The organism is Kribbella sp. NPDC051587 (genome assembly GCF_044453945.1).
Taxonomy (GTDB): Bacteria; Actinomycetota; Actinomycetes; order Propionibacteriales; family Kribbellaceae; genus Kribbella.
In genome coordinates this window covers 441,286-491,410 of sequence record NZ_JBITDE010000006.1, presented here as the reverse complement: position 1 = coordinate 491,410, position 50,125 = coordinate 441,286, and the positions used below count along the sequence as shown (strand labels likewise).

The 50,125-nt window shown below is 68.2% G+C and carries 49 protein-coding genes; 33 read left to right on the top strand and 16 right to left on the bottom strand.

Going from position 1 to position 50,125, the window contains the following annotated elements; translation table 11 throughout:
- Window positions 1–125: 125 nt before the first annotated feature.
- Together serB and ACIA49_RS24225 are read right to left on the bottom strand one after the other, a co-directional pair.
- On the bottom strand, window positions 126–1,343 hold the full coding sequence (serB, locus tag ACIA49_RS24230) for a phosphoserine phosphatase SerB (RefSeq protein ID WP_396379583.1): 1,218 nt from the start codon (window positions 1,341–1,343) through the stop codon (window positions 126–128).
- A 70-nt stretch (window positions 1,344–1,413) separates the two neighbouring features.
- Entirely contained in the window at window positions 1,414–2,148 is a 735-nt protein-coding gene (locus ACIA49_RS24225; protein ID WP_396379582.1) for a hypothetical protein, read from the bottom strand.
- A gap of 59 nt (window positions 2,149–2,207) precedes the next feature.
- Between ACIA49_RS24225 and ACIA49_RS24220 the strand changes: the two genes are divergently transcribed.
- The 4 genes from ACIA49_RS24220 to ACIA49_RS24205 all read left to right on the top strand — a co-directional run bounded on the left by ACIA49_RS24220 (window position 2,208) and on the right by ACIA49_RS24205 (window position 5,692).
- A complete protein-coding gene (locus ACIA49_RS24220; protein ID WP_396379581.1) occupies window positions 2,208–2,990 on the top strand; it encodes an ABC transporter ATP-binding protein in 783 nt (260 codons plus the stop codon).
- Window positions 2,991–3,071: 81 nt separating this feature from the next.
- A complete protein-coding gene (locus ACIA49_RS24215) occupies window positions 3,072–3,608 on the top strand; it encodes an NfeD family protein (RefSeq protein WP_396379580.1) in 537 nt (178 codons plus the stop codon).
- Window positions 3,609–3,734: 126 nt separating this feature from the next.
- Window positions 3,735–4,877 carry an SPFH domain-containing protein gene (locus ACIA49_RS24210; protein ID WP_396379579.1) on the top strand — a complete coding sequence of 381 codons (1,143 nt, stop codon included), beginning with the start codon at window positions 3,735–3,737 and terminating at the stop codon, window positions 4,875–4,877.
- 68 nt (window positions 4,878–4,945) lie between these two features.
- Entirely contained in the window at window positions 4,946–5,692 is a 747-nt protein-coding gene (locus tag ACIA49_RS24205) for a sulfite exporter TauE/SafE family protein (protein ID WP_396379578.1), read from the top strand.
- On the opposite strand, the gene ACIA49_RS24200 is transcribed toward ACIA49_RS24205, so the two are convergent.
- Window positions 5,676–6,326 (bottom strand): TetR/AcrR family transcriptional regulator, encoded by a 651-nt coding sequence (locus tag ACIA49_RS24200; RefSeq protein ID WP_396379577.1) that lies wholly within the window; start codon window positions 6,324–6,326, stop codon window positions 5,676–5,678. The genes ACIA49_RS24205 and ACIA49_RS24200 overlap by 17 nt on opposite strands.
- A gap of 51 nt (window positions 6,327–6,377) precedes the next feature.
- Between ACIA49_RS24200 and ACIA49_RS24195 the strand changes: the two genes are divergently transcribed.
- Together ACIA49_RS24195 and ACIA49_RS24190 are read left to right on the top strand one after the other, a co-directional pair.
- Window positions 6,378–7,331, top strand: coding sequence for a zinc-binding alcohol dehydrogenase family protein (locus tag ACIA49_RS24195; protein WP_396379576.1), 954 nt, complete (start codon window positions 6,378–6,380; stop codon window positions 7,329–7,331).
- Between the two features lie 15 nt (window positions 7,332–7,346).
- The gene (locus tag ACIA49_RS24190) at window positions 7,347–7,775 is read left to right on the top strand and encodes an organic hydroperoxide resistance protein (RefSeq protein WP_396379575.1); all 429 of its coding nucleotides are present in this window, start codon (window positions 7,347–7,349) and stop codon (window positions 7,773–7,775) included.
- A gap of 10 nt (window positions 7,776–7,785) precedes the next feature.
- On the opposite strand, the gene ACIA49_RS24185 is transcribed toward ACIA49_RS24190, so the two are convergent.
- The 3 genes from ACIA49_RS24185 to ACIA49_RS24175 form a co-directional block, all read right to left on the bottom strand.
- The gene (locus ACIA49_RS24185; protein WP_396379594.1) at window positions 7,786–8,610 is read right to left on the bottom strand and encodes a helix-turn-helix domain-containing protein; all 825 of its coding nucleotides are present in this window, start codon (window positions 8,608–8,610) and stop codon (window positions 7,786–7,788) included.
- 159 nt (window positions 8,611–8,769) lie between these two features.
- Window positions 8,770–9,300, bottom strand: a complete 531-nt coding sequence (locus ACIA49_RS24180; protein WP_396379574.1) for a YbaK/EbsC family protein — start codon at window positions 9,298–9,300, stop codon at window positions 8,770–8,772.
- A complete protein-coding gene (locus tag ACIA49_RS24175; RefSeq protein WP_396379573.1) occupies window positions 9,297–9,587 on the bottom strand; it encodes a GNAT family N-acetyltransferase in 291 nt (96 codons plus the stop codon). Before ACIA49_RS24175 ends, ACIA49_RS24180 begins: the two co-directional genes overlap by 4 nt.
- A gap of 98 nt (window positions 9,588–9,685) precedes the next feature.
- Here ACIA49_RS24175 and ACIA49_RS24170 point away from each other — a divergent pair, with 98 nt between their 5' ends.
- Entirely contained in the window at window positions 9,686–11,269 is a 1,584-nt protein-coding gene (locus ACIA49_RS24170; RefSeq protein WP_396379572.1) for an MFS transporter, read from the top strand.
- Here the strand turns inward: ACIA49_RS24170 and ACIA49_RS24165 are convergent.
- Complete coding sequence (locus tag ACIA49_RS24165; RefSeq protein WP_396379571.1) at window positions 11,262–12,200, bottom strand: alpha/beta hydrolase; 939 nt, start codon at window positions 12,198–12,200, stop codon at window positions 11,262–11,264. The two genes, ACIA49_RS24170 and ACIA49_RS24165, sit on opposite strands and share 8 nt — an antisense overlap.
- Before the next feature lie 117 nt (window positions 12,201–12,317).
- Between ACIA49_RS24165 and ACIA49_RS24160 the strand changes: the two genes are divergently transcribed.
- The 3 genes from ACIA49_RS24160 to ACIA49_RS24150 are packed head-to-tail and all read left to right on the top strand — an operon-like array spanning window position 12,318 to window position 15,437.
- On the top strand, window positions 12,318–13,388 hold the full coding sequence (locus ACIA49_RS24160) for a helix-turn-helix domain-containing protein (protein ID WP_396379570.1): 1,071 nt from the start codon (window positions 12,318–12,320) through the stop codon (window positions 13,386–13,388).
- Entirely contained in the window at window positions 13,373–14,836 is a 1,464-nt protein-coding gene (locus ACIA49_RS24155; RefSeq protein ID WP_396379569.1) for a cobyric acid synthase, read from the top strand. The genes ACIA49_RS24160 and ACIA49_RS24155 overlap by 16 nt, the downstream gene beginning before the upstream one ends.
- A 22-nt stretch (window positions 14,837–14,858) precedes the next feature.
- The gene (locus ACIA49_RS24150; RefSeq protein ID WP_396379568.1) at window positions 14,859–15,437 is read left to right on the top strand and encodes a DinB family protein; all 579 of its coding nucleotides are present in this window, start codon (window positions 14,859–14,861) and stop codon (window positions 15,435–15,437) included.
- On the opposite strand, the gene ACIA49_RS24145 is transcribed toward ACIA49_RS24150, so the two are convergent.
- Window positions 15,418–17,949: a phosphocholine-specific phospholipase C gene (locus tag ACIA49_RS24145; protein ID WP_396379567.1), complete on the bottom strand. Its 2,532-nt coding sequence runs from the start codon at window positions 17,947–17,949 to the stop codon at window positions 15,418–15,420. The two genes, ACIA49_RS24150 and ACIA49_RS24145, sit on opposite strands and share 20 nt — an antisense overlap.
- A gap of 195 nt (window positions 17,950–18,144) precedes the next feature.
- Here ACIA49_RS24145 and ACIA49_RS24140 point away from each other — a divergent pair, with 195 nt between their 5' ends.
- From ACIA49_RS24140 to ACIA49_RS24120, 5 genes are read left to right on the top strand one after another with little or no spacing between them, the layout of a single operon-like run.
- The gene (locus ACIA49_RS24140) at window positions 18,145–19,266 is read left to right on the top strand and encodes a CaiB/BaiF CoA transferase family protein (RefSeq protein ID WP_396379566.1); all 1,122 of its coding nucleotides are present in this window, start codon (window positions 18,145–18,147) and stop codon (window positions 19,264–19,266) included.
- 34 nt (window positions 19,267–19,300) lie between these two features.
- Complete coding sequence (locus ACIA49_RS24135) at window positions 19,301–20,443, top strand: acyl-CoA dehydrogenase family protein (RefSeq protein WP_396379565.1); 1,143 nt, start codon at window positions 19,301–19,303, stop codon at window positions 20,441–20,443.
- Between the two features lie 49 nt (window positions 20,444–20,492).
- Window positions 20,493–21,089 carry a sulfite oxidase-like oxidoreductase gene (locus ACIA49_RS24130; RefSeq protein WP_396379564.1) on the top strand — a complete coding sequence of 199 codons (597 nt, stop codon included), beginning with the start codon at window positions 20,493–20,495 and terminating at the stop codon, window positions 21,087–21,089.
- On the top strand, window positions 21,059–21,799 hold the full coding sequence (locus ACIA49_RS24125) for a ferredoxin reductase (protein ID WP_396379563.1): 741 nt from the start codon (window positions 21,059–21,061) through the stop codon (window positions 21,797–21,799). Before ACIA49_RS24130 ends, ACIA49_RS24125 begins: the two co-directional genes overlap by 31 nt.
- A 2-nt stretch (window positions 21,800–21,801) precedes the next feature.
- Window positions 21,802–22,062 (top strand): DUF6510 family protein, encoded by a 261-nt coding sequence (locus tag ACIA49_RS24120; RefSeq protein WP_391541609.1) that lies wholly within the window; start codon window positions 21,802–21,804, stop codon window positions 22,060–22,062.
- Here ACIA49_RS24120 and ACIA49_RS24115 read toward each other — a convergent pair.
- Together ACIA49_RS24115 and ACIA49_RS24110 are read right to left on the bottom strand one after the other, a co-directional pair.
- The gene (locus ACIA49_RS24115) at window positions 22,038–23,150 is read right to left on the bottom strand and encodes an alpha/beta hydrolase family protein (RefSeq protein WP_396379562.1); all 1,113 of its coding nucleotides are present in this window, start codon (window positions 23,148–23,150) and stop codon (window positions 22,038–22,040) included. The genes ACIA49_RS24120 and ACIA49_RS24115 overlap by 25 nt on opposite strands.
- A gap of 25 nt (window positions 23,151–23,175) precedes the next feature.
- Entirely contained in the window at window positions 23,176–23,946 is a 771-nt protein-coding gene (locus ACIA49_RS24110) for a MerR family transcriptional regulator (protein WP_396379561.1), read from the bottom strand.
- Window positions 23,947–24,030: 84 nt separating this feature from the next.
- Here ACIA49_RS24110 and ACIA49_RS24105 point away from each other — a divergent pair, with 84 nt between their 5' ends.
- From ACIA49_RS24105 to aac(3), 6 genes are all read left to right on the top strand, one after another.
- Entirely contained in the window at window positions 24,031–25,248 is a 1,218-nt protein-coding gene (locus ACIA49_RS24105; RefSeq protein ID WP_396379560.1) for an acetyl-CoA C-acetyltransferase, read from the top strand.
- Window positions 25,245–27,413, top strand: a complete 2,169-nt coding sequence (locus ACIA49_RS24100) for a 3-hydroxyacyl-CoA dehydrogenase NAD-binding domain-containing protein (RefSeq protein WP_396379559.1) — start codon at window positions 25,245–25,247, stop codon at window positions 27,411–27,413. The genes ACIA49_RS24105 and ACIA49_RS24100 overlap by 4 nt, the downstream gene beginning before the upstream one ends.
- Before the next feature lie 262 nt (window positions 27,414–27,675).
- Window positions 27,676–28,959: an ABC transporter substrate-binding protein gene (locus ACIA49_RS24095; protein ID WP_396379558.1), complete on the top strand. Its 1,284-nt coding sequence runs from the start codon at window positions 27,676–27,678 to the stop codon at window positions 28,957–28,959.
- Window positions 28,956–29,924, top strand: coding sequence for a carbohydrate ABC transporter permease (locus tag ACIA49_RS24090; RefSeq protein ID WP_396379557.1), 969 nt, complete (start codon window positions 28,956–28,958; stop codon window positions 29,922–29,924). The genes ACIA49_RS24095 and ACIA49_RS24090 overlap by 4 nt, the downstream gene beginning before the upstream one ends.
- Complete coding sequence (locus ACIA49_RS24085) at window positions 29,924–30,799, top strand: carbohydrate ABC transporter permease (protein ID WP_396379556.1); 876 nt, start codon at window positions 29,924–29,926, stop codon at window positions 30,797–30,799. Before ACIA49_RS24090 ends, ACIA49_RS24085 begins: the two co-directional genes overlap by 1 nt.
- A gap of 143 nt (window positions 30,800–30,942) precedes the next feature.
- Window positions 30,943–31,767 carry an aminoglycoside 3-N-acetyltransferase gene (aac(3), locus tag ACIA49_RS24080; RefSeq protein ID WP_396379593.1) on the top strand — a complete coding sequence of 275 codons (825 nt, stop codon included), beginning with the start codon at window positions 30,943–30,945 and terminating at the stop codon, window positions 31,765–31,767.
- On the opposite strand, the gene ACIA49_RS24075 is transcribed toward aac(3), so the two are convergent.
- On the bottom strand, window positions 31,739–32,269 hold the full coding sequence (locus ACIA49_RS24075) for a YbhB/YbcL family Raf kinase inhibitor-like protein (RefSeq protein ID WP_396379555.1): 531 nt from the start codon (window positions 32,267–32,269) through the stop codon (window positions 31,739–31,741). The genes aac(3) and ACIA49_RS24075 overlap by 29 nt on opposite strands.
- Window positions 32,270–32,406: 137 nt before the next feature.
- Between ACIA49_RS24075 and cobT the strand changes: the two genes are divergently transcribed.
- Genes cobT through ACIA49_RS24060 form a run of 3 tightly spaced genes read left to right on the top strand, consistent with a single transcriptional unit; the run spans window position 32,407 to window position 35,458 of the window.
- A complete protein-coding gene (cobT, locus tag ACIA49_RS24070; protein WP_396379554.1) occupies window positions 32,407–33,447 on the top strand; it encodes a nicotinate-nucleotide--dimethylbenzimidazole phosphoribosyltransferase in 1,041 nt (346 codons plus the stop codon).
- Window positions 33,444–34,655 (top strand): uroporphyrinogen-III C-methyltransferase, encoded by a 1,212-nt coding sequence (gene cobA, locus ACIA49_RS24065; protein WP_396379553.1) that lies wholly within the window; start codon window positions 33,444–33,446, stop codon window positions 34,653–34,655. The genes cobT and cobA overlap by 4 nt, the downstream gene beginning before the upstream one ends.
- Window positions 34,652–35,458, top strand: coding sequence for a TrmH family RNA methyltransferase (locus tag ACIA49_RS24060; RefSeq protein ID WP_391541597.1), 807 nt, complete (start codon window positions 34,652–34,654; stop codon window positions 35,456–35,458). Before cobA ends, ACIA49_RS24060 begins: the two co-directional genes overlap by 4 nt.
- On the opposite strand, the gene ACIA49_RS24055 is transcribed toward ACIA49_RS24060, so the two are convergent.
- A complete protein-coding gene (locus tag ACIA49_RS24055; RefSeq protein ID WP_396379552.1) occupies window positions 35,443–36,303 on the bottom strand; it encodes a MarR family transcriptional regulator in 861 nt (286 codons plus the stop codon). The two genes, ACIA49_RS24060 and ACIA49_RS24055, sit on opposite strands and share 16 nt — an antisense overlap.
- A 181-nt stretch (window positions 36,304–36,484) precedes the next feature.
- Here ACIA49_RS24055 and ACIA49_RS24050 point away from each other — a divergent pair, with 181 nt between their 5' ends.
- From ACIA49_RS24050 to ACIA49_RS24035, 4 genes are read left to right on the top strand one after another with little or no spacing between them, the layout of a single operon-like run.
- Window positions 36,485–37,894: an aldehyde dehydrogenase family protein gene (locus ACIA49_RS24050; RefSeq protein WP_396379551.1), complete on the top strand. Its 1,410-nt coding sequence runs from the start codon at window positions 36,485–36,487 to the stop codon at window positions 37,892–37,894.
- Window positions 37,895–37,902: 8 nt separating this feature from the next.
- Window positions 37,903–39,210, top strand: a complete 1,308-nt coding sequence (locus ACIA49_RS24045; RefSeq protein ID WP_396379550.1) for an extracellular solute-binding protein — start codon at window positions 37,903–37,905, stop codon at window positions 39,208–39,210.
- Window positions 39,210–40,112, top strand: a complete 903-nt coding sequence (locus ACIA49_RS24040) for a carbohydrate ABC transporter permease (RefSeq protein WP_396379549.1) — start codon at window positions 39,210–39,212, stop codon at window positions 40,110–40,112. The genes ACIA49_RS24045 and ACIA49_RS24040 overlap by 1 nt, the downstream gene beginning before the upstream one ends.
- Window positions 40,109–40,951: a carbohydrate ABC transporter permease gene (locus tag ACIA49_RS24035; protein WP_396379548.1), complete on the top strand. Its 843-nt coding sequence runs from the start codon at window positions 40,109–40,111 to the stop codon at window positions 40,949–40,951. Before ACIA49_RS24040 ends, ACIA49_RS24035 begins: the two co-directional genes overlap by 4 nt.
- On the opposite strand, the gene ACIA49_RS24030 is transcribed toward ACIA49_RS24035, so the two are convergent.
- Complete coding sequence (locus tag ACIA49_RS24030; RefSeq protein ID WP_396379547.1) at window positions 40,929–41,993, bottom strand: LacI family DNA-binding transcriptional regulator; 1,065 nt, start codon at window positions 41,991–41,993, stop codon at window positions 40,929–40,931. The genes ACIA49_RS24035 and ACIA49_RS24030 overlap by 23 nt on opposite strands.
- 28 nt (window positions 41,994–42,021) lie before the next feature.
- Between ACIA49_RS24030 and ACIA49_RS24025 the strand changes: the two genes are divergently transcribed.
- Complete coding sequence (locus ACIA49_RS24025; protein ID WP_396379546.1) at window positions 42,022–42,543, top strand: GNAT family N-acetyltransferase; 522 nt, start codon at window positions 42,022–42,024, stop codon at window positions 42,541–42,543.
- Window positions 42,544–42,550: 7 nt separating this feature from the next.
- Complete coding sequence (locus ACIA49_RS24020; protein ID WP_396379545.1) at window positions 42,551–43,105, top strand: adenylyl-sulfate kinase; 555 nt, start codon at window positions 42,551–42,553, stop codon at window positions 43,103–43,105.
- A 3-nt stretch (window positions 43,106–43,108) separates the two neighbouring features.
- Here the strand turns inward: ACIA49_RS24020 and def are convergent, their stop codons facing one another.
- Window positions 43,109–43,708 carry a peptide deformylase gene (def, locus tag ACIA49_RS24015; protein ID WP_396379544.1) on the bottom strand — a complete coding sequence of 200 codons (600 nt, stop codon included), beginning with the start codon at window positions 43,706–43,708 and terminating at the stop codon, window positions 43,109–43,111.
- Between the two features lie 76 nt (window positions 43,709–43,784).
- A complete protein-coding gene (locus tag ACIA49_RS24010) occupies window positions 43,785–44,600 on the bottom strand; it encodes an LLM class F420-dependent oxidoreductase (protein WP_396379543.1) in 816 nt (271 codons plus the stop codon).
- A 73-nt stretch (window positions 44,601–44,673) separates the two neighbouring features.
- Here ACIA49_RS24010 and ACIA49_RS24005 point away from each other — a divergent pair, with 73 nt between their 5' ends.
- From ACIA49_RS24005 to ACIA49_RS23995, 3 genes are all read left to right on the top strand, one after another.
- Window positions 44,674–46,134 carry an AAA family ATPase gene (locus tag ACIA49_RS24005; RefSeq protein ID WP_396379542.1) on the top strand — a complete coding sequence of 487 codons (1,461 nt, stop codon included), beginning with the start codon at window positions 44,674–44,676 and terminating at the stop codon, window positions 46,132–46,134.
- A 189-nt stretch (window positions 46,135–46,323) separates the two neighbouring features.
- A complete protein-coding gene (locus ACIA49_RS24000) occupies window positions 46,324–47,274 on the top strand; it encodes an XRE family transcriptional regulator (RefSeq protein ID WP_396379541.1) in 951 nt (316 codons plus the stop codon).
- A gap of 92 nt (window positions 47,275–47,366) precedes the next feature.
- On the top strand, window positions 47,367–49,613 hold the full coding sequence (locus tag ACIA49_RS23995; RefSeq protein ID WP_396379540.1) for a S8 family serine peptidase: 2,247 nt from the start codon (window positions 47,367–47,369) through the stop codon (window positions 49,611–49,613).
- Window positions 49,614–49,669: 56 nt separating this feature from the next.
- Here the strand turns inward: ACIA49_RS23995 and ACIA49_RS23990 are convergent.
- The coding region (locus tag ACIA49_RS23990) for a hypothetical protein (protein WP_396379539.1) at window positions 49,670–50,125 on the bottom strand (456 nt) is incomplete at its 5' end.

Here is a 50,125-nt window from a genome sequence, read left to right as displayed (position 1 = left end):
CCCCACCCCCCCACCCCCCCCCCCCCCCCCCCCCCCCGCCCCCCCCCCCCCCCCCCCCCCCCCCCCCCCCCCCCCCCCCCCCCCCCCCCCCCCCCCCCCCGGGGGGGGGGGGGGGGGGGGGGGGATCAGGTGGGTTGGTCGGCGTCGGCGGTTTCTACCTCTTCGCGGCTGATGCCTAGGAGGTAGAGGATGGTGTCCAGGTAGGGGACGCTGAGGTGGGTGTCCGCGGCTGCCTGGACGACCGGTTTGGCGTTGAAGGCGACGCCTAGGCCGGCGGCGGCGAGCATGTCGAGGTCGTTGGCGCCGTCGCCGATCGCGACGGTTTGCGAGAGCGGCGTCTTCGAGCGCTCGGCGAACTGACGCAGCGCCGTCGCCTTGCCGGCCCGGTCGACGATCTCGCCGACCACGCGGCCGGTGAGGACACCGTCGACGATCTCGAGCTCGTTCGCCTTCGCGTAGTCGATGCCGAGCTCGGCGGCCAGCTTGTCGGTGATCTGGCTGAACCCGCCGCTGACGATCGCGAACTGGTACCCGAGCCGCTTCAACGTCCGCACCAGTGTCCGCGCACCCGGCGCGAACTGGATCGCGTCATACACCTCGTCGAGCACCGATGCCGGCAACCCCGCCAGCGCCTTCACCCGATGCACGAGGGACTCCCCGAAGTCGAGCTCCCCACGCATCGCCTGCTCGGTGACCGCGGCGACCTCCGCCTCCCGGCCCGCGTGCCCGGCGAGCATCTCGATCACCTCGCCCTGGATCAGCGTGGAGTCGACGTCCATCACGATCAGCCGCTTGGCCCGCCGGTACAACCCACCATCCTGTACGGCGACGTCCAGCCCCTGGCGGACACCTTCCTGCGCCAGGACCGTGCGCAGTGTCTCCGGCTCCGCACCCGACACCGCGATCTCCATCGCCGTCACCGGGTACCGCGCCATCCGGCTGATCCGGTCGATGTTCGCACCGGTGTCCGCGATCCGCCCGGCGATCGCCGCGAGCCCGACCGCCGACAACGGGTGCCCGATCACGGTCACCTGGCTGCGGCCCTTGCGCCGGGGTTCGTTGTCGCCGACACCCTTCTTCACCGAGATATCGATGTCGAGCGCGCTCGCCAGCGCCTTGAGCTCTTCCTTGAGGTTCTTGTGGTCCCGCGGCGCGGACAACAGCACACCCAGGATCAGCCGGCCCCGGAGCACGACCTGCTCGGCGTCGATGACCTCCAGCCCACGCGTGGCCAGCGTCGACAGCACGGCGGACGTCAGCCCCGGCCGGTCCGTCCCGGTCAACGTGACCAGCAACGTCGGCCGCTCGGCCGAACTCTTCTCAACCTCAGCCTCAGCAGTCATCTCAAAGCCAAACGCTACAGACAACACCTGTCGTCCGGTGGTCCGGTCCACATCCCAAACATGAACAGGGTCAGTCGGCGACCGGGGGTGCGCAGGCGGCGACGAGGGCTCGGCGGGCGGCGGTGGCGAGGGACTGGAGGGTACGGCGGCGGGCGTCGGCGTCGGTGGTGGTGATGGCGGAGCCGTCGTCCTCGAGGGCGGCGTCGGCGATCGCGAGCAGGCGGCGGGCGGTGGCCGCGGACTTGACCGCGCGGGACGGGTATCCCGGGGCCAGGTCGTCATTGCGACCGGTACCGATCCGGCGGATGTCGATCAGCGCGTCGGCCACCTCGGGCTTCCACCGCGCGACGTCCAGGGCGGCCAATGAGTCGGCAGCGTCGATCAGCGCGAGTCGCAGCGCACGGTCGGCCTCACCGAAGTCGGCCGGCAGGGGACTCGTTGCAGGCAGGGCAGTCCATTGCACGGCAGGGCCGACGTACGACGGAACAAGGCCGAGCTCCGGTCCGGTGAAGACGACCGCTTCACCCGACTCGAGCGCCACCTCGTTGAAGGCAGGCGGTCCAGCCAATCCGATCGGGTCGCCCGGGATCGGAAGCGCGAGGTGGGCCTGCTTGGCGCCGGCCGCGCGCAGGAGGTTCAGCGCAACCGGCAGCGTCGCGGGCTCGGGATGCCCGGGCAGTCCGGCGACGTGGTGCCCGACATCCTCACCGAGGATCTTGTGCGCGGCGGTGTCGGGATCGCAGGCACCAGTCAGCATCGCATTGGTCCACACAGTGAACCGGACCGAGGCGGAGGTGGTCAGCACGCATGTCAGTCTCTCACCCGGCGTACGACGCCCGCCAGGCACCACGTAGGTTTGCCCGCATGACTGCTGTGGTGGAGCTGGCAGATGTCTCGATCGTGCGCGGTGGGGCTCGGCTGCTGGACGGGATCGACTGGTCGGTCGACGAGGCCGACCGCTGGGTTGTGATCGGCCCGAACGGAGCCGGCAAGACCACCCTGCTGCAGATCCTGGCTGCGCAGATCCACCCGACCTCAGGGGTTGTCGGCCTGCTCGGCGAGGTGCTCGGCGCGATCGACGTCTTCGAACTCCGTCCGCGGATCGGCATCACGAGCGCTGCCCTCGCCGACCGGCTGCCGAAGAGCGAGCGCGTCTCCGACGTCGTCATCTCCGCCTCGTACGCCGTCCTCGGGCGCTGGCGTGAGGAGTACGACGAACTCGACCACCAGCGGGCCAAGGAGTTGCTTGCCGAGCTCGGGATCGAGCACCTGAGCGACCGCACGTTCGGCACGCTGTCCGAGGGTGAGCGCAAGCGCGTCCAGATCGCCCGCGCCCTGATGACCGATCCCGAACTGATGCTGATGGACGAGCCGGCCGCCGGTCTCGACCTGACCGGCCGCGAACAGCTCGTCCGCTCGCTCAGCGCGATCGCGACCGCCGTCGGTGCCCCTTCGATGATCCTGGTCACCCACCACGTCGAGGAGATCCCGCCCGGCTTCACCCACGCCCTGCTCCTCAAGCAGGGCAAGGTCGTCGCGGCCGGCCCGATCGACCAGGCGCTCACCGCCGAAACCCTCAGCGACACCTTCGACCTCGCGCTCTCCCTCACCCGCGAAGACGGCCGCTACTCCGCCCGCGCCCTCTGACCGCCGTACCGCGGGAGCCGGATCGGTAACGGCTGCGTCCAAGGGCCTACCGAATATCCCGAACGTGGATAGGGTTAGTAGATGGACTGGTTGCGCGACAATCTGTGGGCCGCCTGGCTGTCGATCGCCGGCGTCCTGGCCCTGGCCGAGCTGGCCTCGCTCGACTTCACGTTGCTGATGCTGGCGGCCGGTGCGCTCACGGCCGCAGGTGTGTCGGCCTTCTTCCCCGGCTTGCTCTGGCTGCAGATCGTCGTCGGCCTGGTGACCGCGGCAGCGATGCTCGCCGCGATCCGGCCCTTGCTGGTCCGGAAACTGCATCACGGCGGTGAGCTGAAGACCGGTTCGGCCCATGTCATCGGCCGCACCGGCACGGTGGTGAAGGAGATCCACCCGGACGGCGGTGGCTCGATCCGGCTCGGTGGTGAGCTGTGGACGGCCCGCCCGTACGACGAGGTGTCGACCATCGAGCCGGGGACCCGGGTCGAGGTGATGTCGATCGACGGCGCCACCGCGGTCGTCTACCCGATGCCGGAGCCGGTGCGCCACGAGCTCGATACCCACCCCGGGCTGAACGACCCCGAACCGGGTCCGCCGAGCGCCTCCGGCGAGCAGCAGTAGGCTCGAACTGCAGGACGTCGAGCAATCTGCTCGAACAGGCGACGACGCGCCGGGAACCAGGGCGCTCGTTGCCCCGTCGATAGGAAAGACTGTCCGTCCTGAGGGTTCTGTCGAGTGGAGGGTCCAGTGATCGGCTTCCTTGTGGTGCTGGCGATCGTCGCCATTCTGGTGATCGTCACCCTGGCCAAGTCCGTAAGGGTGGTGCAACAGCAGACCGTCGGGATCGTCGAGCGGTTCGGCAAGTACAAGACCGGCCTGCAGCCGGGCCTGAACCTGCTCACCCCGTTCGTCGACAAGGTCCGCTACACCATCGACATGCGCGAGCAGGTCGTCTCGTTCCCGCCGCAGGGCGTGATCACCGAGGACAACCTGATGGTGTCGATCGACTCCGTCATCTACTTCCAGGTCAACGACCCGGTCCGGGCGACGTACGAGATCTCGAACTACATCCAGGCCATCGAGCAGCTGACCATGACCACGCTGCGCAACATCATCGGTGGCATGGACCTGGAGCAGACGCTGACGTCTCGTGAGGAGATCAACGAGAAGCTCCGCTACGTGCTGGACGAGGCCACCGGCAAGTGGGGCATCCGGGTGAACCGGGTCGAGCTGCGCTCGATCGACCCGCCGCCCTCGATCCAGGACTCGATGGAGAAGCAGATGCGCGCGGACCGCGACAAGCGCGCCGCGATCCTGACCGCCGAGGGTATGCGGCAGTCCGCCGTCCTGTCGGCCGAAGGCCAGAAGCAGTCCGCGATCCTGACCGCCCAGGGTGACAAGGAGTCCCGCATCCTGCGCGCGCAGGCCGAGCGGGAGGCCCGGATCCTGAAGGCCCAGGGTGAGGCGCAGGCCATCACCACGGTCTTCAACGCGATCCACGCCGGCAAGCCGGACCAGGGTCTGCTGGCCTACCAGTACCTGCAGATGCTGCCGTCGATCGCCCAGGGCGACTCGAACAAGCTCTGGATCATCCCGAGCGAGATCGGCAAGGCGATGGAGGGTCTGGGCAGTGCCGTCGGCCAGATCGCCGGCATCCCGCAGAAGGCCGAGGGCAACTGGCAGGCGCCGGAGATCTCCGACGCCGCGGCCACGCCCGAGGTCGAGGGCGGTGTCCAGGACAAGGCGGTCGCCGAGGCGGACAACGCCGTACAGGAGGCCATCGCGGCCGCGCAGAACGCTGCCGTCAGCGGTCGGCAGGCGGCGGCCCCCGCGCCGTCGACCAGCCCGGAGCACAGCCTTCCCGAGGCCGAACCGCCGCTCGAGCGCTGATCGAGCTGTCTCAGCAGGGCCTCCCACACAGTGGGGGGCCCTGCTGTTGTCTGTAGAGTCTGGCAACGATGACATGGTTCGAGGCGCTGTTCGTCCTGGTGGCGGGAATGGGCGCGGGCACGATCAACGCCGTGGTGGGGTCAGGCACACTGCTGACCTTCCCGGCCCTGCTCGCGGTCGGCATCCCGCCCGTCCTGGCGAACGTCAGCAACAGCGTCGGCCTCTCACCCGGTACGGCGGCCGGCGCGATCGGCTACCGGCGTGAACTCGAGGGCCAGCGCGGCCGGATGATCCGGCTGATCCCGGCCTCACTGATCGGCGGTGTCGTCGGGGGAGTGCTGCTCCTCACCACCCCGGACTCCGCGTTCCACGCCGTCGTCCCGGTCCTGATCCTGCTCGGGTGTCTGCTGGTCGCCTTCCAGCCGCTGCTGTCGAAGTGGATCAGCGTCCCGACGCATACTCATCGCGGCGCCTGGTGGGTGATCCCCGCGGTCTTCGCCACCGGCGTGTACGGCGGATACTTCGGCGCCGCTCAGGGGGTGCTGCTGATGGCGATTCTCGGCCTCGGCCTGGACCCGAACCTGCAGCGGATGAACGGCCTGAAGAATGTGCTGGCCACGGTCGTGAACACGGTCGCCGCGATCCTGTTCATCATCGTCGCCGACGTCGACTGGCTGGCCGCCGGTCTGATCGCGGTGGGCTCCACCATCGGTGGCTTCCTCGGCGCCCGCTACGGGCGCAAGCTGCCGCCGATCGCACTCCGTGGACTGATCGTCTGCATCGGCATCCTGGCCATCGTCACGATGGTGTTCTAGCCGTCAGACCTGCCAGCAGCAGATCCAGTCCGTAGTCGAACTGGGTGTCGCCGCCGGTGGTGCGGGCCAGCTCCGGCGCCAGCTCGATCACCGTCGGGAAGTCCCGCGACGACAGCGACTCCATCGACGCCCGTAGTCGCCGCAACGCGTCCGGGTCACTCTGCTCCTGGGCCATCTGGATCTCCCAGGTCGTTGCCCCGAGCACGTAAGTGAACAGCGTCGTGTGCGTGCGCGCGGCGGTCTCCGGCTCGAAGCCGGCCGACCGCAGCACACTGAGCAGCCCCTCGGCGACCCGCGCGGTCTCGTGCCCGCTCAGCGGCCGGCTCGCAAGTAGTTGCGCAAGGCAAGGATGTTGGCGCATCAGGATCCGCAGGTCCCGGCAGACCGACCGGACCTGGTCCGGCCAGGTCAGGCCGTCCGGCGGGGGCGGCATCAACCCCATCAGGTGGTCGCGGATGGCGTCGTACAGATCGTCCTTGTTGCGGAAGTAGGTGTAGAGCGCCATCGGCCCGACGCCGAGCTCGGCCGCGACCCTGCGCAGGCTGAACCCGTCGGCACCCTCGGCCTCCATCACCAGCAGTGCGGTCCGCACGACCAGGTCGGGGCTCAAGGTGTTGCGCGGTGTCCGTGGCATGTGATCCAACTCCCTTTCGATCTCGCTAACGTACAGTGTATAGTACAACGTATGCGAGCAATCGAGATCACTGAGTTCGGTGGACCTGAGGTCCTCAAGGTCAGCGACGTCGCGGATCCGGTCGCGGGTGACGGTCAGGTGCTGATCACCGTCGAGCGCGCCGGGATCAACTACGCCGACACCCACCAGGTGGAGAACAGCTACCTGCAGAAGGCGAAGCTGCCGATGATTCCGGGTGGCGAGGTGGTCGGCCGGACCGAGGACGGCCGTCGCGTCGTGGCCCTGGCCGGTGGCGGCGGTTACGCCGAGAAGGCCGTGGCGCCCGCCGCGCTGGCCTTCGATGTACCGGAGGGTGTCAGCGCCGCCGATGCGCTCGCGCTGATCGTCCAGGGCACGACCGCCTGGCACTTGCTGAAGACGATGACGCATCTCGTGCCGGGGGAGTCCGTCCTGGTGCACGCGGGAGCCGGCGGCGTCGGTTCACTCGCCATCCAGCTCGCGAAGCTCTGGGGCGCCGGCCGCGTGATCGCGACCGCGTCCTCCGAGGAGAAGCGCAAGCAGACCCTCGAGCTCGGCGCCGACGTCGCCATCGACAGCGCCCCCGAGGGCCTCAAGGACCGCATCCTCGAGGCGAACGGCGGCAAGGGCGTCGACATCGTGCTGGAGATGGTCGGCGGATCGACGTTCGACGACTCGTTCGACGCGCTCGCGCCGTTCGGCCGGCTGGTCACCTTCGGTGCGGCCTCCCGCGAGGCTGCCCAGCCGATCGCGTCGCAGCGGCTGATGAAGGGCTCGAAGTCGGTCTCCGGCTTCTGGCTGATGGACCTGCTGCGCAACCCGGTCACACTGTCCGACCCGCTGAACGAGCTGTTCGGCCTGATCGTCGACGGCACACTGCACGCGATCGTCGGCGGCGACTACCCGCTGGCCGAGGCTGCCCAGGCCCACGAAGACATGCGAGCCCGCCGGACCGTCGGCAAGCTCGTGCTCGACCCCACACGCTGAATCAGGAGCACAATCATGGTCACTGCAGTCGAGAAGGTTCTTTACACCGCCAAGGCCACCGCTGAGGGCGGCCGCGACGGCAAGGTCGCGAGCAGCGACGGCAAGCTGGACGTCGTCGTCGCCCCGCCGGCCGAGCTGGGTGGTACCGGTGACGGCACCAACCCCGAGCAGCTGTTCGCCGCCGGGTACGCGGCCTGCTTCCAGAGCGCGATGATGACGGTCGCCCGTCGCCTCCGCGTCGACACCGCCGGCTCGACGGTCACCGCCGAGGTCGGCCTCGGCGCGATCCCCGGTGGCGCCTACGGCATCCAGGTCGCCCTGGTCGTCAGCCTGCCGGGCCTCGAGCAGGACGTCGCCCAGGACCTGGTCGAGAAGGCCCACCAGGTCTGCCCGTACTCCAACGCCACCCGCGGCAACATCGTCGTGGACCTGAAGCTGGCCTGATCCCGTCCGATCAGTCCAGTCGCGCCAGGGCCTCCTTCAACAGGCCCTCGGTCGCGGAGACGGGTGCGGCCGCAATCGTGAGCCCCTCCATGATTGCGGCGTACTCGTCGACCTCCTCGAGCTTGTCGAGGTAGAGCGCGCTCGCCGCGTGCTCGATGTAGACGATGTCCGGCAGGTCCCCGTCGGGGAACCGCAGGATGCTGAACGCACCACCCGCGCCGGGGTAGCCGACGCTGCTGAACGGCATGATCTGCAAGGTGATGTTCGGCTGGTGCGCGCACGTCATGAGGTGCTCGATCTGCGCCCGCAACACGTCGACGCCGCCGATCGGCCGGTGCAGCGCCGCCTCGTCAACGACCACCCACAGCCGCGCCGGGGTCGTCCGGGTGAGGATCTGCTGCCGGGTCACCCGCAGCGCCACCCGCTGAGCCACTTCTTCGTCCGGTAGATACGACTTCCCGAGCTGTACGACGGCCCGCGCGTAGGCCTCGGTCTGCAACAAGCCGGGGACGAACATCACCTCGTAGGTCCGGATCAGCGTCGCCGCGACCTCGAGACCCACGTAGTTGGTGAACCAGGTCGGCATCACATCGCCGTACCGGGACCACCAGCCCGGGTTGTTCGCGGCCCGGGCCAGCTCCATCAGCCGGAAGCGTTCGGCGTCGTCCTGCATCCCGTAGAGGTCGAGCAGGTCGCTGACGTCGCGTTCCTTGAAGCCGACCCGGCCGAGCTCCATCCTGCTGACCTTCGACTCCGAGGCGCGGATCTGCCAGCCCGCGTCGGCGCGGCTGATCCCGGCCAGCTCCCGCATCCGGCGCAGCTGTCCGCCCAGCATGATCCGCAGCGCCGTCGGCCCACCATCTCCGCCGCCGGCCACTGGCACACCGTCATCTGTCACAGCCGCACCCGCCGCACCCGTCCACTCACCCATTTCAGCCCGCGATGCTACTCCGTGTCCACGGGCCACGGCCGGTCGCCGCTCCGATGGGTGAGATCAGCTTTGGGCGAGAGCGAGCACGGTCGCGCTCGGCAACGTCGCCAGGGCGGTCCCGTCGATCAGGATCTTCGAGGCGCGGATGCCGCTGCCGATGACCACCGGTCCGGCCTGGACCACGGCCTCGTCCACCAGCACCGGCCACTCCGCCGGAAGGCCGATCGGGGTGATCCCGCCGTACTCCATGCCCGTCGTACCGACGGCGTCGTCCTGCGCGGCGAACGAGATCTTCCGGACGCCGAGGTGCTTGCGGATCACGCCGTTCACATCGGCCCGGTCGTCGGCGAGCACGAGGACGGCGGCGTACGACGACTCACCGCCGCGCTTGCCGAGCACGATCACGCAGTTCGCCGACGCGGCCATCGGTACGTCGTACCGGGCGCAGAACGCGGCCGTGTCGGCCAGCTCGGGATCGATCGCCACCGCGTACGCCGGGAGATCGCCGAGCGCCTCGCGAACGGGCGCGGCCAGGAGTTCCGGAACCTCGGCGGCAGGCCGCCACTCGAGCTTGCCCATCACCGGCGCGGTCACTGGCCCACCAGATCGGCGTACTCGGGGTGCTTCTCGAGGTAGTCCTGGTAGAACGGGCACGCGGGCTTGACCTGCAGCCCGAGCGCGCGGGCGTCGTCCAGCGACTTCACCGCAATCCGTCCGGCCACCCCGCGGCCGCGGAAATCAGGCAGCGTCTCGGCGTGCAGGAACGTGATGCGTCCAGGGTGCAGCGAGTAATCCACGAAGCCCATCAGGTTGCCCTCGGCGTCGAGTGCCTCGTACCGGCTGCGCTCCTTGGCGTCCACCACGCTGATCTCGTTCTCCATACCCGCAACTCTAGGTCGGGTTTGGAATGCGCGGTCCGTGGGGTACGAGCTTCGATGGGCGTGTCCCATCCAGGGACGCGGGGCTCGGGAGGAGCAGGATGAGCAACGAGCACGCACTGGCAGAAGGCAAGGCCATACCCAGCCTCGTGCCGGCCCGGATGGATCGATTGCCGTGGACAAGGTTCCACTGGATGATCGTCGTCGGGCTCGGCGTCTCCTGGATTCTGGACGGTCTCGAGATCCAGCTGGTCTCGCTGGTCGGCAACACGCTGAAAGAGGGCGCCACCCTCGGTCTGAGTACGGCGGAGGTCGGGCTGCTCGCCTCGATCTACCTGGGCGGCGAGGTGGTCGGAGCCCTGGTCTTCGGCCGGCTCACCGACAAGTGGGGCCGGCGGAGTCTGTTCATCATCACCTTGATGGTCTACCTGATCGCTTCCGGCGCGGCGGGTCTGACCTGGGACTTCTGGTCGCTGGCGCTCTGCCGGTTCGTGGCCGGTATGGGGATCGGTGGTGAGTACGCCGCGATCAACTCCGCGATCGACGAGCTGATCCCGTCGAAGTACCGCGGCCGCGTCGACATCGGGGTGAACGGCACCTACTGGGCCGGTGCGCTGATCGGGTCCGCGGTCGGTCTGGTCTTCCTGAACACCGACATCATCCCGATCGAGTGGGGCTGGCGGCTGTGCTTCCTGGTCGGTCCGGTGATGGGTCTGATGATCATCTACCTGCGTCGCCACATCCCGGAGAGCCCGCGCTGGCTGATGACGCACGGCAAGGTCGAAGAGGCCGAGCGCACCGTCGACGGCATCGAGGAGACGGTACGGCGTCAAGGTGGTCAGCTGCGCGAGGTGACCGACGACGAGGCGATCAACCTCGTCGACTACCCGCCGGTGACGTATCGCGAGATCGCCCGGGTGATGCTGCGCGACTACCGCAGCCGCTCGTTCCTCGGCTTCTCGATGATGGTCACCCAGGCCTTCCTCTACAACGCGATCTTCTTCACCTACGCGCTGGTGCTGAAGTCGTACTTCGGGCTGAGCGACTCCGGGGTCGCGCTGTACTTCTTCCCGTTCGCGATCGGCAACCTGGCCGGGCCGCTGATCCTGGGGCACTGGTTCGACACCATCGGCCGGCGCAAGATGATCTTCGCGACGTACTCGATCGCTGCGGTCGTGCTGTTCATCACCGCACTGTTGTTCAACGCCGGTTCGCTGAACGCGACCACGCTGACCCTGATGTGGTGCGTGACGTTCTTCTTCGCCTCGGCCGGCGCATCATCGGCGTACCTGACGGTGAGCGAGATCTTCCCGATCGAACTCCGGGGCCAGGCCATCTCGTTCTTCTTCGCGATCTCGCAGCTCACTGGTGGAGTTGTGGCACCGTTCCTGTTCGCGTCGCTCATCGGTGAGGGCGACCACCCGGCCCGCGGTCCACTGGCCATCGGGTACGTCGTCGGCGCGGTGATCATGCTGGCCGGTGGCATCATCGCCTGGTTCTTCGGTGTCGATGCCGAGGGGCAGTCGCTGGAGAACGTCGCCAAACCGCTGTCGGCTCGCGACGGCGGTGGCGCTCGCTTCCAGGGACCGACCCCCAGGCTGCCGAGTACGGATGCTCAGGGTCGCCGGATCACGCCGGTGAAACCCGAGGCCGAGCAAGGCAAGAACGAACCTCCGGTCAGCTGAGCGCGCGGCGGATGGCATCCATCACGTCGGATGCCATCCGCTTGCTCACTTCGGCGGTCGCGACCATGCCGGAGCCGTGGAACGTGCCGCGGTAGTGGTGCAGTTCGGTGCTGATCCCGTTCTGCAGCAGGCGTTGGGCGTAGGCGATTCCTTCGTCGCGCAGCGGGTCGAACTCGCAGACCGAGACGAAGGCCGGCGGCAGGCCGGACAGGTCCTCAGCACGGGACGGAGCGGCGTACTGGAGTCCGAGGACCTCCGGCGTACCGGACAGGTAGTACTTCCAGCTGTACTCGGCGGCCGGGCGGTTCCAGAGCGGGGTGTCGACGAACTCCACCATGGACGGGGTGTCCAGGCGGTCGTCGAGCTCGGGGATCTCGAGCACCTGGAAGCAGATCGGCGGACCCTGCCGGTCGCGGGCGAGAAGCGCGACCGCCGCGGACAGGCCGCCGCCCGCGCTCGCCCCGCCGACCGCGATGCGGGCCGGGTCGATGCCGAGTTCCTCGGCGTTGGCGGCGAGCCATTCGAGCGTCGCGTAGCAGTCTTCGAGGCCGGCCGGGAACGGGTGCTCAGGCGCGAGCCGGTAGTCGGGGGAGACGACGATCGCGCCGGCACCGGCGGCGATGTCGACCGGGCCCTGCTCGAACGTGTCGATGTCGCCCATCACGAACCCGCCGCCGTGGATGCTCACGAACCCGGGCCGCAGCCCGTCGACCGGTCCGCCCGGCAGGTAGAGCTTCGCGCGGCTGGCGTAGCCGTCGTGGCTGGGGATCGTCACCTCACGGATCTCGATCCCGTCCGGTACGACGACCGGCGGGATCAGGCCGGCCGCCTCGGACTGGTTCGCGCGCAGCGCGTCCATGTCGCCGAGGTCGACGTCCGGAATCATGGCCAGCCAGGGCAGCAGTTCGGGGTCGATCGCGTACTGGGTCATCGTGGTGCCTCTCTGTTCGCCGACACCTTGAGCATCCGGTCCCAGCCTGCCACGGCGCAGCCGCCGGGTGGCGGGGATCCGGGGCCCGCGTTCCGACGATCGGCGTAACCTCTCGGTATGAAGGGGCTGTTGCTGCGACTCTCCTCGCTGGACTCCGACGCGGAGAGCGCCGTCCGCGTGATCGGATTCTTCGACGCCCTGATGACGGATCGCGCCGAGCTCGCCACCTTGCTCCGCAGTACGGCGGCCCTCGCGGAATGCCCGGTCGGTGTCGATGCCCCCGGTCGCGGCCTCGTGCTGTGCGCCGACCCGTCCGGCACCATCGATCTCGGCGGGCCACCTGCAGGAGCCGAGCTCCGCGAGTACGGCGACGCCCGCTTCTGGCTTGCCCGCTCCGGATCCGCCTTGCCCCTCGACGAGATAGTCCTGGAACGCTTCGCCCTGGCCGGGTCGTTGCTCCTGGACCGCACAGTCAGCAACCTCCCGGCGGTTGGCGACCCGGCCCTGGTCGAGCTGGTCGTCTCCGCCACCGCAGGCATCGCCGAACGCTCCCGAGCCCTCCACCTGTTGGGCATCACCCCCACCGCGACCCTCCGCGTTGCCGTCTCCACCCCGTGCCCGCCGGCCACGGGATCGGCCCCCGTCGCCTGCCCGCCCTCCGTCGCACCTGACGCTCGTGTGGTCTCCGGTCCGGTCGGCGCGCTCATGGTGTCGTTGTGGACGGGCTCGGAGCTCGCGCCGCCCTCCGATGGGGTTCGGACAGGGATCGGTCCGCTGGTGCCTGCCATTCGGGCTGCTGACTCTTGGCGGGATGCCTGTACGGCGCTCCGACTCACCTCGCCGCAGGACCCCGTCGTACGGGCTGATGACCTGGGCGGGCTGCTCGCGGTGGTCGAGCGACTGCGCCCCGAGGACATCGCGGCCTCACCCGACGTCGCCGCGCTCGACCGCATCGCGGCCGAACCAGGCGGCGACGACCTGCTCGCGATCCTGCGCGCGTTCTCCGTCACGGACTCGGTTCGCAGGGCGGCGGCGCTCGTCTACCGCCACCACAGCACGGTCGCCTACCACCTCGAGCATGCCGAGTCCGTCCTCGGCTTCCCGTTCAGCAACGCGAGCGGTCGCTTCCGCCTGTACCTGGCCTTGACGATGCGGGCCTTAGGATCGACCGCGTGGCAGGACTCCTGATCGCTGGTACGACGTCCGACGCCGGCAAGACGACCGTGGTGACCGGGCTGTGCCGCTGGCTCGCACGCCAGGGGGTGCGGGTGGCGCCGTACAAGGCCCAGAACATGTCGAACAACTCAATGGTCTGCGCCGACGGTACCGAGATCGGCCGCGCGCAGTGGATCCAGGCGATCGCCGCCGGCGCCGAGCCCGAGGCCGCGATGAACCCGGTACTGCTCAAGCCCGGGAGCGACCGCCGCAGCCACGTCGTACTGATGGGCCAGCCGTGGGGCGAGCTCTCCGCCCGCGGCTTCCTGACCGAGCGTGCCGAGCTCGCCAAGGCAGCCTTCGCCGCGTACGACGACCTCGCCGCGCGCTACGACGTGGTGATCGCCGAGGGCGCGGGCAGCCCCACCGAGATCAATCTGCGCCAGTCGGATTACGTGAACATGGGCCTCGCCCAGCACATCAAGTCGCCGGTGGTCGTGGTCGGCGACATCGATCGCGGGGGAGTGTTCGCCTCGATGTTCGGCACGGTCGCGCTGCTCGATGCGGCCGACCAGGCCCTGATCAGCGGCTTCCTGGTGAACAAGTTCCGCGGCGACGTCTCGCTCCTCCAGCCCGGCATCGACATGCTCAGCACGGTCACCGGCCGGCCGACGTACGGGATCCTCCCGTGGCTGCCCGAGCTCTGGCTGGACTCCGAGGACGCCCTGGACATCCCGGTACGGCGTACCGCGGCGAGCGCGGACGTGTTGTCGATCGCGGTCGTCCGCTTCCCGCGGATCAGCAACTTCACCGACCTCGACGCACTCGCCGCCGAACCCACCAACAGCGTCTTCTTCACCACCAGCCCGGCCGAGGTCCGCGACGCCGATCTCGTCGTCCTCCCCGGCTCTCGCGCGACTGTCTCCGACCTGGAGTGGATGCGCTCCCTCGGTCTGGACACAGCAGTCGCCACCCGCGCGGCGCACGGTCGACCCGTCCTCGGCATCTGCGGTGGCTACCAGCTCCTCGGTGGCCCCATCACCGACCCCGACGGCGTCGAAGGCGGCGGCACCCACACCGGCCTAGGTCTGTTGCCGGTAGCAACCGAATTCGCCCGCGCCAAGACCCTCGCCCGCCCGGCACCAACGGCGTACGAGATCCACCACGGCGTAGTGACCGTCACCGGCGACGCCGACCCCTTCCCCGGCGGCTGCCGCACCGCCACCACCTGGGGCACCATCTGGCACGGCCTCCTCGACGACGACGCCGCCCGGCACGCCTTCCTCACCGAGATCGCCACCCTCACCAACAAACCCGCCCCCGACGGCACCACCTCCTTCACCGCCCTCCGCGAATCCCGCCTGAACCGCCTGGCCGACGCCATCGATGCCCACGTCAACACCGACGCCCTCCTGGACCTGATCCACCAAGGCCCCACCCCCACCCCCTTCATCCCACCCGGCGCCCCCAAAACTGTCTGAGGGCTTGGTTAGCGTGCTGGGTATGAAGACGGTGCTGCATGAGTATCTGAAGGACACGCGAGCGTTGTTGCTGGCGAAGTTGGAGGGGATCAGCGAGTTCGATCGGCGGCGGCCGTTGGTGCCGTCGGGGTCGAATCTGCTGGGGCTGGTGAAGCATCTCGCGGGGGTTGAGTACGTGTACCTCGGGACGAGTGTGGGGCGTCCGCCGGCGGAGGTGTTGCCGTGGGAGGCGGACGGGTCGGTGTGGGAGGGGGCTGACATGTGGGTTCAGCCGAGTGAGAGCACGGAGTACATCACCGACCTGTATCGCAAGGCTTGTGCGCACGGGGACGAGTCGATTGCGCAGTTCGAGCTGGATACGCCGGCTGAGGTGCCGCATTGGGCTGAGGACAAGCGGCGTACGACGTTTGGTGCGTTGCTGGTCCGGATGGTCGACGAGACCGCGCATCACGCGGGTCACGCCGACATCATCCGGGAGCTGATCGACGGGCAGGGTGGCTCCGACGCCGGCATGCTGGACGAGGCCGGCTGGTCGGAGTACTACACCACCATTCAGCGGGCGGCCGAGACCTTCAAGCAGGTCACCAACCCAGCGCCGTGATCTCGGCGGCGCTGGTCCACGGGCCGCGGTTTCCGGCTTCGGTCAGGGCACGCAGCCGGATGCAGCGAGCGGTCGTCGGCCAGCAGCGGATGGTCTTGGCCTCGGCGGTGTCGGCGAACCGGCCGGTCGCGTGGGCCGAGCCCCAGTTGGTGCCGTCGGTGCTGAGATAGAGCTCGTACTGACCGATGCGTCCGTTGGCGCTGCCGTCCTGACGCGGTAAGACAGTGAGCCCTGTGACGGTTCGTGCGGACCCCAGATCGAGCTGGATCTCGTGCGGCAAGGCGGCGGCAGGCTCGCTCCACCGCGAGTGCCAGTACGTCGCTGAGTTCCGATCGACGACCGCGGACGCGGGCTCGGAGCTCTCTTGGCTGTCGAACGACCGCACGGATGCCGCAAGCCGACCGGATGCCATCACCGGGTCACTGATCCCGGCAACGCCCTTCTCGAGACGTCCGGCGAACCGGCGGCTGAACCCATCGGTCGTATCGGCGGTCGCTGTCAGGTCGTACCAGCCGTCGGCACCGTTCGCCGTACTCCACCAGTCCTCGACGCTGGCACCAGCGGCGACGCTGTAGGTCCACGGACCACCAGCGCGGTTGTTGGTCTGGATGGTGACCACGCAGGCCTTGGACCCGGAGTTCGTCATCTTCAGCCAGACCAGGTTGTCGGCCGGCGCATAGCGCAGGGTGACCTCGGGGTTGGCGTTCCCGCTGGTGGTCGCCGTGGTCCGGTTGCCGGTGAACCGCCGGAGAAATCCGTTCGGACCGGCGACGGTCAGGTCGTAGGCACCGCTCGGCGTACCGGCTTGCCAATAGTCGGAGAGGTTGCTTCCGGCACCGACTGTGTAGCGCCACGGCCCGTCGGTCCGGAAGGCGTTGGCATACACGTAAAAGTGCGCGCCTGCCGATCCCGTGTTGCTGAAGTCGATCCAGAACTTGTCGGCGGCAACTCGACCGGAGACCGTCAACGCATAGGGCAACGGTCGCGCCGTCCGCACACCGGCTTCCTGCACCGGCAGTGCCTGGTTGGCAGGCGGAGCCGGGTACGTCGTCTCCCAGCCGGGTGTTGGGGGAGTGCTCGGCAAGGTCGGGTACGTGGGGTTCGAGGTCGTCAGATCCAGCGCGGAGGTGAGGTCACCGCAGACCGAGCGCCGCCAGGGCGAGATGTTCGGTTCGGCGATCCCGGACCATTGTTCCAGGAACCGCAGTACCGACGTGTGGTCGAAGACCTGGGAGCAGACGTTGCCGCCGCGACTCCACGGCGAGACCACGAGCATCGGGACCCGGTTGCCCAGACCGATCGGCTCACCGTTCACCAGCTCGTCGGCGACCCCCGGCGTCGACTGGCCCTCGTCCGCGTTCACCGGCGGAACGGGCGGCGGGACGTGATCGAAGTAGCCGTCGTTCTCGTCGTACGTGATCAGGACGAGCGTTTTGTTCCAGACCGCCGGATTCGAGGCGAGCTTGTCGAGGATGTCCTTGGTGAAGTTGGCCCCCTCGGCCGGGCCCCAGGCCGGGTGCTCGCACTTCGGTTCCGGCGCCACGATCCACGAGACTGCAGGCAGCCGACCGGCGGCAACGTCGGCCCCGAAGGCAGGCACGAGCTGGTCCGCGGCGACCCGCGCCAGCCCGCGGTCGTACAGCCGGCGCTCGGCCGCCGTGAGCGTGGCGACTCCGTCCGCGAGTTGCTGCAGCAGGGTTGCGCGCTGCGACGCGTTTCCCGGCCGGACGCCTTGGTCATAGAAGAACTCGAGCTTGCTGTACGACGTCTTGGCGAGCGCCTTCCGCCCGACGTCGAGGAACTTCTTGAAGAAGTCGAGGGAGTTGTCGCCGTAGTTGTCCCACTCCTGATAGACCTTCCAGCTCTTGCCGGCGGCCTCGAGGCGTTCCGCGTACGTCGTCCAGGTGTAGCCGGTGTGGCTCGGGTTCTGCCACGCATCGTTGCCGATGGCCCGGTTCGACGTACCGGGTTCGTAGCCGAGCATGCCGCTGAACAGGTAGAACCGGTTCGGGTTCGTGGGGCCGAGTTCCGAGCAGTGGTAGGCGTCGCAGATCGTGAACGCGTCCGCGAGGGCGTAGTAGAACGGCAGCTCGGATCGCAGCAGCGTCGCCATCGTGTACTTCGACTTCTGCGGAATCCATTGATCCATCCGGCCGTGGTTCCAGGCGTTGTGGCCGGACGCCCAGTCGTGCGGGGTTCCGGTCATGTACTGACTCGCCACCGGATAGGGCAGCACATACCCCGAACCGTTCGGCTGGTAGAACACCGACCGGCCGCTCGACAGCGTTCGCGCCTGCGGATCGTTGAATCCGCGCACCCCGCGCAGCGTCCCGTAGTAGTGGTCGAAGGACCGGTTCTCCTGCATCAGGATCACCACGTGCTCGATCATCTCCAGGCCGCCGGTGGGGGCGGGCGCGGCGAGCGCTCGCTGGAGGCTGTCGGGGAGAGCGGAGAAGACGCCGGCGGCCGCAGCCGTGAGTCCGGTCGTCCGGAGGAAGTCACGCCTGTCCATCGTCATGTGTTTACCTGTTCGTTCGGGGCGGAAGTGTGCAGTACTGCGCATCTGGTTTAGCGGCCGCTGGTGAACGCGTCAAGATCACGCGGTGGACAATGCCCGGGGAACCCACGAATGCCGGTGGATACGACTCTGAGTCGTGCTGCGCCGATGACTTGACGACTGTGACAGTAGAACTGTCACAATGGCGGCATGGGACCCCTGGAAGGCGTGAAGGTCGTCGAGCTGGCCGGGATCGGTCCGGCGCCGTTCGCGTGCATGCTGCTGGCCGAGCTCGGTGCCGAGGTGCTGCGGATCGAGCGGCCGGGTGGCGGGCTCGCGATGGGACCGCCCGAGCTCGAGCTCGTCAATCGCGGCCGCCGCAACGTCGCGCTCGACCTGAAGAACCCGGCCGCGATCGACGTCGTACGGCGTTTGGTCGCGGAGGCCGACGTACTGGTCGAGGGGTTCCGGCCTGGCGTGGCCGAGCGGCTCGGTGTCGGTCCGGAGGACTGTGCGGCGATCAACCCGCGGCTCGTCTACGGCCGGATGACCGGCTGGGGTCAGGACGGACCGTTGGCCCAGGCGGCCGGGCATGACATCGACTACCTCGCGTTGTCGGGTGCGCTGCACCTGATCGGGCGAGCCGGGGGGCCACCGCAGGTCCCCGCGAACATCCTCGGTGACTTCGCCGGAGGCTCGCTCTACCTGGTGGTCGGCGTACTGGCTGCTCTGCACAACGCGCAGCGGACCGGCCAGGGCCAGGTGGTGGATGCCGCGATCGTGGACGGTTCCGCCCATCTGACAACCATGCTGCTGGGTGCCTTGGCCGGCGGAGCGTGGAAGCAGGAGCGCGGGACGAACCTCCTCGACACCGGCGCACCGTTCTACGACGTGTATGAGACGGCCGACGGCCTGCACATGGCGGTCGGCGCGATCGAGCCGCAGTTCTACGCCGAGCTGATCAGCAAGCTCGGCATTGAGGCGCCGGACCGCTACGACCAGGCGAACTGGCCCGAGCTGCACAAGTTGCTCGCGGAGACCTTCCGGCAGCGGCCCCAGGCCGAGTGGGCCGAGCTCTTCGACGGCTCCGACGCCTGCGTCGCCCCGGTTCTCCCGCTCGCCGGTGACCACCCGCATCTCGCTGCCCGCAGCACGTTCGTGGACAAGGACGGCGTCCGCCAGGCCGCGCCCGCACCACGTTTCTCCCGTACGCCGACCTCCCTCGACCGGCCTCCCGCGCCGGCCGGTCAACACACCCGCGAGGCCCTGGCTGACTGGGGAATCACCGACATCGACGGTCTCCTTGCGACCGGCGCCGCCCACCAGAATTAGGCACTGTCAGATCTGATCTGAAAGGAACCCGCCTGTGGAACGTCAGCTCTTCGACGCCGATCACGACGCCTTCCGGGAGACCGTCCGGGCCTTCTGTGACAAGGAGATCGTCCCGCACCACGACGCCTGGGAAGAGGCCGGCATCGTGCCGCGGGAGCTCTGGACCGCGGCCGGTCGGACCGGGCTGCTCGGGTTCATGGTCCCGGAGGGGTACGGCGGCGGCGGGGTGCGCGACTTCCGGTTCAACGCGGTGCTCCTCGAGGAGGCGGCCCGGGCCCACGCCAGTGGCGTCGGCTTCTCGCTGCACACCGACATCGTCTCGGCGTACCTGCTGGACTATGCGAACGACGAGCAGAAGGCTCGCTGGCTGCCCGGATTCTGCTCCGGCGAGACGATCACCGCCATCGCGATGAGCGAGCCCGGCGCGGGCAGCGACCTGCAGGGCATCCAGACCACCGCCCGCCGCGACGGCGACCACTATGTCCTGAACGGTCAGAAGACCTTCATCTCGAACGGGATCCTCGCCGACCTGGTGATCGTGGTCGCCAAGACCGACCCGGACGCCGGTGCCCAGGGCATCTCGCTGATCGTCGTCGAGCGTGGAACGGAGGGCTTCGAGCGCGGCCGCAACCTCGACAAGATCGGCCTCAAGGCCCAGGACACCGCCGAACTCTTCTTCGACAACGTCCGGGTCCCCGCCACCAACCTGCTCGGCGAAGAGGGCCAGGGCTTCGTCTACCTGATGCAGAAGCTCCCGCAGGAGCGCCTCGCCATCGCCGTAATCGCGGTCGCCGCCTGCGAGAACGTCCTCGACGAAACCCTGCGTTACGTCAAGGAACGCACCGCCTTCGGCCGCCCGATCGGCTCCTTCCAGAACAGCCGTTTCGTGCTCGCCGAACTCGCGACCGAGATCCAGATCGCCCGCGTCTTCGTCGACCGCTGCGTCACCGAACTCAACGCCGGCACCCTCACCGTCGCCGAGGCCGCGATGGCCAAGTGGTGGACCACCGAACTCCAGAAGAAGGTCGTCGACCGCTGCCTGCAGCTGTACGGCGGCTACGGGTTCATGACCGAGTACCCGATCGCCAAGGCCTACCTCGACACCCGGGTCCAGACCATCTACGGCGGCACCACCGAAATCATGAAAGAAATCATCGGCAGAACGATGGGCATCTGAGAGGTCCGGATGGTTGACTGCCCTCAGGGATGCCTGAGGGAGGTCGGCCATGGGGATTGTTTCGCCGGGGTTCACCGGTCGTCATCGCAGTGGGACGGAGCTTCCGCCGGGGCAGTACCTGACGCATGATTTTCCGGTGCTGTCGGCGGGGCCGACGCCGCAGGTGCGGACCGAGCACTGGGAATTCACCGTCACCACGGAGACCGGCGAGAAACACAAGTGGGACTGGGCCGCGCTGCTCGCGTTGCCGTCCGACGAGTTCACCAAGGACATCCACTGTGTGACACGGTGGTCGAAGCTGCAGACGGAGTGGCAGGGCGTCTCGCTCGACACCCTCCTGGCGGATGTCGAGACCGGGGCGGACTTCGCGCTCGTGAGCAGCTACGGCGGCTACACGACCAACCTGCCGCTGGACGACCTGCTGGACGGTCAGGCCTGGATCGCCTACGAGTACGAGGGCGAACCGATCGACCCCGAGCACGGCGGGCCGGCACGGTTGCTGGTGCCGCACCTGTACTTCTGGAAGAGCGCGAAGTGGGTCCGCGGCCTCACGCTGTCCGACAGCGAAGACCTCGGTTTCTGGGAGACGGCCGGCTACCACGAGTACGGAGACCCATGGAAAGAACAGCGGTACGCCGGCGACTGAGCTGGCAGGTCGCCACCGTCGTCGAGGTACGGCGGGAGACGGCGACGGCCAGCACGATCGTGCTCGACGTTCCGGACTGGCCCGGTCACCTCGCCGGGCAGCATCTCGATGTCCGGCTGACCGCGGAGGACGGCTACCGCGCCTCCCGCTCGTACTCGATCGCGTCGGCGTGGGCAGGTTCCACGATCGAGCTGACGGTCGAACAGGTGCCGGACGGAGAGGTCTCGCCGTACCTGGTCGAGGTCTTGAAGCCCGGTGACCCGCTCGAGCTGCGTGGCCCGGTCGGCGGCTGGTTCGTCTGGAAGCCCGAGCAGGAAGGGCCGGTCCAGCTGATCGGCGGCGGTTCCGGCGTCGTACCGCTGCGGGCGATGCTGCAGGCCCACACTGCCAGTACGACGCCAGTCCGGCTGCTGTACTCCGTCCGCCGACCCACGTCGGTGATCTACGTGGACGACCTGCGTGAGCTGGCGGCATCCGACAACGTGCACGTCAGTCTCGTCTACACCCGCGAAGCTCCGCCGGGGGAGACGCGAGTCGGCCGGATCGACGCGGACGTGATCGATCGGCTCGCCTTCACACCGGCCGACGAGCCGACGACGTACGTCTGCGGTCCGACGCCGTTCGTGGAGACCGTGGCCGACCTACTCGTTGCCGCTGGCCACGATCCCGCCCGGATCCGCACCGAGCGCTTCGGTCCAACAGGGGGTTAGCAATGACTGACTATCTGGACGGCAACGCCGCCGCCGGCGCGCTGAGTGAGGTGTTCGCGGTCGACGTCACCGCCGCGATCACCCGCTGCGATGGTTGTGGCCAGACGGGTGTCTTCGCCGACACCCGCCTCTACCTCAACGCGCCCGGCATGGTCGCCCGCTGTCCGGGCTGTGACCACGTGCTGTTGCGCGTGGTCACCACGCCGACCGAGACGTACGTCGACCTCCGTGGACTGACCTACCTGAGGCTTCCCACGCCCTGATCCACCTTCACGTCGACCGCGAACGGCCGCACGGCACCGGTGAGCAACGGCATGCCGCTGCGGTCGTTCAGCAGGTAGCGCCGGAAGAACGCCGACGTGTACGCCGTCGCGACCGACCGCTGCTGCGACTCGGTGATCCGCCGGTCCTTGCAGTCCGCGGGTGCGTCGTCGTACGCGCCGACCTGACTGCTCGACGGTGACCACTGGGTGTTGAAGAAGTCGTGGTTGGCGCCGCGCACAGTCCACTCGTAGAGCGGCTGCTTGTTGTTGGCCTGCAGGTAGTCGTAGACGTTGCCGCGGACCGCGCCATCGCAGGTGCCGATGAAGGCACCGACCGGAACGTTCGTGATCCGGTAGCCGTCGAGCTCGGGGTTGTTCGGGTCGTCGTCGGGGGAGTAGGGCTCCGCGGCGGCGAGCGGGATGACTGCCTTGATGCGGACGCCGGCCGGCCAGTCCTTCTGGTGAATGTCGGCGGCCTCGAACAGCGTGCCGCGACCGCCGCGGGAATGGCCCATCAGGCCGACGTTCGTCAGATCGGCGTGGCCCTTGAAGTTCACCGGCAGCTTGCCGGCGAGCGGTCCACCGCCGGTGCTCGACAGCTGCTGCCACATCTTCAGGTGCTGGTTGATCAAAGCGGCTCGGGCCTCGTCCTGCTCTTGGCCCATCCGGGCCTTCGTGCCGTTCGCGCTGATCGAGATCACGATCATGCCCCGCGCGGCGAGCGTCGTACCGAGGTAGTCGTAGCCGCGGTAGTTCGGGATCTCCGGTGTGCCCTTCGCGCACGGCCAGGCGTCCAGCTTCTCGTAGTCCTGGTCTTCCCACGCCTGCTTGTCCGCGCAACTGATCCACAGACCGTGCGAGATCAGTACGACGGGATAGCGGTGCCCGGCGAGGTCTTTCGGGTAGTGAACGACGGCCGTGAGCTCGCCCTTCGCGGGCGTCCCGTCGGCCGATGGTGGGAGCTCGAACACCGAGTCTCCCAGGGAATAGGTGGCGATGCCGACCCGGTGCGTCGTGGATGCGGTTGCTGTGGGCAACCAAACCACCGAGAGCAGGAGGGCGGCTGCAGCGGTCAGGATCTTCTTCACTCCAGCAGGACGCGGGAGGACCCGATCAGGTTGTCCTGCCCTTGGCCCGTTTGCTCTGGGTCCGGCGGATCGTCTCGCGCTGCGTCTCGCCGACCGCCCGCTCGTAGGCGATCACAAGGCCCTGGATGGTGACCGGCTTGAACCGCTCGACGAGCTGCTGGATGTGCTCGGGCGCGCCGCCCGAGTCCCGGTAGTGCGGCCAGACCATGGTCCGGAACACCTCGGTGAGCTCCTCGGCGAGCGCCTTGCCGTGCTCGGAGAAGATCCGGGTCACCGCCAGGACCGCATCGACCGGCAGATCGAGGTCGAGCAGCTCGGCACCGAGCCCGAGATGGGCGGTCGCGACGTGGAAAACGTCTTCGTCCGGAGTCGGCTCGACCACGCCGAGCGCGACCAGCGCGACGATGTCGTCATCACTCAGGTCACGGCCGGTACGTCGTACCAGGGCTGCTCGATCGAGGGTCTCGGGCAGGTCGCGCATCCACGGGGTGAGCAGGGTGCGGTGCAGTGCGATGTCTTCGGGTGTGGCGTCGGCCGGGATCCGCTCCAGGTAGCCCTCGATCGCGGACAACGTGAAGCCGTGTGCCTGCAGTTCCCGGACCAGGTCGAGCCGGGCGATGTGCTCGGCACCGTAGTACCCGACCCGGCCGCGGCGGATCGGCGGCGGGATCAGGCCGCGCCCGGCGTAGAACCGCAACGTCCGCACGGTCATGCCGACCCGCGCCGACAGTTCGTCGACGGTGAGCGTGGCGTCGTCCGCACCCTCCGGCTTGCCGGTCGTTGACACAGTGGGCATGGCGGAGATCATAACGAGCCCCCTTGACGACCGTGACACCAACACTGTCACAATGCGAGGGACGACTCGACCGACGGGAACATCATGAGCGAAGCCTTCCTGTACGACGCGATCCGCACGCCGCGGGGCAAGGGCAAGCCGACCGGCGCCCTGCACGAGGTGAAACCGATCCAGCTGATCACCGGTCTGCTGGACGAGTACCGGACCCGCAACCCGCAGCTCGATCTCGCCGAGATCGACGACGTCGTGCTCGGCGTGGTGACGCCGATCGGCGACCAGGGCATGGACATCGCCCGGACCGCCGTCCTGATGGCCGGCTACCCGGACACGACCGGTGGCGTCCAGCTCAACCGCTTCTGCGCCTCCGGTCTGGAGGCGGTCAACCAGGCCGCGCAGCGGGTCCGCTCCGGCTGGGAGGACTTCATCCTGGCCGGCGGTGTCGAGTCGATGTCCCGGGTCAAGATGGGCTCGGACGGCGGCGCGTGGGCGATGGACCCGGAGACCGCGCTGGCCACCGGCTTCATCCCGCAGGGCATCAGCGCCGATCTGATCGCGACCATGGACGGCTTCTCCCGGACCGACGTCGACGCCTACGCCGCCGAGTCCCACGCACGGGCCGCCAAGGCCTGGGCCAACGGGTACTTCGCGCGTTCCGTCGTACCGGTGCTGGACCGCAACGGTCTGCAGATCCTGGACCACGACGAGCTCGTGCGCCCCGGTACGACGGTTGAAACGCTGGCCGGGTTGCCGGCGTCGTTCGCCGCGATCGGGGAGCACGGCGGGTTCGACGCGGTCGCCCTGGAGGAGTACGTGAAGGTCGAGCGGATCGAACACGTGCACCACGCCGGGAACTCGTCGGGCATCGTCGACGGCGCGGCGCTCGTGGCCGTGGGCAGCGCGAAGGCAGGTGAGGCTCTCGGCCAGGCGCCGCGTGGTCGCGTGGTGTCCGTCGGCGTGAGTGGCGCGGATCCGACGATCATGCTCACCGGTCCCGCACCTGCCGCGCGTAAGGCGCTGGCGAAGGCCGGGCTCGAGGCGTCCGACATCGACCTGTTCGAGATGAACGAGGCGTTCGCCGCGGCGGTCCTGCACTTCATGCGCGATCTCGACGTACCGCACGAGAAGGTGAACGTGAACGGCGGCGCGATCGCGCTCGGGCACCCGCTCGGCGCCACCGGCGCGATGCAGATCGGAACCCTGCTGGACGAGCTGGAGCGGCGCGAGCTCCGCTACGGTCTGGCCACCCTGTGCGTCGGCGGCGGTATGGGCGTCGCGACGATCATCGAGAGGCTTGCGGCATGATCGACTGGACCGAGGACGCGGGCATCGTCACCCTGACGATGAATGATCCCGATGCGTCGGCGAACACGATGAACGACGCGTACGTCGCCGCGATGGGCGCGACCGTCGAGCGGCTGCAGGGTGCGAAGGAGACGCTGAAGGGCGTCATCGTGACCAGCGCCAAGTCGACGTTCTTTGCCGGGGGCAATCTTCAGCAGCTGGTGCAGATCCAGCCGGAGCACGCCCAGCAGGTCTTCGACCAGATCGAAGAGGTCAAGCGCCAGCTGCGGGTGCTGGAGACCCTCGGTGTGCCGGTCGTTGCCGCGATCAACGGTACGGCGCTCGGCGGCGGGCTGGAGATCGCGCTCGCCACGCACCACCGGATCGTTGCCGATGACAACCGGATCGAGATCGGCGTACCGGAGGTGACGCTCGGTCTGCTGCCCGGTGGGGGCGGCGTGACGCGGACGGTCCGGATGCTCGGGCTGCAGGACGCGTTGATGAAGGTGCTGCTGCAGGGGCAGCGGATGAAGCCTGCCCATGCTGCGAGTGTTGGCATCGTCGACGAGGTGGTCCCCGCCGATCAGCTGCTCACCGCGGCACGTGCGTGGATCACGTCGTACGAGGGCGACGCCAAGCAGCCGTGGGACCGCGACGGATACAAGATCCCCGGTGGTACGCCGTCCTCGCCGAAGCTGGCCGCGTTCCTGCCGGCCTTCCCGGCGAACCTGCGCAAGCAGCTCAAGGGTGCGCCGTACCCGGCGCCGCGGGCGATCATGAGCGCCGCGATCGAGGGGGCGCAGGTCGACTTCGCGACCGCCTCCCGGATCGAGTCGCGGTACTTCGTCTCGCTGGCGACCGGACAGATCTCGAAGAACATGATCAAGGCGTTCTTCTTCGACCTGCAGGCGATCAACGCCGGGGCCTCCCGGCCGGACGGCGTACCGGCGTACAAGGCACGGAAGGTCGGCGTCCTCGGCGCGGGGATGATGGGCGCCGGGATCGCCTACGAGTGTGCGAAGGCCGGGATGGAGGTCGTGCTCAAGGACGTCTCGCCGGAGGCGGCCGAGAAGGGCAAGGCGTACTCGGAGAAGCTGCTCGCCAAGCAGGTGCAGAAGGGGCGGAAGACGCCGGAGCAGGTCGAGGAGTTCCTCAGCCGGATCACGCCGACCGCGGACCCGAACGACCTGGCCGGTGCCGACCTGGTGATCGAGGCGGTCTTCGAGAGCGAGGAGCTCAAGCAGAAGGTCTTCGCCGAGATCGCGGGCGTCATCGAGCCGGATGCGCTGCTCTGCTCGAACACCTCGACGCTGCCGATCACCTCGCTGGCCGACGGGATCGCCCGGCAGGGTGGGTTGGGGCGGGGCCGAAGGCAGAGCGCTGCCGACTTCGTCGGCATGCACTTCTTCTCCCCGGTCGACCGGATGCCTGCGGTCGAGCTGATCGTGGGGGAGAAGACGTCGGACCGGACCCTCGCGAAGGCGTACGACGTCGTACGGCAGATCAAGAAGACGCCGATCGTGGTCAACGACAGCCGCGGCTTCTTCACCTCGCGCGTCTTCGGCACGCTGGTGATGGAGGGCGCGGCGATGGTCGGTGAGGGGGTCGACCCGGTGATGATCGAGCGCGCCGCGTCGCTGGCCGGGTTCCCGGCACCGCCGCTGGCGATGATCGACGAGGTCACGCTGACGCTGCCGCAGAAGATCCGCGACGCGGCCCGCGCGGCCGGTGGCAGCGCTGGTGCCTTCGACGACCACGCCGGGATGGCGGTCACCGACCGGATGGTCAACGAGTTCGACCGGCGCGGCAAGGCGGCCGGTGCGGGCTTCTACGACTACCCGGCCGACGGACCGAAGCGGCTCTGGCCCGGACTGCGCGAGCATTTCACCGGTACGTCGGACGCCACCGTGGTCGACCTCCAGGACCGGTTCACGTTCATCATGTCGCTGGAGACCGTGCGCTGCCTCGACGAGGGCGTACTGCGGTCGGTCGCGGACGCGAACATCGGGTCGATCTTCGGCATCGGCTTCCCGCCGCTGCTCGGTGGAGCGCTCCAGGCGATCAACTCCTACGGCGTACCGGAGTTCGTTGAAAGAGCAACGGAATTGGCCGCGAAGTACGGGGCGCGGTTCGCCCCAACGGAGTCGTTGATCCGGATGGCCGAGGCTGGCAAAACGTTTAACTGATCACGGCTGGATACCGTACGCGCAACATTCCACACAATCGAACAAAGAACAGCGCGCCCGGTCTTGCGCCGGGCGCGCTTTTGGGTCAGTGTGCCTGTACTTCTTCAACGATTCACCCGACTAGGTTTCTCGGGTGGAGGCTGTTGTGATGTTCGTTTTAGTTGTACCGTGTGCGAAATCGGAGATGCTTAACGCTGTTAAGTAACTCGGAACTCCTGGCGCCCTAACCCCTGCGGCGCTGCTCTGAGGGAAGGTGGAAGTCATGCCTGCTCATGTTCCGAACGCCGGTCTGAACCGGCGGGATCTGCTCAAGCGGGCCGGCGGACTGGCCGCACTCGCCGCGTTCACCGCGGCCTGCGGAGGCAATACCGGCAGACCGTCCAGCGGTGGCGGTGGTGGTGGGGCGAAGGTCAACCTGTCGCAGTGGTACCACCAGTACGGCGAGGCCGGCACCAAGGAGGCCGCGCTCAAGTACGCCAAGGCCTACACCGACGCGAACGTCGCGGTCGAGTGGACGCCGGGCGACTACGGCAGCAAGCTCGCCTCCGGACTGCTCTCCAACAAGGGCCCGGACGTCTTCGAGAGCCAGCTGAACATCGGCATGGTGAAGAGCAACCAGGTGGTGCCGCTCGACGACATCCTGGCCGACGTCAAGGACGACTTCACCGAGGGCGACCTCGCGACCAACACCGTCGACGGCAAGGTCTACGGGATCCGGATGATCGTCGACCCGCAGGTCATCTACTACCGCAAGTCGCTGCTCGACAAGGCCGGCATCAAGCCGCCGGAGACGATCGACGACCTGATCGCCGCGGCCAAGGGACTCACCACCGACAAGGTGAAGGGCATCTTCGTCGGCAACGACGGCGGTCTGGCGCTCGGCGGTCCGGCGCTGTGGTCGTCCGGCGGCGCGTACCTGACCGACGACCACAAGCCCGGCTTCACCAACGACCGTGCGGCCCAGGCCTTCGGCAAGCTGCACGAGTTGTACGCGAGCAAGAGCGTGCTGCTCGGAGCGCCGACCGACTGGACCGACCCGGGCGCGCTGATCCAGGGCCTGGTCGCCATGCAGTGGATCGGGATGTGGGCCCTCCCGGCGATGCAGAAGGCGCTCGGCGACGACCTCGGCGTGATCGCGTTCCCGAAGCTCGACGCGCAGGGCAAGCAGGCCGTGTACTCCGGCGGCTGGACCCAGTTCGTCTCCGCCAAGAGCGCGAACGTGGACGCCGCGAAGAAGTTCGTGAAGTGGCTGTGGATCGACCAGGCCGAGTTCCAGGAGGACTGGTGCCTGAACTACGGCTTCCACATCCCGCCGCGCAAGAGCCTCGCGGCGAAGGCCGCCAAGCTGCAGGGCGGTGTCGCCGCCGAGACGGTCAAGCTCACCGGCGAGTTCGGGCACACCGACAACCCGGCCTGGACCCCGAAGATGAACACCGCCTTCACCGACATGCTCACCAACGTCATCCGGAAGGGAACCGACCCGGCGGGTGAGATCTCCAAGGCCGAGAAGACGGTGAACACCGAGCTGTCGCGGCTGTTCGGATGAGCCGCAGTACGACCGAGGTCCGGCGTACCGAACCCGCAGCAGCTGGGAAGCGGCGGGAGCGGGGCCGGCGGCAGAAGGGTATTGCCGGGACGACGCTGTCGTTCTGGTTGTTCGTCGGCCCGTTCGTGATCGGCCTGCTGATCTTCAGCTACCTGCCGATCATCTGGAGCCTGGTCCTCAGCTTCTTCGAGGCCTACAACACGGTCACGCCGTCGACGTTCGTCGGTCTGCAGAACTACATCGACATGCTGACCGACCACAACTTCCTGTCCAGCCTGGGCACGTTCACGATCTTCGCGGTCTTCATCGTGCCGCTGACGTTCGTGATGTCGCTGGCGCTGGCGCTGCTGGTCAACCAGGTGCGGATCGCCAAGGCGTTCTTCCGGTCGGTGTTCTTCCTGCCGACCGCCTGCTCGTACGTCGTGGCGTCGCTGATCTGGAAGCTGTCGATCTTCAACGGCGTCCGGTTCGGCCTGGCCAACACGGTGCTCAGCTGGTTCGGGGTCGACAACATCGCCTGGCTCTCGACGCTGGATCCGCCGTGGTATTGGATCCCGATCATCTCCGTGCGGCTGTGGCTGCAGCTCGGGTTCTACATGATCCTGTTCATCGCGGGTCTGCAGCGGATCAACCCGTCGCTGTACGAAGCGGCGTACGTGGACGGTGCGAAGCCCGGCTGGCAGGTGTTCCGCTACATCACGCTGCCGCAGTTGCGGGCGACGTCGGTGTCGGTGCTGCTGCTCAACCTGATCGCGGCCTACCAGGCGTTCGACGAGTTCTACAACCTGCTCGGCAGCACGCAGAACTTCGCCCGGCCGCCGCTGATGTACCTCTACAGCATCTCGCTCGGGTCGATCCAGGACCTCGGTCACGGCTCGGCCGGTGCGCTCCTGCTGGCCGTGATCATCATGATCGTCACGCTCCTGCAGACCCGGCTGTTCGGCTTCGGAAAGACTGGTGACTGATGGCCACCGCGGAACGTACGACGGGAACTCTCGAGCCGATCGGATTCCGGCGGAGCCCGATCGCGCTGGTCCTGCGCTGGATCGCCCTGGTGATCGCGGTGGTGCTGTTCCTGCTGCCGTTCTACCTGATCGTGCGCAACGCGCTGTCGACGGAAGCCGACATCACCGCGCCGGACTGGCAGCTGTTCCCCAAGGACATCCAGTGGGGCAACGTCGGCGAACTGTTCCACGACAACCAGGTGCCGATGGCGCGGGCGATGTACAACTCCGCCGTCGTCGGCATCCTCGGGACCGGCGGCCAGCTCCTGCTCGCCTCGATGGCCGGCTACGGCCTGGCCCGCATCCCGTACCGGCACGCCGACAAGATCTTCTACGCGATCGTCGCCACCCTGATGATCCCGGGCGCGGTCACCTTCATCCCCAGCTTCATCGTGGTCTCGTCGCTGGGCTGGGTCTCCACCCTGCGCGGCCTGATCATTCCGACGCTGTTCAGTGGATTCGCGGCGTTCCTGTTCCGGCAGTATTTTCTGAATTTTCCGAAAGAGCTCGAAGAAGCGGCCCGCGTGGACGGCGCCGGCTATTTCGGTGTCTTCTGGCGCATCGTCGTCCCGAACTCACTCCCGTTCTTCGCCGCGATCGCCGCGATCACCTTCATCGGCAACTGGAACTCGTTCCTGTGGCCGTTGGTGATCGGCCAGGACTCGTCGTCCTGGACCATCCAGGTCGCGATGTCCACCTTCGTGACGGCGCAGACCATCAACATCCATGAACTCTTCATGGCGGTCGCCGTCTCGATCCTGCCCTTGGTGCTGATCTTCGCCTTCCTGCAGCGCTACCTCATCCAGGGCGTCACCCAATCCGGCATCAAGGACTGAACTCCGGCGGGGAGTCCACCAGGCTCCCCGCCGGCCCGCCTGTGCACGTTGCCCCGCTCAGGTGAGGACCGCTCGTCGATAATTCGGCGACCGCCTCATGTCCTTGGCGACACAATGGCGGGATGGCGTTTCCTACGGCGGCGATGTTGGGGGATCCGGGGTTCCGGCCGGTGACGCGGGGCGGGATCGCTCAGGGGGTGCAGGAGCTCGGGGTCCGGGTGGGCGACGTGCTGATGGTGCATGTGCGGCTGTCGGCACTCGGGTGGGTGGTCGGCGGGATCGACAGCGTGCTGCTTGCTCTCCGGGATGTGGTCGGGGTGGAGGGGACGCTGCTGGCGTTCTGTGGTTGGGACGACAGCCCGTACCACGTGAAGCTCTGGCCGGAGACTTGGCAGCAGGCTTATGAGGAGATGCCGGCGTTCGATCCGGCGGTCTCGTCGGCGCGGCGGGACTTCGGGCGCTGGCCGGAGCGGTTGCGGACGTGGTCTGGGGCCTTACGCAGCTCACACCCGGAGGTGAGTTTCGCCGCGCTCGGACCTCGGGCGGGCGACCTGATCACGGAGGCGGAGGATCCGTGGGGACCGGACGGGTCGCTCGGTCGGCTGGTCGAGCTGGGTGGACGCGTGCTGCTACTCGGGGCGCCGTTGAAGACGCTCACGCTGTGCCACCACGCCGAGGCCATCGCCAACGTGGAGGGCAAACGGTTCCACGAGTACCGGATGCCCATCAGCACCGGTTGGCGTGACTACCGCACGCTCGACACCTTCTACGGCTCACTTCCGTACGACGCCCACGGCATCACGCACGGGATCGCCGTACTGGCTGATCAGGCGGTGCAAGCCGGAGCCGGTACCGAAGGCAAGGTCGGGCCGGCGACCAGTTGGTTGTTCGAGGCCCGCGCCACGGTGGACGCGGGCGTCGAATGGATCGAGGGGACGTTTACTCCGCGGTCTGGTACGTCGGGGTGAGGATGGCGCGGGCCAGCGTGTGGAAGGCGAGGTTGAAGCCGACGACCGCCGGAGTGGCGGTGTCGTCGACGTCCAGGGCTTCGACGTCGATGGCGTGGACGACGAAGTAGTAGCGGTGGTTCTGGTCACCGGCGGGGGGAGCGGCGCCGCCGAAGTTCTTGGTGCCGAAGTCGTTGCGGACGTGGAACGCGCCGTTCGGGAGGCGCTCCGTCGTACCGGCGCCGGTCTCCAGTTCGGTGACGTCGGCGGGGAGGTTGACCAGGACCCAGTGCCAGAAGCCGGAGACGATCGGGGCGTCCGGGTCGAAGCAGGTGACGACGAAGCCCTTGGTCTCGGCGGGGAAGCCGGACCAGCTGAGCTGCGGCGACGTGTTGCCCGCGGCAAACACGTGGGCGTCGGGGAGCTGTTCACCCTCGGTCACATCGGTGCTGGTGACGGTGAAGGAGGCCACCTCGGGGAGCAACTGGTACGGGTCCGGGGCAACAGGACGGTCGAGCGACATCTGTGATCCTCCGCGATCTCGCGACGTGTGGTGAATCCGACACTACTGTCCACCGGATCGCATGCCGTCCGAGGGGATCCACCCCGGGATGCGAAGATCGGTGCAGGAGTGGGTCCGAGCGACTGGAGGGCATTGCGGTGGAGGAGTACCTGGCGCGGATTGCGCCCGCGGACGAGGTGGCGATGCGGGCGGCTGCGGAGCGTCAAGCCCAGCTCACCAAGCCGCCGGGTGCGCTGGGCGTGCTGGAGGATCTGTCGATCCGGGTCGCCGGTATGACGGGAGTCTGCCCGCCCGCGGTCCCGACGCCGGCCGTGGTGACGGTGTTCGCGGCCGACCACGGCGTTCACGCGCAGGGAGTGTCGCCGTGGCCGCAGGAGGTGACCGCCGGCATGCTGGCGAACTTCGTCGCCGGTGGTGCCGCGGTGAACGCCTTCGCCGCCAACAACCGGGTCGACGTCCGGGTCGTCGACGTGGGCGTGGCCGGAGCGATCGACGAGCTGGATGTCGTCCACGCGAAGGTGCGGCCTGGTACCCGCGACCTGTCGGTCGAGGCCGCTCTGACGTACGACGAGGTGTGCGCCGCGATCACGGTCGGCTTCGATCTGGCTGACACGCTGGTGAAGGACGGCTACCGCTGCCTCCTGACCGGTGACATGGGGATCGCGAACACGACCGCCTCGGCGGCGCTGATCGCGACCTTCAGTGGTTCGACCGCCGAGGTGGTGACTGGCCGTGGTACCGGGATCGACGACGCGACGCTGGCCCACAAGACTGCGATCGTCGAGTCGGCGCTGGCGCTGCACGCCGTACCGGCTTCTGATCCGCTGGGCGCGCTGCAGGCGTTCGGTGGTCTCGAACACGCGGCGCTGGCCGGCTACATCCTGGGTGCTGCGGCCAACCATGTGCCGGTCATCCTCGACGGCGTGATCGCGGGTGCGGCCGCACTGGTCGCGCAGGCGCTGAAGCCTGCGGTGGTCGACTACTGCGTGGCCGGTCATCGTTCGGCCGAGCCGGGGCATGCGGTCGCACTGAAGACGCTGGGGCTGGTCCCGCTGGTTGATCTGGACCTGCGGTTGGGTGAGGGGACCGGTGCGGTCCTCGCGTACCCGATCCTGTCCTGTGCGGTCCGTGCGCTCGGCGAGATGGCGACCTTCGAGTCCGCCGGGATCGACTCGTGACCGACCAGTACCTGTCCGGCCTCGTCCTCACCGGCCGCCGCGTCGTCGTGGTCGGGGGTGGTGGCGTCGCTCAGCGGCGGCTGCCGCGACTGCTCGAATCCGGCGCGGAGATCGACCTGATCTCGCCGGTAATCACCCCGACGATCGAGGGCCTGCTCGTCAACTCGTCCCTGCGTTGGGTTGAGCGCGGCTATGCGGCCGGCGACCTCGAGAACGCCTGGTACGTCGTTGTTGCGACCGACGACCCGGCGGTGAACGACGAGGTCTCCCGCGAAGCCGAGGAACGCCGGATCTTCTGCGTCCGTTCCGACGATCGCTCCCGGGCGACCGCGTGGACACCGGCGTCTGGTCAGCACGACAACGTCACCATCGGCGTACTGGGTGGTGGTGACCACCGGCGTTCGGCAGCCGTTCGCGATGCGATTCTTGAGGGACTGCGGACTGGTGAGCTCGGTGCTCGGGACGCTGCCGGCAGGCGGCCGGGCGTGTACCTGGTGGGCGGGGGACCGGGCGATCCGGACCTGATCACTGTGCGCGGACGGCGGTTGCTGGCCGAGGCTGACGTGGTCGTCGCCGACCGGCTCGCGCCGCAACAGTTGCTGGATGAGCTGTCACCGGATGTGGAGCTGTTCGATGCGGCCAAGCTGCCGCGCGGCCGATCCGCTCAGCAGGAGGAGATCAACCGGATCCTGGTCGAGGGCGGCCGCGCCGGGAAGGTCGTCGTACGGCTCAAGGGTGGTGACCCTTATGTCTTCGGGCGGGGTTTCGAGGAGGCGCTGGCTTGTGCCGAGGCCGGTGTCCCGTGGACCGTCGTACCGGGGATCACCAGCTCGATCTCTGTGCCTGCGGTGGCCGGGATCCCCGTCACGCATCGCGGTGTCACCCATGAGTTCACGGTCGTGTCCGGCCACATCCCGCCTTCGCACCCGGACTCACTCGTCAACTGGGACGCGCTGGCGAAGCTCTCCGGCACGCTCGTCCTGCTGATGGCGGTCGAGAACCTGCCCGCCATCACCGAACGCCTGATCGCCGCCGGCCGTCCGGCCGACACCTCCGCCGCCGCCATCGCCGACGGCACCCTCCCCAGCCAGCACCGCGTCACCGCCACCCTCGCCACCATCGCCGAAGCCATGCGCGCCCAAGGCGTCGGCGCCCCCGCAATCGTTGTCATCGGCAACGTCGTCGAGGTGGGCGAGAGCGTCCGGTGAGCCGGTTGGTGGAGGTGAGCGAGGCGGGGGATCCGCGGTTGGCGGATTATGTGCAGTTGCGGGAGGTGAGCCTGCGGCGGTTGCTGGAGGAGGAGCACGGGCTGTTCATTGCCGAGGGCGACAAAGTCATCCGGCGGGCGGCCGATGGTGGGTTCGAGCCGCGGTCGTTCCTGCTGGCTCCACGGTGGCTGGACTCGCTCGAGGATGTGCTTGCCAAGTGGCCGGAGACGCCGGTCTATGTCGTGTCCGAGGAGCTGGCTGAGCAGGTCACCGGATTCCACGTGCACCGGGGCGCGCTGGCGTCGTACCGGCGTACTGCGGCTCGACCGCTGGCTGAGTTGCTCACGCCGGCGGTACGGCGGATTGCGATCTTCGACGACATTGTTGATCACACGAACGTCGGGGCCGGGTTCCGGGCGGCTGCGGCGATGGGCGTGGACCTGGTGCTGGTGACACCGACCTGCGCGGATCCGCTCTACCGGCGGTCGATCAAGGTGTCGATGGGGACGGTGTTCCAGGTGCCGTGGACCCGGCTGGAGGAGTGGCCGGGGGCGCTCGCCGTACTGCGGGAGCAAGGGTTCGTGTCGGCCGCGTTGGCGCTCACCGACGAGTCCATCACGCTGGACGAACTGGCGGCCCGCCACGACGAGAAGCTGGCGCTGATCTTCGGGACCGAGGGACACGGCTTGAAGCCGCATGTGCTTGAGCAGGCCGACCTGACGGTGAAGATCCCGATGGCTGGCGGCGTCGACTCCCTCAACGTCGCCAGCTCGGCGGCCGTCACGTTCTACGCGACGCGGTAGTCGTAGCCGACGGCCTCGATGTGCGCCGCGAGCGGCTCGAGGTCGGCGGTGAACTGCGCGAGCTCGTCGGCGGTCAGGCTGCTGTACGCCGGGGCTGCGGCGAGGTCGGTCTGCTCCTCGATCCGGTCCTTCAGTTCCCGACCGGCCACCGTGAACTCACCATCGGCATCGACCAGGCCGCGGTCGCGCAGACCGTCGACGACGGCCTCCAGCTCGGCGTCCGACAGCGGGTCCAGCCGACCGTAGGCGCGCGGCGTCATGCCGGTGTCCAGCGCGGCGAAGACGTGCGCCTCCTGGCCATTGATGCCAGCGGCAACCAATGCGGCGTTGTGACCGTCACCGCGGTGCTCGCGGAGCAGGGTCGCCGCGTGCCACAAACGCGCCAGCGGCTCAGTCGGTACGGCGATCGTCCGCAGACCGGCGTACAGGGGCCGACCCTCGCTCGGTGCGTTCAGCGCGAGCCGGAGGGCGAGGTCGGCGGCGCGGGCGATGGCCGGGCTGTCGGCGAGCGGGCCGAGGACGCGGCGGAGTCCCGCGACGCTCCCGGCCTCACGAGCAGCAAGGGCGGCTGAAGGGGTCGTGACGTCCCAGACGCCGGTGTAGAACTCCTCGGCCATGCCCGGAGCGAAGTTGTAGAAGATCGCGTCCACGACCGCGGCCGGCACCTGACCCAGCGGCGCGGCCCGGCCGGCGAAGTACAGCGGCCAGTACTGACCGTCGTCGAAGCCGATCCCCGCCATCGCCTCGTTCGGCTCGTCGCACATGTAGGTGACCAGGTGCAGCGGCTCGAGCAGCTTCTGGCCGAGGTAGCGGGCGAGGGTCGTGGTGGGGGCGGTGCTGGTCATGGTGACCTCCGGTGTTCGGTCGGGATCGGCCCGTTGCCGTTCCCTCACCCTGGCTACGAAGCTGGTTCGCTCACTTCGACAGGTGCCCCGGAAACTTCTCGAGATTCACCCTTGACCGCTCATCCGGAATGCGCAATCCTGCGAGGAAAGCGCATTCCCACAGGATCGAAGGGTGAGGCGGATGCAGGAGTACGAAGCACAGGTGTGGATCGACGGCTGGGCTGAACGGCCCGCGTCGGACTGGTCACCGGTCCTGGACAAGGCAGCCGGTACGGCGTTCGCCCGGTACGGCAGTGCCTCGGCCGAACAGGTGGACCGGGCCGTCCGCAGCGCCCGCCGGGCTCAGCCGGGCTGGGCCGAGGTGGACGCGAACACCAAGTGCGAGATCCTCCGGGCCTTCGCCCGTGAGCTGGAGAACCGGCGCGACGAACTGCTCACGCTGATCATCCGCGAGACCGGCGGTACCCGGGAGAAGGCCGAGGAGGAGCTCGGGCAGTCGGTCAACCAGTTGCTGAACTCGGCGACCCAGCTGACCGAGAACGCCGGCGCGATCCTGCCGCCGTACAAGAACGGCAAGATCTCGCTCTCTCGCACGGTCCCACTCGGTGTGATCGGCCTGATCGTGCCGTGGAACTACCCGATGAGCCTCGCGATGCGCGCGCTCGCGCCCGGGCTCGCCTACGGGAACGCCGTCGTACTGAAGCCGGCCGAGCTGACGCCGATCGCGGGCGGTCAGGTGCTGGCCGAAGCCGCAAAGGAGGCCGGGGTGCCGGCGGGCGTCTTCAACGTGGTCCCGGGAGACGGTCCGGAAACCGGGAGAACGCTCTCTGAGCATCCCGATCTGGATCTCATCCACTTCACCGGCTCGTTCGAGGTCGGCCAGCAGATCTCCGCGTACGCCGGGAAGAACTTCCGGGCCGCGGCCACCGAGCTCGGCGGCGACAACGCGTTCGTCGTACTGGATGACGCGGATCTCGACCAGGCAGCGAGCTGCGCGCTGTGGACCTCGCTCTGGTACCAGGGCCAGACCTGCATCACCGCGGGCCGGCACATCGTGCTGCGCTCGGTCGCCGACGAGTTCACGGCGGCAGTGGTCGACCGGGTCGCCAAACTGCGGGTCGGCGATCCGCTCCGGGACGACGTCGACCTCGGCCCGATCATCACCGAGACCCAGCTGAAGCGCTTTCACGAGGGTCTCGTCGAACCGTCACTCGCGGCCGGCGCCAAGCTGGCGACCGGCGGCACGTACGACGGGCTGTTCTACCAGCCGGCGGTGTTGACGGGCGTGACGCCGGACATGCCGGTGTTCACCGAGGAGATCTTCGGCCCGGTGATGCCGATCACCGTGGTCGATTCCGAGGCGGAGGCGCTCGACCTGGTGAACCGCCACCGCACACTCATGAACTCCGTCTTCACCAAGGACACCATGCGCGGGCTTGCCTTCGCGCAGCAGGTGAAGAGCAACGAGGTCCACGTCAACGACGGCTACGCCCGCCACGGTGGCGAAGGCCAGCTGGCCGGTTACACCCACCGGCAATGGATCGGCATCCAGACCACCCCGACCGAGTACCCGGCTTGGGCATCGAAGTGAGGACCACCATGCACGTACGTATCGGCGCCGGCATCGTCATCGCCGCGCTGGCCCTGAGCGCCTGTTCGGGCAACGACACCAAGTCCACCAGCAGCCCATCGACTTCCGGCACCGAGAAGGTCGAGCTGACCTACGTCAACTGGGACGGCGGGATGGACAAGGTCGTCGACGAGTGGAACAAGCTGAACCCGAACATCCAGGTGAAGCTGAGCAAGCCGTCCGGGACCGGGTACACGCTCTACAACAAGCTGATCACCAACAACAAGGCGGGCACCAACCCGGACATCACCGAGGTCGAGTACCAGGCGCTGCCCGCGTTGATCGCGAACCAGGTCGTGGTCCCGATCGACGACTACGTGAAGGGGCTGGACACCAAGTACGACAAGGCGTCGCTGTCCCAGGTGCAGTTCGAGGGCAAGACGTACGGCGTCCCGCAGAACGTCTGCCCGATGGTGTTCTTCTACCGCAAGGACATCTTCGACAAGCTCGGCCTGAAGGCGCCCGCGACCTGGGCCGAGTACGCGACCACGGCGGCCGCGATCAAGAAGGCGGATCCGAAGAAGTCCATCGGCAACTTCACCGCCGCCGACCCGGGCTGGTTCGCCGGGCTGGCACAGCAGGCCGGGGCCAACTGGTGGAAGGCCGACGGCGACACCTGGACCGTGAAGATCAACGACGACGCGAGCAAGAAGGTCGCGAACTTCTGGGACGACCTGATCACCAAGGGTCTGGTCAGCCCGCAGCCGAACTGGTCGGCGCAATGGAACACCGACATGAACAACGGCACGCTCATCGGCTGGGTCGGCGCCCAGTGGGGACCGAACCAGCTGCCGTCGATCGCCAAGGACACCGCAGGCAAGTGGGCCGCCGCACCGCTGCCGGCCTGGACCGCCGGTGACACCACCGTCGGCATCTGGGGCGGCGAGACCGAGGCCGTGACCGCAAACTCGAAGCACCCGGCCGAGGCGGCCAAGTTCGTCGAGTGGATGAACTCGTCGCAGGCCGGCATGGCGTCGCTGATCAAGAACGTGCAGGCGTTCCCCGCGTCGCCGGCCGGCCAGGGCCTGCCCGAGCTGAAGTCGCCGCCGCCGTTCATGTCCAACCAGCCGGACTACAACACCCTGATGGCGACCGCGGCCAAAGGCGTGCGCACATTCGACATCTGGGGCCCGAACGCGAACGTGACGTTCGACTCGTACTCGAACGCCTTCGGTGGCGCGCTGCAGAAGAAGACACCGCTCTCCGCTGCTCTCGACACCATGCAGGACGCCACGGTCGCCGACATGAAGAAGCTCGGCTTCCAGGTCGCCGGCTGATGAACGCCAAGCCCGCCGCCAGTGGGGGACGAGGGCGGGGCGGCCTGCTGCCGGTCATGCTGGTTGCCCCGGCGGTCCTGCTGCTTGTGGTGTTCACGGTCGGCCCGGCGCTCTACGCCGTGTTCCTGAGCTTTCGGCGGTTGAAGGTCGGGAGGGGCCTGCTCGGTGGCGGGAAACCCACCGAGGTCTGGACCGGGTTGTCGAACTACACGGCGGCGCTCTCCGACCATGAGTTCTGGGCCAGTCTGGGACGGATGCTGCTGATCGGGGCGTTCGGCGTACCGATGACTGTCATCCTGGCGACCGTCTTCGCGCTCTGCCTGGATGCGAAGCGCGCTCGGCTGACCGGGTTCGCGCGGCTGGCGATCTTCCTGCCGTACGCCGTTCCCGGTGTCGTCGCGAGCCTGTTGTGGGGTTTCCTGTATCTCCCCGCGACCAGCCCGATCGGCGGCGGGACGCTGGACTACTTCGGCAATCGTGGCATCTTCTTCAGCGTCGCGAACGTGGCGGTCTGGGGTGTCGTCGGGTTCAACATGGTCATCCTCTACACGACCGTGCGCAGTCTGCCGCGCGAGCTGTTCGAGGCGGCCGAGCTCGACGGTGCGACCGAGTTCCAGATCGCGGTCCGGGTGAAGTTGCCGCTGATGGCTCCGGCCGTGGCGATGGTCGCGCTGTTCTCGCTGATCGGCGCACTCCAGCTCTTCAACGAGCCAACCACCTTGAAACCGCTGGCGAACGCGATCTCGTCGACCTGGGTGCCACTGATGCGCGCCTACACGGATGCCTTCGTGGACAACAGCATCTACGAGGGCGCGGCGACGTCGTTCCTGCTGATCCTGATGACGGTCGCGGCCACCGTGGTCGTCTCCGCGATCGGCCGACGGATCGGAAGGACCCGATGACGAGACAACGGACGCGATGGGTCCCGACACTGATCCTGCTGATCGGTGCTCTGTACTGCGTTTTGCCCGTGCTGTGGATCGTGATCGCCTCGACGAAGACGAACGACGAGTTGTTCTCGACCGCGCCGTTCGTCCCCGTCTTCAACGGTGGCTTCTGGTCGAACCTGGATGCGTTGTTCAGCTACAACCACGGCATCTTCGGCCGTTGGGTGCTGAACTCGGTCATCTACGCGGTCGGCGGGGGATTGTTGTCCACGGCAATCGCCGGGGCGGCCGGGTATGCCTTGGGCAAGTACCGGTTCACCGGCAGCGTCGTACTGTTCCGGGCGATCGTGGCCGCGGTGCTGCTGCCGCAGATCCTGCTCGCGGTTCCGCAGTTCCTGCTGCTGGCCAAGATCGGGATGACCAACAACTACGCCGCGGTCCTGCTGCCGCAGCTGGTCAGCCCGTTCGCGATCTACCTGTGCAAGATCTACGCCGAGGCCTCGGTCCCGGACGAGATCATGGAAGCAGCCCGGATCGACGGCGGCAGCGAGTGGCGGATCTTCCGGCTGGTCGGTGCGCCGCTCATGCTGCCCGCCCTGGTGACGGTGTTCCTGCTGCAGTTCATCGGGATCTGGAACAACTTCCTGCTCCCGTTCGTGATGATCAACGACGACCATCTGTACCCGCTCACGCTCGGGCTCTACGGCCTGATGATCATCACCGGCGGCCAGGCCGCGCAGTACTCGATCGTCATCGCCGGCGTCCTGGTGTCGATCGTGCCGCTGGCGATCCTGTTTCTCAGCCTGCAGCGGCACTGGAAGCTCGACCTGATCAGCGGCGGCGTGAAGCTGTGATCGCCGGCGTGCTCGCGCGCAGGACCGGGTACGCCGGGACAGTCCGCCGTACCAGGTCGGTGTCGGTGGTGGTGGCGCGGTAGACGGCCTCCTGCGCGACGGCGTTCAGAGCGACATGCACTGTGGTCAGCTTCGGTACGACGTCGCGCAGGGTGCTGATGTCGTCGAAGCCGGCCACGCCGACGTCCTCCGGGACGCGGAGGCCGCGCTCGCGCAGTCCGGCGAGAGCTCCGAGGGCCATGTCGTCGGTGACCGCGAAGACCAGGTCGAGCTCGCGGGCCTCGGCGTCGGTGAGGCTGAGCACGTATTCTCGGGCGCCGACCCAGCTGAATCCTGGCTGGTGGACGCGGGTGGTGCCGGTTTCGTTGAACCCGGCAACGAAACCTTCGACCCGCTGCCGCATCGAGAGCAGCGGAACCGCGCTGCCGAGCACGAGGCAGTTGCGGTAGCCGAGGGCGCCGAGCTCGCGCGCCAGTTGGCGGGACCCGTCGTGGTTGTCGAAGTCGACGGTCTCGAAGGGGAGGTCGGACCTGCTGATCAGGACGACCCGGCCGCCGGTCTCCTCGTACCGCTGCAGCTCGTCGATCAACGCGTGCTCCGACGGCGGGTCGACGTACCCGGTGCCGGCCAGGATGATCGCGCGCGGTTGCTGACCGCGCAGCTCGCGGATCAGGTCGAGCTCGCGCTCGGCCTGGCGCTCGGTGACCGCGATCGAGACGTGCAGCCCGATCGTCTCGGCCTGTTTCATGATCTCGGCGGCCATCGCGGAGAAGTACGGGTCGGAGATCAGGCTGATCACCAGCGCGATCGTGCGCGAAGTGCCCCGGGCCATTGCCTGCGCGGGCAGATTCGGCGTGTACCCGAGCTCCCGGGCAGCGCTCAGGACCCGCTCGCGATAACTTGGAGCGACCCGCCGTGAGCTGCCGTTCAGCACCCGGGACGCGGTCGGCTGCGAGACCCCGGCCGCACGTGCGACGTCGTCCAGCGTGACCGGACGCCGTGGCGCCCCTGGACCGTTCGACTGCGCCCCCGGACCGTTCATCGTTGCAGTTTATCGACAGGGGGAGACGATGCGTACGACCGAACGCCTGATCCTACGGCCGTTTCAGGACAGCGACCTGGACGCCTGGGCCGACCTCAACAGCGATCCGGACGTGATGCGGTACCTCGGGGGACCACTGACGCGTGCCGAGTCCGACCGCGAGGCGGCCGGCATCAACCAGCAATGGGAGGCCGACCGGTTCGGCTTCCTGGCGATCGAGCGGGCCAGCGACGGCGCCTTCCTCGGCGCCGGCGGCCTGTCCCGCGAAGCCTGGTACCCCGACACCCTCGAGGTCGGCTGGCGCCTGCACCGTTCCTACTGGGGCCACGGCTACGCGACCGAGGCGGCCGCCCACTGGCTCGCCTACGGCTTCACCGAACTGGGCCTACCGCGCATCAACTCGGTCACCGACACCCCGAACGAGCGCAGCATCGCCGTCATGCGCCGCCTAGGCATGACCTTCGACCACACCACCGACCTGACCTTCGACGGCGAAACCTTCAACGCCACCGTTTATTCGATAACCGCCGAGGCCTTCCACATGATCTGATGCCGCCATGCCCAAGGTCGTGCTGGTCACCGGACTCCAAGCGTCGGGAAAGTCCACCGTCGCGCCGCTCCTGGCGTCCCACCTCGGCCCACCGGCCGCGACGCTCGACGGCGACATCTTCTACCACGGCGTGGTCGCCGGCGCCGAGATCATGACCCCGAACCCGTCGGCCGAGGCCGTCCGGCAACTGGAACTCCGGTACGCCGCGACCGCGCTGGTGGCGCAGCACTACGCCGACAACGGCTTCGACTTCGTCGCCAGCGACATCGTCCTGGGCGACCACGTCGAACGCTGGTTCGCCAACCTGCGAGCCGTCGACACCTACCTCGTCGTCCTCACCCCGTCCGTCGAGTCGATCGTCGACCGCGAGCTGGGCCGCGGCGGTAACAACTCCTATCGCGATTGGCAAGACGACGGCGGTTCGCTGACCGACGCCGTACGGGCTCTGCAGACAGGCCTGGACGACATCCCGCACCGAGGCCTCTGGCTCGACACCACCGACCAGACCCCAGCGCAAACCGTGGCCGCGATCCTCGCCGACCTGGAGAAGGCTCGCTGGTAGGGGTCAGGTGGCGGGGACTTCTTCGTCTTCGTGCTCGACCATGGGGGTGATGGGCCAGTCGTCGGGGTAGTCCTCGGCGAGCTCTTCGGCTTCGGCGAAGAGGCGCTTGCGGTATTTGCGGGAGAGGCGGTCGCCGAAGACGGTGCCTTGGGTGTGGTCGGTCTCGTGCTGGAGGCAGCGGGCGAGCAGGCCGTTGCCTTCGTAGGAGACGGGGTTGCCGTGCTCGTCGACGCCGGTGACCTTGGCGAAGTCGGGGCGGGCGCACTTGGTGAAGGCGCCGGGCAGGGACAGGCAGCCCTCGTCACCCTCGTCGAGGCGGCGGTCCTTGCCCTCGGGGAGCTCGATGACCGGGTTGCAGACGACGCCTTCGACCCGGTTGCCGTCCTTGTCGGGGCAGTCGAAGATGAACAGCTGCAGGTCGACCCCGACCTGGTTGGCGGCCAGACCGACACCCTCGGCCGCGTCCATCGTCGAGAACATGTCGGCCACCAGCGTCTGCAGCTCGGGACCGAAGTCGGTCACCGGCTGGTTGAGGTGGTGCATCACCTCGGTGCCCCAGCGGGTGATCGGGCGGACGGAACCACGCTCGTACTTCGAAACCATGCGGGAAATCCTATCCGGCCTACGACGGCCGGGCCGACCGGGTGACGGGAGACGCCCGCCACCCGGCCGGAGACCGCTACTTGGCGTTGACCTCGTCGCGCCACGCGACCCAGTCGCGGAGCAGACCGGTGTCGTAGTCCGGGCCGGAGGCCGAGACGGTGAACAACCGGGTGCCGACGTCGAGCAGGCCCTTGCCGACCTCCTCCGGCGACTTGTCGCCGACCGCGGTCGAGCGCTCGATCTCGCCCGGGTCGCGGCCGATCGTCTTGCAGTGCTCGTCCAGGACGGCGTGCTTGTGCGCGATCGTCTCCGCGTCACCGAAGCCGTGCCAGATGTTGGCGTGCTGGGCGACCAGCTTGAGCGTCTTCTTCTCGCCGCCGCCACCGATCAGCACCGGGATGTCGCGGGTCGGCTTCGGGTTCAGCTTGGCCCAGCGGGCCTCGATCCGCGGCAGCGCCTCACCGAGCGCGTTCAGCCGGCCGCCCGCCGTACCGAACTCGTAGCCGTACTCGTCGTAGTCACGCTCGAACCAGCCCGAGCCGATGCCGAGGATGAGCCGGCCGTCGCTGATGTGGTCGACGGTGCGGGCCATGTCGGCCAGCAGGTCGGCGTTGCGGTAGGAGTTGCAGGTGACCAGGGCGCCGATCTCGACCCGTTCGGTCGCTTCGGCCCACGCGGCCAGCATGGTCCAGCACTCGAAGTGCAGGCCGTCCGGCTCCCCGGACAGCGGGTAGAAATGATCCCAGTTGAAGGCGATGTCGACGCCGATCTCCTCGGCCTTCGCGACGGTACGGCGGATGTCGGCGTACTCGGCGTGCTGGGGCTGAATCTGGAAACCGATCCGGACGGGGAAGGCGCCGTACGGCCGGTCGGTGGACTCGGAATCTGTCATGGTGGACATCCTATCCGCCGTTTCGGAGGACCCTCCGGATCGGGTCGGGGGGACGGACACGAAAGGGGTACGGATGCCGGACGAGATCGACGAGTTCGCCAGGCTGTTCACGGGATTCCTGGAGCGGATGCAGAGCCACCGCCCGGCCGGGATCAACCGGACCGGGCTGCGGGACAAACTGATCGAGCACCTCGGTGCCGAACCCGAGCAGGTGCCGGTGGTGTCGTCGACGTTCGCGCCGTACGACCTGCCGAACGTGCAGCGCGCGATCGAGGCCTGGTTCGACTCCTTCGAGCTCGTCGGCCTGGCCGGCTCCGGCCGCGGCCACCACTCCCTCAGCGAGGTCCTCGAGATGGCCGTCTACGACCGCTTCGGGATCGGCGCCGTCGACTACGTTCGGGTGCCGATCGACCTCGACGAGGACATGGACTGCGTCGCCTTCGGCTTCTACCTCGGCGTCCAGGGCAACGACCGGTACGCCGCTCTGTTGCGCGCACCGAACCAGCAGTACGGCCGATCGACGGTCGATCTCGAGGTGCTGACGGTCGACAAGGACGCGGGGGACCGGTTCCTGAAGGCGCTGCCCGAGCTGATCCGCAAGCACAACGTCTTCCGCGGCAAGGTGGTCTCGTTCGAGGGCAGCGAGTTCGGTCAGGGCATCGGCCCGTTCCGGCTGCACCCGCGTGCGGAGATCACCCGCGACGACGTCGTGATGCCCGAGGGCGTCCTGGAGCGGGTCGAGCGGGAAGTCATCGGCATCGCCGAACACCGTCAGCAGATGCTCGACGCCGGCCAGCACCTACGCCGTGGCGTGCTCCTCTACGGCCCACCCGGCACCGGCAAAACCCACACCGTGCGGTACCTGCTCTCGCGGCTGCCCGACTTCACCGTCGTACTGCTGGCAGGCACGAGCATCCATTTCATCTCGCAGGCATGTTCGCTGGCCCGGATGCTGCAGCCGGCGCTCGTCGTACTGGAGGACTGCGATCTGGTCGCCGAGGCCCGCGACTACTCCCATGGCGGCGAGAACCCGCTCCTGTTCCAGGTCCTCAACGAGATGGACGGCCTGGCCCAGGACGCCGACGTCGCCTTCCTCCTCACCACCAACCGCGCCGACCTGCTGGAGCCCGCGCTGTCCCAGCGCCCCGGCCGCGTCGACATGGCCGTCGAGGTCCCGCTCCCGGACGCCGACGGCCGCGCCCGCCTCCTCCGCCTCTACGGCCCGGCCCTCGACCTCCCCGCCGACGTCGTCGACGAACTGGTCGCCCGCACCGAAGGCACCACCGCCTCCTTCATGAAGGAGCTGGTACGCCGAACGGTCCTGCTCGCCGCCCAAGCCGGCACCCCACCCGGCCCCGACCACATCCGCACCGCAGCCGACGAACTCCTCTCCTCCCGAGACGCCCTCACCCGCCGCCTCCTCGGCGCCACCACCGACACCCCGCCCACGTCCCACGCCCCCGAGCCCGGCCTCGCCCCACCCGGCGCAGTCGGCGCCTATACCTCCAGCCTGCACCTCTCGTTCGACGACTGAGCGGACGCCCACCACTCATCAACCTCACGGCTGCCGGTTGAGGCACGCTCACCGACGCGGGAGGCAGGCGGCTCCGGGGGACTTAGTGAGTGGTGGCGGTCCGGCCTCTTGAGGGCCAATGTCCAGGTCTCGCCAAAATGGTCGCGAAGTGTTAGAAGGTGAACACACTTCGTGAGGAAGGTGGGCGCGATGGCGGTTCAGGCCACTGATGCGGGAGTTCGGCACGAGCTGGAGCTGGCGCTGCGGAACGGACCTTTCCCGGCGGCGCTGCACCTCGCGATCGAGGTTCGCGGGCTCACGCTGGAGGAGATCCGGGACTGGCTGGGGGAGCGCGGTGCGCACCTGAGCATCGCGACCCTGAGCTACTGGCGGCGTGGGCGCAGCCGGCCGGAGCGGTCCGCTTCCTTGGTCGCGGTCCGGCTGCTCGAAGAGCTGTTGGAGCTTCCGCCCAACGCGCTGATGTCGTTGCTCGGACCGCGGCGGTTGCGGGGTCGGTGGATCGGCCATGTGCCGGGCAGCGTCGCGCCGGATCTGCTGTTCGCCGATCCGCGGCCCGAGGAGTTGTTGCGGACTGTCGGCGTCGCGCGCCAAGGGCGGCTGCGGCGGGTGAGTGTGCAGGTGACGGTCGAGATGGGCGCGGACCGGATGGTCGAGCGAATCCGGGTCCGCGAGCTCGTCCGGGCTGCCGCGCACCGGGTGTCTCGGCTGGCCGTGCTCTACTTCGCCGAGGAGCGGCCGGATCAGCCGCCGGAGCTGGCCGCGGTGACGAACGCCCGGATCGGCCAGGTCGAGACCGATCGCTCGGTCGGGCTGGTCGCGGCCGAACTGATCCTGGACCGGGTGCTCGACGTCGGGGATCCGGCCCTGCTCGAATACGAGTGGCGGTTCGCACCGGGGACACTGATGGTCAACTACGAGCACCGCTTCGTGGAGCCTGTCCGCGAGTACGTCCTCCAGACCCGGTTCGCGCCAGGCGTCGTACCGGCGCACTGTCACCGCTACGACCGCCGTACCGTCGCCGCGCCGGAAGGCAACCACGCCGAGCTGTGGATCGGTGGCGCGGACTCGGCGCTGCTCGCGGAGACCGACGTACCGTCCGGCATCGTCGGCATGCGCTGGGCCTGGTCTCAACAGAATTGAGAACGGGTGTGAAAGGCCTGTCTTAACAGACGTATTCGGGCCCGCGGGCCGCTGCCTACCTTCAGTGCGTTCCCCAATGCACAGGAGGAAGCATGAGCAGAGCACTACGGCGCGCGGCCGCCTCGGTCGTCGCGATCACCGCCGTGATCGCGACCGCCCCCGCCGCGTCGGCTCAGGACCCGTCCCCGCCGCGGGCGGTCGTCAACCACGCCAAGAACCCGGTCCCCGGTTCGTACCTGGTCACCCTCGCGCCCCAGCGCAGCGTGGCCGCGGTCGCCGGTACGGCGGCCGCCCTGGCCGACCGGTACGGCGGCGACGTGAAAAGCGTGCTGACGGCAACCATGCAGGGCTATGTCGTGAAGAACCTCTCGGCCGGCCAGGCCAAGAAGCTCGCGAACGACCCGGCGGTCGCCGAGGTCCGGCAGAGCGGCCAGGCCTCGATCGGCGGCACCCAGAACAACCCGCCGAACTGGGGCCTGGACCGGATCGACCAGCGGGACCGCCCGCTCGACAGCAAATACACCTACCCGAACGAAGGCTCCGGCGTCACGGCGTACATCGTCGACACCGGCATCCGCTACACCCACCAGGAGTTCGAGGGCCGGGCCAAGTTCGGCGCCGACTTCTTCGCGACACCGAACGACGGCAACGACTGCAACAACCACGGCACCCATGTCTCCGGCATCCTGGCCGGCAAGACGCGCGGCGTGGCCAAGAAGGCGAACCTGGTCTCGGTCCGCATCCTCGGCTGCGACGGCAAGGGCGAGGACGTCGACCTGATCAGCGCGGCCGAGTGGGTGACCAAGAACGCGGTCAAGCCCGCGGTCGTCAACCTGAGCGTCTACACCGACGACAAGGACATCGCCGTCAGCGCGATCAAGGCCTCGATCGACTCGGGTGTGCAGTGGTCGCTGATCACCGGCAACAACGGCGGCAACGCCTGCAACTACGGTCCCGGCGGGCAGATCCCGAGTGCGCTCCAGGTGGCGAACGCGACCAGCAGCGACACCCGGGCCGGCGACTCGAACGCGGGGAGCTGCATGGATCTGTTCGCTCCGGGCTCCGGGATCGACTCGTCGTTCCGCGGCAGCGATTCGTCGTACGGGCAACTCAGCGGTACGTCGATGGCCGCGCCGCACGTGGCCGGAGCGATGGCACTCCGCCTGTCCGAGGCGCCGAGCAGCACGCCGGCCCAGCTGCACCAGTGGATCATGGACAACGCCAGCACCGGCAAGATGTCGGGTCTGTCCTCGGACACCCCGAACAAGCTGCTCTACATCCCGAACGGCGGTACGACGCCTCCGCCGTCCGGCTGCGACAAGAGCGTGCACCCCAACGTCATCGGTGGCACACCGACGACCGTCTGCAAGTACCCGTTCATCATCTCCCAGCACCGGACCGGGGGAGCGCGGCCGACCGAGCAGTCCTGTACAGGAACCGTGGTCGCGAAGCGGATCGTGCTGATCGCGGCACACTGCAAGTACGCCGAGGGAGACAAGTACTTGATCTACGGACGCGATGACCTCAGCGACACCTCCAAGGGGACCCGGATCGAGATCCAGGAGTACCGGACCCACCCCAACTACAACGCCAACGACGGCTGGCGGACCGGCTGGGACGTCGCGGTGATCATCACCAAGACCGACATCCCGACCCCGTCCGGCATGGCCTACCCGGCGATCGCCAACTCCTCGGACTCGCTGCCGCTCGGCACCCGCGGTACGGCGATCGGCTACGGCAAGACCGACGCCAACGACAGCCAGCGCAACACCAAGCTGTACGAAGCGGTCCTGCCGACCGTCGACAAGCAGAACTGCGCAGCCATCAACCAGCAGTTCGACGACCGCTACATGATGTGCAGCGGCTACGGCAACGGCAGCATCGGCCTGTGTCAGGGCGACAGTGGCGGTCCGTACTACTACCAGGGCAAGGTGTACGGCGTGTTCTCGTGGCTCCGGACCGACTGCGCGTCGTACAACGCGCATGGCAAGCTCTGGGGCGTCATGGGTGACTGGGCTAACCAGCAGCTCGGTGGTGACACCCCGCCGCCCACCGGCTCGGACCCGACCGCGAGCTTCACGGTGAACTGCGCGAGCACGTTGAAGTGTGCGCTCGACGGTTCGGCCTCGACCGATCCGGACGGCTCGATCGCGTCGTACGCCTGGAACTTCGGCGACGGTACGACGGGAACCGGCGTGAAGCCGTCGCACACCTACCCGAGCAAGAACGGCACCTACACCGTCAAGCTCACCGTCACCGACAACACCGGCAAGACCGCCAGCTCGGAGAAGCAACTCCAATGCTGGTCCTTCGGCAGCGGCCAAGGCTTCTGCTTCTAACACGGGAGCGGGCCCCGATCTCCTCGGAGAGATCGGGGCCCGCTGTATGTCCGCTGTCAGCACATGGTCGGCGCCATCACCTCCTGCGGACTGTTCCAGGTGGCGCACTGGTAGCCGGAGTGCCCGTACCAGTCGTGCCCGAACTCATGCGCCGCGAGCAGCGCACCGTCCCGGACCCCGCCCATGTACAGCGCGATTCGTTGCCCTTGGCCCCAGTTGCACCCGACGATCCGGGACCCGCCGCCGCAGTCGTTGATGAACCCGTTGCGGCACTCGACCGGCGTACCGCTACTGCTCTCGGTCATCCCGGCCCACGCCCTGGCACCCGACCGGATGGTCGACGCATACGGCCGACAAGACGCCTGCAGGTAGAAGCTACGCCCGCTGGGCACCGACCAACCACCCGGCGGCGGCGCCAGCACCTTCGCCCCCGCCCGCTTCATGAAAGACGCCACCGACGTCCCGTCTCCCACGGCCGACGTCCCGTCTCCGACCGCCGACGTGCCGTGTCG

What these genes read in the sequence shown, in the direction of transcription:
- serB (WP_396379583.1), bottom strand. Translation starts at nt 1,343, where the DNA reads ATGACTGCTGAGGCTGAGGTTGAGAAGAGTTCGGCCGAGCGGCCGACG.
- ACIA49_RS24220 (WP_396379581.1), top strand. Translation starts at nt 2,208, where the DNA reads ATGACTGCTGTGGTGGAGCTGGCAGATGTCTCGATCGTGCGCGGTGGG.
- ACIA49_RS24215 (WP_396379580.1), top strand. Translation starts at nt 3,072, where the DNA reads ATGGACTGGTTGCGCGACAATCTGTGGGCCGCCTGGCTGTCGATCGCC.
- ACIA49_RS24205 (WP_396379578.1), top strand. Translation starts at nt 4,946, where the DNA reads ATGACATGGTTCGAGGCGCTGTTCGTCCTGGTGGCGGGAATGGGCGCG.
- ACIA49_RS24200 (WP_396379577.1), bottom strand. Translation starts at nt 6,326, where the DNA reads ATGCCACGGACACCGCGCAACACCTTGAGCCCCGACCTGGTCGTGCGG.
- ACIA49_RS24195 (WP_396379576.1), top strand. Translation starts at nt 6,378, where the DNA reads ATGCGAGCAATCGAGATCACTGAGTTCGGTGGACCTGAGGTCCTCAAG.
- ACIA49_RS24190 (WP_396379575.1), top strand. Translation starts at nt 7,347, where the DNA reads ATGGTCACTGCAGTCGAGAAGGTTCTTTACACCGCCAAGGCCACCGCT.
- ACIA49_RS24185 (WP_396379594.1), bottom strand. Translation starts at nt 8,610, where the DNA reads ATGCTGGGCGGACAGCTGCGCCGGATGCGGGAGCTGGCCGGGATCAGC.
- ACIA49_RS24175 (WP_396379573.1), bottom strand. Translation starts at nt 9,587, where the DNA reads ATGGAGAACGAGATCAGCGTGGTGGACGCCAAGGAGCGCAGCCGGTAC.
- ACIA49_RS24170 (WP_396379572.1), top strand. Translation starts at nt 9,686, where the DNA reads ATGAGCAACGAGCACGCACTGGCAGAAGGCAAGGCCATACCCAGCCTC.
- ACIA49_RS24165 (WP_396379571.1), bottom strand. Translation starts at nt 12,200, where the DNA reads ATGACCCAGTACGCGATCGACCCCGAACTGCTGCCCTGGCTGGCCATG.
- ACIA49_RS24160 (WP_396379570.1), top strand. Translation starts at nt 12,318, where the DNA reads ATGAAGGGGCTGTTGCTGCGACTCTCCTCGCTGGACTCCGACGCGGAG.
- ACIA49_RS24150 (WP_396379568.1), top strand. Translation starts at nt 14,859, where the DNA reads ATGAAGACGGTGCTGCATGAGTATCTGAAGGACACGCGAGCGTTGTTG.
- ACIA49_RS24145 (WP_396379567.1), bottom strand. Translation starts at nt 17,949, where the DNA reads ATGGACAGGCGTGACTTCCTCCGGACGACCGGACTCACGGCTGCGGCC.
- ACIA49_RS24140 (WP_396379566.1), top strand. Translation starts at nt 18,145, where the DNA reads ATGGGACCCCTGGAAGGCGTGAAGGTCGTCGAGCTGGCCGGGATCGGT.
- ACIA49_RS24130 (WP_396379564.1), top strand. Translation starts at nt 20,493, where the DNA reads ATGGGGATTGTTTCGCCGGGGTTCACCGGTCGTCATCGCAGTGGGACG.
- ACIA49_RS24125 (WP_396379563.1), top strand. Translation starts at nt 21,059, where the DNA reads ATGGAAAGAACAGCGGTACGCCGGCGACTGAGCTGGCAGGTCGCCACC.
- ACIA49_RS24120 (WP_391541609.1), top strand. Translation starts at nt 21,802, where the DNA reads ATGACTGACTATCTGGACGGCAACGCCGCCGCCGGCGCGCTGAGTGAG.
- ACIA49_RS24110 (WP_396379561.1), bottom strand. Translation starts at nt 23,946, where the DNA reads ATGCCCACTGTGTCAACGACCGGCAAGCCGGAGGGTGCGGACGACGCC.
- ACIA49_RS24105 (WP_396379560.1), top strand. Translation starts at nt 24,031, where the DNA reads ATGAGCGAAGCCTTCCTGTACGACGCGATCCGCACGCCGCGGGGCAAG.
- ACIA49_RS24100 (WP_396379559.1), top strand. Translation starts at nt 25,245, where the DNA reads ATGATCGACTGGACCGAGGACGCGGGCATCGTCACCCTGACGATGAAT.
- ACIA49_RS24095 (WP_396379558.1), top strand. Translation starts at nt 27,676, where the DNA reads ATGCCTGCTCATGTTCCGAACGCCGGTCTGAACCGGCGGGATCTGCTC.
- ACIA49_RS24090 (WP_396379557.1), top strand. Translation starts at nt 28,956, where the DNA reads ATGAGCCGCAGTACGACCGAGGTCCGGCGTACCGAACCCGCAGCAGCT.
- ACIA49_RS24085 (WP_396379556.1), top strand. Translation starts at nt 29,924, where the DNA reads ATGGCCACCGCGGAACGTACGACGGGAACTCTCGAGCCGATCGGATTC.
- ACIA49_RS24075 (WP_396379555.1), bottom strand. Translation starts at nt 32,269, where the DNA reads ATGTCGCTCGACCGTCCTGTTGCCCCGGACCCGTACCAGTTGCTCCCC.
- ACIA49_RS24055 (WP_396379552.1), bottom strand. Translation starts at nt 36,303, where the DNA reads ATGACCAGCACCGCCCCCACCACGACCCTCGCCCGCTACCTCGGCCAG.
- ACIA49_RS24050 (WP_396379551.1), top strand. Translation starts at nt 36,485, where the DNA reads ATGCAGGAGTACGAAGCACAGGTGTGGATCGACGGCTGGGCTGAACGG.
- ACIA49_RS24045 (WP_396379550.1), top strand. Translation starts at nt 37,903, where the DNA reads ATGCACGTACGTATCGGCGCCGGCATCGTCATCGCCGCGCTGGCCCTG.
- ACIA49_RS24040 (WP_396379549.1), top strand. Translation starts at nt 39,210, where the DNA reads ATGAACGCCAAGCCCGCCGCCAGTGGGGGACGAGGGCGGGGCGGCCTG.
- ACIA49_RS24035 (WP_396379548.1), top strand. Translation starts at nt 40,109, where the DNA reads ATGACGAGACAACGGACGCGATGGGTCCCGACACTGATCCTGCTGATC.
- ACIA49_RS24030 (WP_396379547.1), bottom strand. Translation starts at nt 41,993, where the DNA reads ATGAACGGTCCGGGGGCGCAGTCGAACGGTCCAGGGGCGCCACGGCGT.
- ACIA49_RS24025 (WP_396379546.1), top strand. Translation starts at nt 42,022, where the DNA reads ATGCGTACGACCGAACGCCTGATCCTACGGCCGTTTCAGGACAGCGAC.
- ACIA49_RS24020 (WP_396379545.1), top strand. Translation starts at nt 42,551, where the DNA reads ATGCCCAAGGTCGTGCTGGTCACCGGACTCCAAGCGTCGGGAAAGTCC.
- def (WP_396379544.1), bottom strand. Translation starts at nt 43,708, where the DNA reads ATGGTTTCGAAGTACGAGCGTGGTTCCGTCCGCCCGATCACCCGCTGG.
- ACIA49_RS24010 (WP_396379543.1), bottom strand. Translation starts at nt 44,600, where the DNA reads ATGACAGATTCCGAGTCCACCGACCGGCCGTACGGCGCCTTCCCCGTC.
- ACIA49_RS24005 (WP_396379542.1), top strand. Translation starts at nt 44,674, where the DNA reads ATGCCGGACGAGATCGACGAGTTCGCCAGGCTGTTCACGGGATTCCTG.
- ACIA49_RS24000 (WP_396379541.1), top strand. Translation starts at nt 46,324, where the DNA reads ATGGCGGTTCAGGCCACTGATGCGGGAGTTCGGCACGAGCTGGAGCTG.
- ACIA49_RS23995 (WP_396379540.1), top strand. Translation starts at nt 47,367, where the DNA reads ATGAGCAGAGCACTACGGCGCGCGGCCGCCTCGGTCGTCGCGATCACC.